Origin of the sequence: Pedomonas mirosovicensis (genome assembly GCF_022569295.1) — a bacterium.
GTDB classification, from domain to species: Bacteria; Pseudomonadota; Alphaproteobacteria; order Sphingomonadales; family Sphingomonadaceae; genus Pedomonas; species Pedomonas mirosovicensis.
The window spans coordinates 230687-287551 of record NZ_JAKFIA010000002.1 but is presented as its reverse complement, the minus strand read 5'-3'; the positions used below and the strand labels follow the sequence as shown (position 1 = coordinate 287551).

The window sequence follows — 56865 nt, the reverse complement described above, 5'->3', positions numbered from 1 at the left end:
GTTGCTGATGTTTGCCGCCTCGCTCGTAAAACCACCCAGCGTCATCGAGCGGCTGGCCCGGCTGCGTGAGCCGGATCTGCCGGAGGCGGCGGTGGCCTACACGCGGGGTGTCACGAAACTCTGGTGCGGGTTTTTCATGATAAATGGCGGCATCGCGCTGGCAACGGCAATCAAGGCCGACATGGAAATCTGGACCCTGTATAACGGCCTGATCTCCTACGTGCTGATGGGGGCGCTGTTCGGGGCGGAATTTCTTGTGCGTCGGAAGGCGCAGAGGCGGGCCGCGGCATGACGGATGTTGCAAGGATCAACCGCGCCGATCCGCTGGCTGACGTGCTGCTGGCTGACCGCCCGGCGAGCCACGTGGTGGCCGGGGGCAAGGCGGGCGTTCACCTGTGGCCAGACTTCCTGCGCCATGTCGGCGCGGCCGCCGCGTGGCTTGAAAGCCTGGGCGCAAAGCGTTGCCTCGTGCTGGCAGAGGATTGCTATGAGTTCGCCGTCGGGTTTTTGGGCGCGGCGCGGGCCGGGTGCCAGATCGTGCTGGCGGGCAACCTTCAGCCCGGCCACGTCGGCGAGGCGGCATCTGCCGTAGACGCTGCGATTGCGGACCGGATGTTGCCGGATGTGCCCTTGCCGCAATGGCGGCGGGGCGATGCGGCGGCTGGTGCGCGGGTTCTATCCCCCGCGCCGCTGGTAACCGAGGCGGTTGAGATCGTGATGTACACGTCCGGCTCGACCGGCGCGGCGCAACGCATCACCCGCACGCTGCAAACCCTGAGCGCGGAAGTGGCGACGCTCGAGGCCTGCTTTGGCGACCAGCTCGGCGACTGCCGCGTGATGGGAACGGTGCCGCCCTATCATATCTATGGTCTTCTGCACCGTATCCTCTGGCCGCTGTCGGTGGGCCGCATGATTGCGTGCGAGACTATCCATTTTCCTCCCGAAGTGCCGGACCGGCTGGCGGTGGGCGAGACGCCTGTCTGCCTCGTAGCCTCTCCTGCTTTTCTCACCCGGGCGTTGCCGGTTCTCGATCTCGGCAAGGTATCCTCCGCCGTGCGGGCCATCTTTTCCTCCGGCGGGCCGCTGCCGCCTGAGACCGGCGCAGCGTTTAACACGGGCGGCATTGCGCTGCAGGAAATCTACGGTAGCACCGAGACGGGGGGCATCGCCCACCGCCGGGTATTTGATGCCGCGAGCCCGCCCGCATGGGAGCCATTGCCGACGGTGGCCGTGCGCCGCGACGAGGCGAGCGGGCAGCTGGTGGTCCAGTCTCCCCACCTGTGCGTGCCGGAGCCGTTTCTGTGCGGCGACAAAATCTCGCCGCTCGACAGGGAAGGGCGGTTTTTCCTCCTCGGCCGCGTTGATCGCGTGGTGAAGATCGAGGAGCGGCGCCTGTCGCTCGATGAGCTGGAGCAATGCCTGAAGGGTTGCGCCGAAGTGAAGGAGGCGCGCTTCCTTGCCATGACGCGGAACGGGCGGGCGAGCCTCGGGGCGGTCGTGGTGCCGAGCGATGCGGGCTGGGCGGTGATGGAAACGGAAGATCGGCAGGCGCTGGCGCAGCGGCTCTCCCGTCGCCTGTCGCACCGGTTTGCGCCCTCGGCGGTGCCGAGGCGCTGGCGGTTCGTGCGGATGCTTCCGGTCAACGCCCAGGGCAAGGTGCCGATGGCGGACCTGGAGGCGCTGTTTCGTGATGGACAAGGCAGGCAGCTGCGCCCCGCCGTACTGGAGGCGCGCGAAAACGCGGCGGACGGCGGGCTGGTCCTGACGCTCGATGTGACGCGGGACATCGCTTATTTCGACGGCCATTTCAGCGACTACCCGGTCCTGCCCGGCGTCGTGCAGGTGGATTGGGCCATCGCCTACGGCCGCGAGCGGCTGGGCGTGACGGGCCGCTTCGTGCGGCTGGAGGCGATCAAGTTCTTCCGTATTCTGCCCGCGGGCACGAAGACAGAGCTGGCGCTGCGGTATGATCCGGCGGCGGCCAAGCTCTACTTTGAGTTCTCCAGCGCGCTTGGTCGCCATGCGTCGGGACGCGTTCAGTTCGAGGCCAAGGCATGACCGGTTCCTATGCAATCGTGGTGCCGGTCTACCGTCATGGCCGGGAGGCGGCGCGGCTGGCGGCGCGGCTGGCAGAGGTCGGTCTGCCCGCCTACTTCGTCGACGACGGCAACGAGGCGGAAACCGCGCGGCTGCTGCAAGCCCTGCCCGGCCGCTTTCCCCATGTGCGGGTGATCCGGCGCGAGGAGAACGGCGGCAAGGGCGCGGCGGTGCTCACCGGTTTGAAGGCGGCCCTGGCCGATGGCCACAGTCACGCGCTGCAGATCGACAGCGACGGCCAGCACAACCTTGCGGACATTCCGCGCTTTCTGGCGGCGAGCCGGGAGACGCCTCAGGCGCTTATCAGTGGCCACCCGCAGTTTGACGTCAGCGCGCCCCTGGGGCGGCGCATCGGCCGCCAGATCACGCGCCTGTGCGTTTGGCTGGAAACGCTGTCGCTGGATATCGTCGATCCCATGTGCGGCTTTCGCGTCTACCCACTGGCCCCGACGCTGCAGGTGGCAGACAGCGCCTCCTCCCTCGGGCGGCGCATGGACTTCGACGTGGAGATTCTGGTGCGGCTGCACTGGGCGGGCGTGGCGATCCGCTCCCTGCCGACAGTGGTGATCTATCCGGAAGGCGGCGTCTCCAATTTTCGGATGCTGGCGGATAACGGGCGGATCAGCTGGATGCACACGCGGCTCATCCTCGGCATGGTCGGGCGAGGGCTGACGGGCCGCCTTGGCCGGACGAGGGCAGCGTGATGTCGGGGCTGGCCGAGAAAACCGCAGCGCTCCGGGCAGAGGGCAAGGCCTGGCATCAGGCGCAGGAGCGCGGCTCCTTTGTCGGGCTTTATCTCACGTTCCTGGCCTATCGGCTGCTGGGGCGGGCTTTTCTGGCGGTGTTGCTCTACCCGATTATTTTTTACTTCTTTTTATTCGGGCGACAGGCGCGGCAGGCCTCCAGGGATTTTCTTGCCCGCGTCCATGCCCACCCGCAAGGGCGGGGGAATTTCAAGCGCCCGCCAGGGTGGCGGGAGAGCCTGCGCCATTTCCTGAGCTTCGGTACATCCGCGCTCGACAAGGTGGCGGCATGGATGGGGCGAATTTCGCTTGGCGATATCCGCTACGAAAACCGGGAAGTCCTCACCGAACTGGAACAGGCCGGGCGCGGTGTGGTGATGATCGCCTCCCACCTCGGCAACATTGAGGTTTGCCGGGCGCTTGGCAGCCTTTACCGCAACATGCGGATCAACGTGCTGGTGCACACCCGCCATGCGGAAAGCTTCAACCGGCTGCTCGCCCGCACCAACCCGAAAGCGCAGGTTTCGTTGTTTCAGGTGACGGACTTCGGGCCGGATACGGCAATGCAGCTGCACGAGCGGGTGAGCCGGGGCGAGATGGTGGTGATCGTGGGCGACCGCACGCCAACCAGCGATACGCCCCGCACGGTCCGCGCGCCCTTCCTGGGCGTGTCCGCTGACTTTCCGCAGGGGCCGTTCATGCTGGCGGCTGCGCTGGGTGCGCCGGTACTGCTGGTGTTCAGCGTGCGGGACGGCGACGGCTACAAGGTATATTTCGAGAAATTCGCTGACCCCTTGGCGCTGCCCCGGCGCGAGCGGCAGGCGGCTTTGCAGGCGGCAGTTAGCCGCTATGCCCAGCGGCTGGAATATTACGCGCTGCGCTACCCCTACCAGTGGTTCAACTTCTTTGATTTTTGGGCGACGCCGAAGGCGGCGGACCGCCCCCTTGATACGCAAGGCTGATGGCCATGTACCGACCAGACCATATTTCCTCACCGCTTGATGGTGCCGCTGCCCAAACGCCCATTGTCTTTGGCGACGGGCCGCTGCGGATCGAAGACGTGAACGCCATTGCGCGGAGAAGCGTGCCCGTGGCGCTTTCGGCGTCGGATGCGTTTCGCCGCAAGGTGGAGGCGGGCGTTGCCTTTCTCGATACGCTGCTCGACCGCGAGGGGCATGTCTACGGCGTGACCACCGGCTATGGCGACAGCTGCGGCCGGGGCGTGCCGCGCGATCTCGTCGAGGCGCTGCCGCTGCACCTGTCGCGCTTCCATGGCTGCGGGCTCGGCCGTCATTTGGATGCCGCGCAGACGCGGGCCGTGCTGGCGGTACGGCTGGCGTCGCTCGCGCGCGGGGTCTCCGGCGTGCGCTGGGTGCTGCTGGAACGGCTCAGCGACTTTCTGAATCATGATCTGCTGCCGCTCATTCCGGAGGAAGGAAGCGTTGGCGCGAGCGGTGATCTGACGCCGCTTTCCTACATCGCGGCGGCACTGGTGGGCGAGCGGGACGTGCTCTACCGGGGCAAGACCTGCCCGGCGGCCGAGGCGCTGGCGGCGGCGGGGCTTGTGCCCCTCACGCTTCAGCCCAAGGAGGGGCTGGCCATCATGAATGGCACGGCGGTGATGACGGCGCTCGCCTGCGATGCCTATGCCCGTGCCGAGTACCTGACCCGCCTGACCGCGCGGCTGACCGCCATGGCGAGCGTTGCGCTGGGCGGTAATGAATATCACTTCGATCCGCGCCTGTTCGCGGTGAAGCCGCATCCAGGCCAGGCGGAAATCGCCGCGTGGATTCGCGCGGACCTGGGGGCGCGGGGACGCACCCACCCATAGCCACCGGCTGCAGGATCGCTATTCCATCCGCTGCGCGCCGCACATCATCGGCGTGCTGCGCGACAGCCTGCTCTGGCTGCGCCAGTTCATCGAGACCGAACTCAACAGCGCCAACGACAACCCCATCATCGATGGCGAAAATCAGCTGCTGCTGCACGGCGGGCACTTCTATGGCGGGCACATTGCCTTCGCCATGGACGCTCTGAAAACGGCGGTCGCCAACCTCGCCGACCTGATGGACCGGCAAATGGCGCTGCTGGTGGATACTCATTTCAACAACGGCCTGCCCGCCAACCTTTCAGGCGCGAGCGGGCGGCGGGCCGCCATCAACCACGGCTTCAAGGCGGTGCAGATCGGCATGTCAGCGTGGACCGCCGAGGCGCTGAAGCAGACTATGCCCGCCAGCGTCTTCTCCCGCTCCACCGAGTGCCACAATCAGGACAAGGTGAGCATGGGCACCATTGCCGCGCGTGACTGCCTGCGGGTGCTGCAACTGACTGAGCAGGTGACGGCGGCGCACCTGCTTGCCGTTTGCCAGGCGCTTGATCTCCGCCGGCGGGAAAGCGGCGGTGCGGCGGCCTGGGCGGAAGGGCCGCTCGGCGAAATGGTGGCCGCCGTGCGCGAGGTCTCGCCTTTCGTGGAGGAGGACCGGCCGTTGGAAGGCGAGCTTCGTCAGATGGTCGGCCATATCCAGTCTGTCCGGTGGCCGATTTATGAGTGAGGTGCAAAAAATGCTGCGCCTGCCCGAGGCGACGGTTGAGGTGGTGGTGCCGTTCCATGACGTGGATGCGATGAACGTCGCCTGGCACGGCCATTACGTGAAATATTTCGAGGTTGCCCGCTGCGCGCTTCTGGACGCCATTGATTACAATTACCCGCAGATGGAAGCCTCGGGCTTCGCCTGGCCGGTGACGGAGCTGTGGGTGCGCTATCCTGCGCCCGCCCGCTTCGGCCAGAAGCTGCGGGTGACCGCCAAGCTCACGGAATACGAACCGCGCCTGCGGATCGATTATGTGATCCGTGACGCGCAAAGCGGGGCGCGGCTCACCAAGGGCTATACGGTGCAGGTGGCGGTGGACAAGGCAACGGGCGAGTTGCAGTTCGCGCCCGTGGAGGCACTGGCGCGCAAGCTGGAGGCTCGCAATGGCTAGATGGGTGACGACGATGATCCGGGCGCTTCTGATGGCAGCGCTTGCGGTTGGCATGCCGGGCATGGCCGGAGCGGAGACGCTGCAGGGCAAGGCGGCGTTGCAGGCGCTTACTGCCCAGGTGGAAAAGGCCGAGGTGCTGCGCGCGAATTTCCGGCAGGTCCGCACGACAAAGGCGCTGAGCCAGCCGCTGGTCTCCGAGGGTAAGCTGGTGGTTGCCGGCAACCGGGGGCTGCTCTGGCAGCTGGAAAACCCGTTCCCGCTCATGATCGCCATTACGCCCGAGAAAATCATCGAGCGGGAAGAGGGGCTGCCGGCGCGCGCCACTCCTACCGCCAGCCAGCCGATGTTCGGCGCATTCACCCGGCTGTTTCTCGGGCTGCTTTCCAGCAAGCCGGAAGGCGTGGCCGAGATTTTCGATGCCCGCCTCGAACGCACGGGCGCGGCGTGGCAGTTGCGGCTGACGCCGAAGGACGCGCTCATCCGCCGGGCGATCGCCGGCATTGATGTGACGGGCGGCCGGTTCATCGAGAAGGTGCTGGTGCGCGAGCAGAGTGGCGACGCCACCGCCATTGATATTTCTGGCCACACCATCCGGCCAGCAGCGCTCACGCCGGCGGAAAGGCGGGCCTTTGGTGGCTAAGCTGCGCCTTCCTCTGCAAACCTGGCTGTGGCTCGCTGCCATGGCGTGCGTGGCCGCGCTTGTTGCCGTGCGCGTGCTGGCGGGCGGGGCCTTTGCGACCGATATTAAGGCCCTGTTGCCGCACGCCGAGCGCGACGTGGCGGTGGACGCAGCCATCAGCCGGGCGCAGGCGGCGCTGGAGCAACGGCTCGTGGTGATTGTCGGCGGGGCAGTGTCGCCCGAGCAGGCGGCCAGGGGCGCAAAGGCGGTCCGTGCGCGGCTGATAGCGACGGGATTTATCGAGGCCCAGGCCGATGCGCCAAACGGAGGCTTCGAGGCGCTGGGCAAGCTCTACCTCGATCATCGCTTCGGCCTCATAAGCGATGAAATGCGGCCGCTTCTTATGAATGAGGAAAAGGCCGGGGCGTTGGAACGCGCCGTCCTGCGGCAGTATTTCGGGCCCGGCGGTGCGGCAGCCTCTGCGCTGATTGTTCGGGACCCCCTGTTGTTGCTGCCGGGTTTCCTGACCGAGCGGCAGGCTATGGTTGGCGGCCAGAACTTCGATCTGGTGGAAGGTGAGCCAGTGGCGCGCGTAGGCGGCGAGCGCTATGCCGTGCTCAACCTCGCGCTTACGGCCTCGCCCTATGCGCTCGATGTACAGAGCGCAGTGATGCCTGCCCTCCAGGCCGCCAAGACGGAGGTTGCGGCGCTATCGCCCGGAATGACGGTCCGCAGCGCCGGCGTGCTGCCCCATGCGGCGGCAGGCGCTGCCACGGGGGAAAAGGAAGTCTCCCAGCTGGGGTTGATCTCGCTTCTTGGCGTTGGCCTGCTGCTGGTCGCGCCTTTCCGCTCTGGCCGGCCGCTGGTGTTTGGCATGGTGGTGATCGGCAGCGGCGCGCTGGCCGGCATCGCGGCGTGTCTGGCGGTTTTCGGCCAGATCCACCTGCTGACGCTGGTGTTTGCCGTCAGCCTGGTCGGCACCTCCATCGACTTCGTGCTGCATTTACTTGCGGGCCGGCTGCGCCGCCAAGCGGACTGGCAGGCGGCAACCGCCGCGCGCACGGTGCGCCCCGGCATGACCCTGGCGCTGGCCACCACTTGCATTGGTTATGCGGGCCTGGCGATTTCAGGATTTCCGGGCCTCATGCAAATGGCGGTGTTCTCCATCATTGGGCTTTCGGCGGCTCTCCTCACGACACTGACCGCGCATCCGCTGTTCATCCGCTCCGGCCCGACCACGGGCGCGGCCTGGCTGGAGAGAATGGTGAAGGCGTGGGTTGGCGCAACAACGACGCCCGCCGCGTCTCGCATGCTGCTGGTCGCAGCAGGCGCCATTGCGCTGCTTGGCCTTTACGGCCTTGGGACGATCCGGGGGCTGGATGATGTGCGCCAGTTCCAGTCGCTCGACCCGGCGGTGGTAGCGGAGGAGCAGGCCGTGCGGCACATCCTCGGCAACGACATGAGCGGGCAGTTTCTCGTGGTGACGGGCCGGTCGCCGGAAGAAGTCCTGGCGCGGGAAGAAGCCGCCGCCGATGCGCTGGCGCCGGCCGTGGGGCAGGGCGTTCTGCGCGGCGTGCTGGCGCTCTCTCGCTTTGTGCCTTCGCCTGCGCGGCAGGAGGAGGTCATCGCCCGTCTGCGCCAGATCGCAAATGCGCCGAACGGCGCGCTGGAGAGCGTGGCGCATCGCATCGGCTTGCAGGAGGGCATCATCGCCAAGTATCGCCGTGAGCTTGCGGAAGCCAAGCCGCTGACGCTGGAGGCGTGGATGGCAAGCCCGGCCTCCGGAGCCTACCGGATGCTGTGGCTCGGCACGGTGGGGGATGGCGGCGTTTATGCCTCGATCGTGCCCTTGCGCGGCGTGACCGATGCGAGCCGTCTGCTCGGAATTTCCATGCCCGCGGGCGTATCGCTGGTCGATCCGGCGGCGGATGTCTCGAAGATTTTCGCCAGCTACCGCGAACGGGCGGTGCTGTTGATTGTTGCGTCTTTCGCAATCGTTGCGGTGCTTTTTGTTGTCTACTACGGCTGGCAGGCTGCGCTGCGCCTGATGGCGGGGCCGTGCCTTGCGGCCTTGGGGGTGATTGCCGCGCTTGCTCTGGCGGGGGAGCCCTTCACCCTGTTCCACACCATGGCGCTGCTGCTGGTGCTGGGGCTGGGGGTGGATTACGGCATCTTCTTTCAGGAAGCGCATGATGGCGACTGGACGACCTTCGCCGCCGTTGCCCTGTCCGCGCTCACGACCCTGCTGGCGTTTGGCCTCTTGGCCCTTTCCCAAACCGCAGCGCTTGCGGCCTTTGGCCTGACCATGGCCATCGGCATCACGCTGGCGTTCCTTGTTGCCTCTTTTGCCGGGGCTGTGCGCCAGCCTGTTGCGCTTCCTGCTCCGGCGCCCTTGGAGATAACTCATGTCGAATAACTTAACGTGTGATGTTGCGATTATTGGGGCCGGTCCTTCTGGCGCAGTGGCGGCAGCCCTGCTGCGGCAGGCAGGCCATGCCGTGACCGTGCTGGAGCGCGAGCATTTTCCGCGCTTTTCCATCGGCGAGAGCCTGTTGCCTCAGTGCATGACGTTTCTGGAAGAAGCGGGTCTTCTGGAGGCCGTGCGAAAGGCCGGGTTCCAGACGAAGAACGGCGCCGCGTTCGAGGCGAGCGGGAGCTACTACGCCTTTGATTTTTCCGACAAGTTTTCGCCGGGCTGGGACACCACCTATCAGGTGAAGCGCGCTGATTTCGATAAGCTGCTGGCCGATGAGGCCGCGCGTATGGGCGCGGATATCCGCTACGGCTACACGACGACGGGGTTCGCGGCAGAAGGGGACGGCGTGCGGCTCTCCTTCACCGGACCGGAAGGCGAGGGCACCTTGCGCGCCCGCTTCTGTCTGGATGGCAGCGGCTACGGGCGCGTGCTGCCGCGCCTCCTGGGGCTCGACCGCCCGTCGGACTGGCCGGTTCGCCAGGCTCTGTTCACCCATGTGACGGATCGCATGGAGCCGGGTGTCTTCGACCGGGAAAAGATCCTCATTACCACCCACCCCGCCATGCGGGACGTATGGTTCTGGACCATTCCATTTTCGGACGGCACGTCATCCGTCGGCGTGGTTGGCGAAGTCGCGCGGTTCGACTGCCTCCCCGGCGAGGACGAAGATAAGCTCTGGAAGCTCATTCATGACGTACCCAATCTGTCGCGTCTGCTCGGCGGGGCGCAGATGATACGCCCGGTGAAGCGTATGGCGGGTTATACGTCAAAGGTCTCCTCGCTCCATGGGCCGGGCTTTGTGTTGCTCGGCAATGCGGGTGAGTTTTTAGATCCCGTCTTCTCCTCGGGCGTGACGATTGCGCTGAAGTCCGCATCGCTTGCCGCCGGTGTGCTGCGTCGTCAGCTTGCGGGCGAGACGGTGGACTGGGAGGCCGATTTCGCCCGGCAGCTGACGCGCGGCGTTGAGACCTTCCGTCACTTCGTCGCCACCTGGTACACGGGCGATCTGCAGGATATCATTTTCGCGGCCGATCGGGCTGACGATAAGATCCGCCGCATGGTCTGCTCCATCCTCGCAGGCTACGCGTGGGACGAGGAAAATCCGCTCGTCGCGCGCACGGGCCCACGCCTGGCGGCACTGGCGGAGGCGAGCCGCGCGGCATGAGAAAGCTCCTCGTTCCGTTGCTTCTTGCTTGTCTTGCGGGCTGCGCGTCCATGCAGCCGGCAAGAAAGGCCGCGCAAGCGCCGGCAGCGGTACCCGATGCGACGGCGGCGCTGCTCGGCGTGAGCCTGCCGCCAGCCAGCTTCGGCGGCACGGCAGCGTTTGACCAGCAGATCAGCGGCATGGTCGAGGGTAATGAGGCCAGCCTGCGTTTCCGCGTGGAAATCCGCCCTGAGCGGTTGGTGATGGTGGGCTTCAGTCCCTTGGGTTTTCCGCTGTTTACCCTGACCCACGCAGACGGCCGGCTTGATGTGCAAACCACCGGCGGGCGGGCGCTGCCGTTTGATCCACGCTTCGTGCTGGTGGATTTCCAGCTCGCCTTCTGGCCTATGGATGCGCTTGCCCCGGCGCTGGCGGCGCAAGGGCTGCGACTGGAAGCGGAGAACGCCCGGCGCCGCGTGCTTGGCCCGGACGGCGCGGTGATGGCGGAGGTGACATTCAGCGCGGGCGACGATGCGGCGCAGCTGGTAAGCATTCGCCATACCGAGCCGGCCTATGAAGTGCGGGTCCGCTCCCATCAGACGGGTCTTGCCTCATGACTCTGGCCAAAACCGCCTACCTGCATGATGTGGGGCTGGTCTGCGCTCTCGGATGTGGGAAGGACGAGGTGTTCTCCGCGCTGATGGCGGGCGCGCAGCCGGGCATCGTGCGATCCGAAGCGCTGCGGGTGGACGGCGCACCGGTTTACGTGGGCGCAGTGCGAACGCCGCTGCCCGCATTGCCTGCAGGATTGGCCCGCTGGGATAGCCGTAATGCCCGGCTGCTCATTGAGGCTGCCCGCCAGATCACGGTTGCCATCGCACAGGCGAAATCCGACTTCGGGCCGGAGCGGGTGGCGGTGGTGCTGGGCTCCAGCACATCCGGCATCGCCGAGGGCGAGATGGCGGTTGCTGCCCTGAGGCGCGATGGCAAGCTGCCGGAGAACTTCGATTTTGCCCGGCAGGAAATGGGCAGCGTGGCCGAGACGCTGGCGCGGCATTTCGAGTTAGCCGGGCTGGCGTATGCCATATCAACCGCGTGCAGCGCCGGAGCGCAGGCGCTGGCGGCGGGCCGGCGATTGTTGCGGGCAGGGCTGGCCGATGCGGTCGTGGTCGGCGGGGTGGACAGCCTTTGCCAGCTGACGGTGAACGGCTTTTCCGCTCTGGGGGCGGTTTCGGCCGGCATCTGCAACCCTTTCAGCCGCAACCGCGACGGCATTACCATCGGCGAAGGCGCGGCGGTGTTCATGATGCGGCGCGAGCCGGGGCCGGTCGCGCTCAAGGGCGCAGGCATCACGTCGGATGCCTACAGCATGAACGCGCCGGAGCCGGAGGGGAAGGGACTGGAGCAGGCGGTGCGGAACGCGCTTGCGGACGCAGGGCTTGCGCCTGAGAACATTGCCTATGTGCAGCTTCATGGCACCGGCACGCAGCATAATGATGCGATGGAAAGCAAGGCCATGCGCCGCGTGTTCGGGAGCAAGCTGCCGCCGATGAGTTCCTCGAAGCCGCAGCTGGGCCACACGCTGGGTGCGGCGGGCGCGCTCGGCGCGGCGCTGTGCTGGCTCACCCTTTTGGACGCCAACATAGAACGGCGCGTGCCACCCCACCTGTTCGATGGGGTGGCGGACGAGGGGCTTTTATATGACGAGCTGGCGCGCGTGGGCGACTGCCTCACGCGCGACGGACCACTGTATCTCATGTCCAACACCAGCGCGTTTGGCGGCAATAATGTAAGCCTCATTCTGGGGAGGGAGGAGTGATGGCGAAAGACCATGCAGCCCTGGAGATGACTTGGCCTGTGGAAAGCCTGGTGCCGCACAGCGGACCAATGGTGCTGCTCGATCGCTTCGCGCGCGCGGGCGAGGGCTGGGCGGAGGCCGAGGTGCGCGTCGCCGAGGACCGGCTGTTCTGCGAGCCGGGGCGGGGCGTGCCCGCCTGGGTCGGCATCGAATACATGGCGCAGGGCATCGCCATGTTCGCAGGGCTTGCCGCCCGCCGGGCCGGGCGAGAGATCGAAAAGGGTCTGCTTGTCGGCACGAGGCGATACGAGGTCATGCGCGATCATTTCCCCGTGGGCGCGCTGCTGACCGTGCGGGTCGAGGAAGAAATCATCGATGGTCCGGCTGGTGTTTTCTCCTGCACCATCAGGGACCAGACGGGCGATATCCTCGCGCAGGGGCGCCTCAACGTTTATGTCCCCGAAGACCAGAAAACCTTTTTGAAGAGCAGATGGCATGAAGCGTCGTGTACTCGTCACCGGATCGAGCCGTGGCATCGGCAAGGCAATTGCGCTGGAACTGGCGAAATCCGGGTTCGATATCGCTGTGCATTTTCGCAGCAACCGCGAAGCCGCCGAGACGGTGGCGCGGGAGATCGAGGCGCTGGGCCGCAGCGCTTGGTTGCTCGGCTTCGATGTGGCCGATCGGGCCGGAGCCGTTGCTGCCATCGAGCAGGATATCGAGGCGAATGGCGCCTACTACGGCGTCGTCTGCAACGCGGGCATCCATCGCGATGCCGCCTTTCCGGCCTTGACCGGCGAGGAATGGGATGAGGTTGTGAACGTCAATCTCAATGGTTTTTTCAATGTGACGCAGCCCACGGTCATGCCGATGGTGCGGGCAAGAAAGGGCGGGCGCATCGTCGTGCTTTCGTCCGTTGCCGGTATCATGGGCAACCGGGGGCAGGTCAATTACAGCGCCACCAAGGCTGCGCTCATTGGCGCGACCAAGTCGTTGGCCATTGAGCTGGCCAGCCGGCAGATCACGGTCAATTGCGTTGCCCCCGGCGTCATTGAGACGGATATGGTGGATGATGTGGAGATGGACCGGATCAAGCACCTTATTCCCGCCGGACGGATGGGCCGGGCGGAAGAGGTGGCGGGCCTGGTTGCCTATCTTTTCTCCGACAGCGCCGCATACATTACGCGGCAGGTGATCTCCGTGAACGGTGGGATGGCGTGATGCGACGGGTGGTGGTGACCGGAATGGGGGGCGTCTCCCCCATCGGCAACGGCTGGCAGGCCATGGAAGCGGGGCTGCGCGCGCTCAAGAACGGTGTGCGCTACATGCCGGAATGGGAAATTTACGAAGGCCTCAATTGCCGCATCGCGGCTATCGTGCCTGAGCTTGACCTGCCTGCCCATTACACCCGCCAGCGGGTCCGCAGCATGGGCCGTATCGGCATGATGTCGACCTTTTCCAGCGAAATGGCGCTGGCCGATGCCGGGCTGATTGATAATCCCATCCTCACCAGCGGGAAGGTGGGCATTGCCTACGGCTCGTCCTCCGGCTCGCCCGCGTCCATTCAGGAATTCGGCACCATGCTGGTCGACCGCAAGACCGATAGCATTCGCGCGAACACCTATGTGCGGATGATGCCGCACACTACCGCCGTTAACATCGGCATCTTCTTCGGCATCCGCGGGCGCATCATCCCTACCTCCAGTGCCTGCACTTCGGGCAGCCTTGCCATCGGCTACGCCTACGAGGCGATCAAGCACGGCCAGCAGGTCATCATGGTGGCGGGCGGCGCGGAGGAGATCAGCCCCAGCCAGGCGGCGGTGTTCGAGACGCTCTACGCCACCAGTTCGATGAACGAGCAGCCTCACCTGACGCCCTGTCCCTTCGAGGCCAGCCGGGACGGCCTGGTGATCGGCGAAGGCGCAGCGACGCTGGTGCTGGAGGATCTGGAGCACGCGCTGGCGCGCGGCGCGCATATCCACGCCGAGATTATCGGCTTTGCCACCAACTCGGATGGCCGCCACGTGACCCAGCCGACGCAGGAGACCATGGCCATCTGCATGGACATGGCGGTGCAGGATGCTGGCGTCTCACCCGATACCATCGGATACGTCAACGCCCACGGCACGGCGACGGATCTGGGCGATGTGGCGGAGAGCCAGGCCACGCGCCAGATTTTCGGCCGTGCCGTGCCGATCAGTTCGCTCAAGAGCTATCTTGGCCACACGCTCGGCGCCTGCGGTAGTCTCGAGGCGATGATGACCATTGGCATGATGAACGGCGGCTGGTTCGCGCCGACCCTCAACCTCCAATCCATTGACCCGCGCTGCGCGGAGCTGGATTATATCGTGGGCGCGGGGCGCGAGATTGAGACGGATACCGTCATGACCAACAACTTCGCCTTCGGCGGCGTTAACACCTCGCTGATCCTGAAGCGCTTCGTCTGAGGCGGCGGACGTGTTGCAGCTCTGGCTGCTTGGACTGGACGACCCGCGCCTGGCCGGCATGGAAGCGCAGGCGTGCGACTGGCTGGAGGAAGGCGATCGGGCGCTGATGCGGCAGCGCAAGGGCGATGCGGCGCGGCGGTTTCTGTTCGGCCGGTGGCTGATGCGTCGCGCCCTTGGGAAGCTTTCGGGCTTGTCGCCGCAGGAGCTGGTCTTCACCCTCGCTCCGAACGGCCGGCCGGAATGCGAGGCCATCCGTGAGCGCGGCCTTGTCTTCAACCTTTCCCATGCGGGCAACAGGCTGGTGGTGGCGGTGGCGCGCGCTGCCGCCATCGGCGTTGATGTGGAGGAAAGGCGCCGGGCCGCGCAGGCGCTGCGGATCGCCAGGACGTTCTTTTCAGAGCCGGAACAGCACAGCCTGGCCGGGCTGCCGGAAGAACAGGCGCAAGCGGCGGCCCTGCGGCTCTGGATAGTGCGGGAAAGCCTGGTCAAGGCCGTGGGCGGCGCGGTGTGGGATGGAATGAAGGGGGTGAGCCTCGACCCTGGCGGGTCGCGCATGGCGCTGGATGGCTTGAAGAGGCGCGCGGCAAATGCGGAAGGCTGGCAGGCGGCCGCCGGTTTGCTTGGCGCCAGCCACTGCCTTGCCCTTGCCGTTGGCGGCTGCGAGACGGACTGGCTCCGGTATCCTGTTCCCGTGGTCGACCCGTTGGAGGGAACGCCGCGCGATCACTGGATGCCGGAGCTTGTCTGGCAGGCGTAGCGCCTAGAGTGCTGTCAGCTTTTGCTGGATGTCCTGCTCCAGCAACTTGACCCACTTGTTGTAGTTCCGGTGGATGGTCGTGCCGGTGTAGCGCAGCACCTGGCTGTCCTTATAGGTGATGCTGAAGCTGGAGCCGGTATACTTGATGTCGATGACTGCCGTGTGCTTGCGGACGTGCAACGTGGCGACCAGATGGCCGGTGCCTTCGTCGCGCGTGACCCAGCCGCGGGCGGAGGCGGCCTGGATGATGGCGGCCCGCACCTGATCTGACGAAGGCTGCTTGCCGCTTGCAGTGGCAATCGGAGCATCGATGACATTGTAGATGGGCTGGTCGCGGCCGAAGGCCGCCTGGGCCTGTGGCGAGGCGAATAGCAGGCTGAGGAACAGCGCGGCAAGAAGCCGTTTCATGGGTCGTTACTCCTAATCATTGGGTCATGCCACTCTGCGCTGCCGCTCCCGACAGGCAGGGTTACTCTGCCTACGCCACTGTTATGAACCATGCTCCAGGGCGAGCCGTTTGCCCGCTTGCGCGCCCGCCCCGCAGGCAGGGCATTGGCGCTGCTGGGTTTTTGATGCCGCCGCCGGATCGGGGAGGCCCTTACCACGTTGAAAACATAGATGCCAGTAGAACCTGTTTCCGGCCCGAAACGGAAGCTGCTGGCCCGGCGCATCGCTTAGGGAAAGAGGTGAGGGATATGGTGCTGTCGCGCGTGCGGGTGGCGGGGTCGATGTTCCTGGATGCCGAAGGCCGGCAGGTCATCCTGCGCGGGGTGAACCTTGGCGGCGACAGCAAGGTCCCCTATCCCAACGGGGGGGACCCACATCCCCACGGACTTCTCGAACCATCACGCCGTCTCGTTCATCGGCCGGCCGTTTCCGCTCGAGGAGGCGGACGAGCATCTCGATCGGCTGCGGCATTGGGGTTTCAATTGCCTGCGGCTGCTGACGACATGGGAGGCTATCGAGCACGCCGGCTCCGGCCAGTATGACGAGGCGTACCTCGACTATTTCACCGAAGTGTGCGAGCGGGCCGGCGAGAAGGGGTTCTATGTCATCGTCGACCTGCACCAGGATGCGTGGGCGCGCATGTCGGGCGGCGATGGCGCCCCCGGCTGGGTGTTCGATGCGCTGGGGCTCGACTTCACCAAGTTCCATGACGCGGGCGCGGCGCTCGTCATGCAGCACGCTTATGATTACTCAAATCCCAATCCGCGTCAGGCGGACTATCCGCCCATGGCATGGACGCGCAACTACTGGCTGCCCGCCAATGGTATCATCTGGACCCTGTTCTGGGTCGGCGAGCTGGCAACGCCTGAGTGGAGAATCGGCGGCACGAACGTGCAGCGGTTTCTGCAGGGCCACTACATCGCGGCCATGACGCAGATCGCGCAGCGGGTGGCGCACCTGCCCAATGTTCTTGGCTTTGATACCATGAACGAGCCGGGCATCGGCTGGGTCGGCACGCGGCTGACCTATCGCCACCTGGCGCCCTCGGGCGACCAGCTCTCGCCCCCCATGCCGGGTCCGGCCCTGTCTCCCCCTCGACAGCCTCGTCGCAGCGCGGGGGATTCCGGTCCACGTGCCCCACCTGATCCATCATGCGGAGCTGGGCCGGGCGGTGCCGGTGGATGAGCAACGCATCAATCCCAACGGCGTCTCCATCTGGAAGCCGGAGGCATGCTGCCCGTTCGAGCGGGCCGGAATTTACGAATTACGGGGCACTGAGCCGCGCGCGCTGCGCGAGGATGCCTTCCGGATTATCGGCGATCGCATGATAAGCATTGCCGATGACTGCTTCGGCCCCTTTTTTCCGCAAGATGGCAGGCGCCATCCATGCGTGGAATCCGGATTGGGCGCTCTTTGCGGAAATCGACCCGCGCGGATTTCATGAAGGCCGCGGCTACCCGGATGAACTACCGCCGGCAACGGTGGTCGCCGGTCATTGGTATGATATCACCGCGCTGGCCACCGCCACGTTCAACCCGGAGGACCATACGGACCTGCTGACCGGCGAACAGGCGCGCAACCACTGGCAGCTCGGACGCATCTATGTGCGCCAGCTGCGCCTGCTCAAGGAAGCCGCCGCCGCCATGCCGCAAGGCGCGCCGGTGCTGGTTGGCGAATTCGGCATTCCCTATAATTTCGACGAAGGCGAATCCTACGAGGCCTGGGCACGGGGCGAGCGCGGGCCGCATGTGTGGCGCAAGCAGATCGAGGCGCTCGATTTGATGTATGACGCAATGGATGAACTGCTGCTCAGCTGCGCGCAGTGGAACTACACGGTGACCAACAGCAACGATCCGCGCATTGGCGACGGCTGGAACCAGGAGGACCTTTCCATCTGGTCCCGCGATCAGATGGATGGGCGCAATGACCCCGATGCCGGTGGGCGGGCGATCGAGGGGTTCTGCCGCCCCTATGTGCGGCGAACACAGGGGCGGTTGCTGATGATGCGTTTCAGCCGTACCTCGCGTATGTTCCGCTGCGTGCTGATGGGCAATCCCAGCGTGCGGGGGCCGACGGAAATCTATGTACCCCGCATCCAGTATCCGAACGGGTTCATCATCGAGAACATGGGCGCGCCCAGCGCCATCCACGTCAATACGGAGCAGCAACTGCTGGGGGTGCAGGCGTTGATGCACGGCGTGTCGCAACTTGTGCTCCGCCCGCTGGAGTGAACGGGGCACGACACCAGGACGACCTGACCGGGCGGGAAACCGTTTGCGCGCTTTGGGGGCTCAGGCTACCAATCGGCTGCTGCTGTTGCCTGACGTTCCCCTATGCCCCGTTTCGAATTCTGGTCCTGGTTCCGCGCGCCCTGGCGCCGCCTGATCGCCGGCCGTAACGCCGGCAGGGGCGGAGCGTGGGCTGCCCCGCGCGATCTCAGGACGCAGGCGGCCATCCTCGGTAGCGTCATTGGCCTGCACCTGGCCATTCTTGCCGCTTTGCTCAGCTATCGCCTCCTCCTGCCGGAGGCCCCGGATGAACCCATTATCCGGCTGGAGGCCCCACTACAGGTTCCGCCTGCCAGGGATTTGGCGGGCATGTCGCTGGCGCCCGTGCCCCTGCCCGACCTTGCGCCTGCGCTGCCGGTGCCTGATGCCGAGGCTCGCGCTGCGGAGCGCGCGCCGAAGCCTCGCCCGCCCGAGGAGATCATTGCCGAGGAGGCGCTGACGCCTGCCGTTGCGGCCCACTCGCTCAACGCGCGGGGCTTTGATCTGGTATCGCCGCCCCGCTATGCGGTGGCCTCCCTGCGAAACCGCCTGCCGGATTACCCGGCCGCCGCCCGCCAGCTGAGGGAGGAGGGGGTGGTGATCCTGCGCGTGCTGGTGAGCCCGGCCGGGAAAAGCCTTTCCGTCGACATATATCAGAGCAGCGGCCATGCGCGGCTGGACCAGGCCGCCCGCCAGGCCATTCTGCGCTGGGCATTCCTTCCCGCCGAGCGCGGCCGCCAGCCGGTGACAGCGTGGCTGCTGGTGCCCATTCGCTTCATAGGCGGAGTGCGGGTGCTGGTCGACGAGGCCGTTATTTTTGGCGGGCAATCCTCTGCCCGGCAGGGTTAGGAGCCGTAGGTTCCGGTCTTTAGCGGAGTACGGGCCATGTCGCGTCCGGCCAGGCAAGCCAGCAGCCAGGCTTCATAGGCGGCAATCGCCGCTGCGCTTCGGTAGGGCTGAATGGCGTTTTGCAGAACCGTCCGGTCGGGCTTCTGACTCAAGGCCTCGTCCATGGCTGCGGCCAGAAGTCCGGCGTCACCGGGCGGCGCCAGCCGGCCGATGCGGCCGTCCTGCAAGACTTCGCGCACGCCGCCAGGACAGTCGGCGGCAACCACAGGGCAGCCGCAGGCCAGCGCCTCGATGAGCGTGGCGGGCAGCCCCTCCCAGCGGGAGGGCAGAACGAACAGGTCAGCGTGGCTGAGCGCGGCGAACGGGTTGCGCGTGATTCCCGGAAGGCTGACCAGATCCTCTAATCCCAACTGGCGCACCTTTTCTTCCAGGAGCGGCCGCTGAGGCCCCTCGCCCAGCAACAGCAGGCGGGCGGACCGCCGCCGGCGCAGCTGATCGAAAGCATCAAGCAGCAGGTCAAACCCCTTCTGCGGTACGAAGCGGCCGATCCCCAGAAGGGTGGGGCGCGCCGGGTCGGGCGCGCGCAGCCAATCGTGCTCCGGCGTCTGCGCGGCGCGGGCGGCCAGATCGTCCGGCAGGATGGGGCTGGGCAGAACCGTGATGCGGCTGGGCGCAATGCCGAGGCCGACGATCAGGCTGTCGGCGACAGAGCCGGAAACGGCGATGATATGATCCGCCTGGGTCCAGAAGGGCTGCAGGTGCAGGCGCCGCAGGGCATTGCCATGGGCCGAGGGCGTGCGCGTCACATGATTGCTTGCCCGTAGCACAAGCAGGGTTGATTTCGGTCGTCGCATCAACGCGTGGCCCAGCGCGGCAATGGGCGCGACATGGTTCGCCATGCTGAGGAGGATGTCCGGGCCGGCGCTGTTCAGATACCGCGCGAGGGCCGGGATGCTGGTCATCAGGTCCGCAATCCGGCGCAGGCCGCTACCTACGGTCTCTGGCGGGCGCGGGCTCAGCGGCACGAGGCGGACACGCGGGTCGAGGCGCGTTTCACCGGCCGCGCCGCGTGCGGCAACGATCAGGTCGACCTGGTGGCCCCTGGCCGCCAGGCCGTTGGCAAGCGCCAGCGTGCGGCTTTGCGCGCCGCCGATCGTAAGAGCATGAATAAACAAGGCAATGTGCATAGCTGGAAAACCAGAAAATGCGCGAAATTAGAACCCGAGCCAACCCCCCGGGGAAAGTGTCTCTGGTAAGACGTCTGATCGATGAACAGGCCGTGTCAGATGCGTCGAGCGGTTCTGGCGCTCGGATATATGGAAAGGCGTGGCGGCAAAACCAAGGTCATATGGTGATGCAATCGCGCAAAGGACTGAATTCCGGGCGAAACCGGGGCGCGTGCCGGCCTCCTTCGCTGCTGACAGCATCTTTTTTCCGAAAATTGGAACGGCTGTAAACGCCCTGTCATCTAGCCAGCTTAAAGCGCTGCCTGTGTCCTTGATTTTTATGTGAGTTCTTTCTGGTGATGTCCTCCTCATCGCGTAGCGTTGTCAGCTGCCTGGCAATCCTGACTGCAACCTGCCCCGCCGTCGTTCAGGCGCAGGCAGCGCCGGAAATCGACGCCATCGTTGTCACCGGCCAACGCGCCCAGCAAATCCGGTCGCTTGCGCTGAAACAGGAAGCGCTTGGGGTAATGGATGCGGTTTCGGCCAACGATATCGGCCGCCTGCCGGATCGCAACGTGGCCGAGGTGATCGAGCGTCTGCCGGGCGTGGGCGTGCAATACGACCAGGGGGAGGGCCGCTATGCCTCGGTGCGCGGCGTTCCTTCCGAACTCAACGGCTACACGCTGAACGGTTTTGAAATCGGCAACCCGGATGGCGACACCCGCGCCCTGCCGCTCGACGTGGTCTCCGGCCAGCTGCTCAACCGCGTGGAAGTGTCCAAGGTCAAATCGGCGGACCAGCAGGCCCAGGGGATCGGCGGCACTATCAATCTTGTCACCCAGACGGCGTTTGATTTTCGCGACTCCTTTGTCGTCTCCGCCAACGGCCAGGTCGGTTACCAGGAGATGAACAGTAAAAGCCAGCCGGTGCAGGGCGACGTGAGCGTTGGGGGCCGCTTCGGCGAGGACGAACAGTTCGGCATTCTGGTTGGCGCCAGCTATTCCGACCGCACCTTCACCAGCAACGGCATCTATCCGGACGACTGGTTCGCGGTGGATGCGATGGAGCGCGGCGGCCTGCCGACCAACCTGAAATACACCGACTACCGGCTCAACCGCGAGCGTATCGGCGCCAGCGGCTCGTTCGATTGGCGGCCGAACGACGATCACCAGTTTTATGTGCGCGGCTTCTACAGCAAGTTCAAGGAAGACGAATACCGCCAGCGCATGCGGCTTGATTTTGCGGACGCGGATCTGGTGGCGGACGGCAGCGTCGTCATCCATCCTGATGGCCTGACAGGCACTTCGACCGCAACCCAGCAGCGTTCAGACCTGCGGCTGGAGCAGAAGGAAAAATCGGTGCTCGCCGGCATGGCGGGCGGGCAAAGCCGCTTCGGTTTATGGACGGCGGAATACGGTATCGCCCGCATTCACAATGAGCTGGATGAACCGAACCAGAGCTGGCAGTTCCGGGGTAATCCGGGCCCGCTCGATTTCGATTTTACCGACAAGCTCTATACCGTCACGCCGCAGAACGGCTACCTGACGCCGGCGGATCTGGAATTCCGCGAGTACACGGAGCAGGACGACCATGGTGAGGAAGACACCTGGGCGGCGCGGCTCGACCTGAAGCGGGACCTGGAGTTCAGCGAGAACAGCTTCGTCAAGTTCGGCGCGAATTTCCGTACCACCGACAAGTCGTTCAATGGCAACACGACCTCCTATGGCCGGGGCAGCGCGGGCAACCGCTTCTCCCTGGACGGGCTGGCGGGCGACAGTGTGTGGGTGGATGCCGGCGGCGCGTCGGATTACTACCTGTCGCCTTCCATCGATCAGGATGCGATCATTGATTTCACCGAGGGCAAGCTGGGCGGCCCCCAGTTCGTGCTCGATGAAAGCGGCACGCTCGCGGACACTGTTCTGCCTGACTATGACCTGACGGAAGAGGTCTATGCGGGTTACGCCATGACCAACCTGGAGTTTGGCGACGTAGCGGTGACAGCCGGCCTGCGCGTTGAACACACCAAGGTCGATATCCAGGGTTTTGACTTGGAGAACGAGGCGGATGTGGTCGCGGCCTCCGGGGACGCGGACTACACCAACTGGCTGCCTAGCCTCATCGTGCGCTATACGCCTGTTGAAAGCCTGATCGTGCGTGCCGCCTATTCGCGCAGCATCGGCCGCCCGCAATATGATTCGCTGCGACCGGGCGGCGAGGTTGGGTATGTGGACAATGGTGATGGCACGTTTGACGGCGCCGTCTCGCGCGGCAATCCGGCGCTCAAGCCCTATGTCTCTGATAACCTGGATCTGACCGCCGAGTGGTATTTCGCCGAAGGCGGCATCCTGTCGGCCGGCGCTTTCATGAAGTTCGTGAAGAACCCCATCTTCACCCAGAGCTTCACCATGGAAAACGCCAGCTTTGGCGGGCGCACCTATGACCGGCTCGAATTCTCCCAGCCGCAGAACGCGGACGAGGGCGAGATCAAGGGCGTGGAGTTCGCTTACCAGCAGCAATTCACCTTCCTGCCGGGCCTGTGGTCGGGCTTCGGTTTCGGCGCGAACCTGACGCTGGTTGATTCCGAACTGAAAATTCCGGGCCGGAGCAAATCCGGCTTCCCGCAGCAGTCGGATCTGCTCTGGGGCGTGCAGTTGTTCTATGAATATGGTCCGGTTGAGGCTTCCGTTGGCTACCACACCACCGGCAAGGCTCTTGCCAGCATTGGCGATGAGCGCCTGACGGATGTGTACAACGACGATCTGCGCCGGCTGGATGCCAAGTTCAGCTACGCCTTCAGCCCGAACTTCCGCATGTTTGTGGAAGGCAAGAACCTGACGGACGAGCCGACGCGCCAATATCAGGGCGGCATCGGCAACTGGGTGGTCCAGAACGAGCGCTACGGCCGGTCGTTCTACGTCGGCGCGGCTGTGAGGTTCTGATATGGCAATCCTCGCCTTGATTTTCGCCGCGGCCGTGGGAGCGGCGGCACCGCAGGCCGCTGCGCCCGCGCCGGTGATCCAGCGGATCCCGGCGCAGGAAGCGCGCCAGGGCGTGGCGTCGGATGGGCGCTATGTCTATGCCATCGCCAACAACGCCATCGGCAAGTATGACAAGGCGACGGGCAGGAAGGTGGCGGGCTGGACCGGTGACCGCCAGCTGTTCCCCCACATCAACAGCTGCACGATGGTCGAGGAAAAACTGGTCTGCGCCGCGTCCAACTACCCGGCCGTGCCGCAGGCGAGTTCGGTTGAGTTCTTCGATCCTGCAACCATGACCCATGTGGGCAGTCGCAGCCTTGGTCCCGGCACGGGGTCGCTGACGGTGATGATGCGCCACGATAATTCCTGGTGGGGCGTCTTTGCCAACTACGACGCCAAGGGAGGAGAGCCGGGGCGGGACCACCGCTACACCACGCTCGTGCGGATGAACGATCAGTTCCAGCGCGAGGAGGCGTGGCTGTTTCCCGAGGATGTGCTGGCTCGTTTCGCGCCGTCCAGCTGTTCCGGCGCGGCATGGGGGCCGGATAATCGCCTCTATGTGACCGGCCATGACCGGCGGGAGCTTTACGTTCTTGAGCTGCCGAAGGCCGGCGGACGCCTCGCGCATGTGGAGACGATCGCCATTGCGACGGGTGGCCAGGCAATCGATTGGGATGGAGCGCAGGCCGGCGTGCTCTGGTCGATCGAGCGGGGGCAGGGCGAAATGGTTGCCAGCCGTATCAGGCCAGCGGAATAGCGTTCAAAGGTCGTTCCTCACTGGGCGTTGCAACCTATGGCCTTTGAATGCTGGGCCTCCGGGTCAGGAGGGCGGGAATGGATCTCTTCCGCCTTCACGGACCCGGAGGCTTTTTCTTTTTCTCCATAAAAATGCGTGGCTGCCCTGAAACATCGTCACGTTTCCGCTTCTGGCGCGTGTCCTCCGGCATCCTGTTACATGGTTGTAATAATGCATGGGTATTGCTGCCCCCGGGTTGAGTCTCACCCACGTAACGCCGGACCCGACGTCCGATCTTCCAAAATAGCCGGGGGTTAATGAATGTCTTCCCATTTTCGTTTGAGGAGCCTTTTGTGCACAGCCTTGATGGCTGTGGCGCTGGCGGCCTGTAGCGACAGTTCGAGTGAAATTGCCTCACCAGGCAGCCAGGGGCCCAATCCGGGCGTTCCGGGCGGTGGTGACAACGGTGGCGGTGATGGTGACAATGGCGGCGGCAGCGCCGGCAATTGCCCGACCGGAACCACGCGGCAGCAGGTGGGCGATGAAACCCACTGCGCGATCAACGCTGGCGCCATCCTCTCTGACCTGACGCTCACCAAAGACAACATTTATGTACTGAACGGCCCGGGCAACATTTTCATTGGCGAGCCGACGGACGCCAACGGCAACGGCGGCACCCGCGTGACGCTGAAGATCGAGGCCGGCACCCGGATTTATTCTGATGATCCGGAAACCGCGCTGGTCATCAGCCGCGGTTCGCGCATCGACGCCCAGGGCACGGCCAATGCCCCGATCATCTTCACCAGCGCCCGCGACATGGGCATCGGCGGCTCGCCGTTCACCGGCAACGCGTCGGATGACCCGAACACCGGCGAGTGGGGCGGCCTGGTTCTGAACGGCCTTGCGCCGATCAATGCCTGCGCCGGCACGCAGGCGGTCTGCGAGAAGGAAGGCGAGGGCGACAGCGGCCTGTTCGGCGGCAACAACCCGGCGGACAGCAGCGGCATTCTCCGCTACGTGCAAATCAAGTACTCGGGCGCGCTCATCAATTCCGAGGATGAGCTGAACGGCATCGCCTTCCAGGGCGTGGGCTCCGGCACGACCGTCGAGTATATCCAGGTTCACAACGGCGCCGACGACGGCATCGAATTCTTCGGCGGCACCGCCACCGTTAAGCACCTGATCGTCTCGGGCGCCAACGACGATTACATCGACTGGACCGATGGCTGGCAGGGCAAGATCCAGCACGCCATCGTGATGCAGAATCCGAACCTGCCGGAAGGTGATCGCGGTATCGAGGCGGACAACCTCGACGACGATCATGACGCCTCGCCGCGCTCCAACCCGACGCTCGCCAACCTGACCTTTGTCGGCGCGGCCAGCAGCGATCCGGCCAAGAGCGTGGGCAGCCAGGGCATTCTGCTGCGCGTCGGCACCAGCGCCAAGATCTATAACTCGGTCGTCACCAACTTCGCCGATGGCTGCCTTGACCTCGACGATGCGGCGACCTTCGCCCAGGCGCAGAATGGCGCGCTGGTCGTTCAGTCCACGCTGCTGAGCTGCAGCCAGCCGACCGAAGAGGAAAGCGGCGACCCGATCGACCTGAGCGACTGGTTCCTCGCCCAGAGCAACAACGTGATCGGCGATGCCTCGCTCAGCGGTTATGTGAACGGCTCCGCCGAAGCGGCGGTGGTCGCCACCGACATGAGCAAGGTGGACGGCTTCTTCGATAAGGTCGACTACATTGGCGCCGTCAACGGAGCCGATGCGCCGGCCAACTGGACGCTGGGTTGGACCTTCGGCCTTAACGCGGCCGCCGGCTGCCCGAGCGTCAACGGCATCACCGAGGACTCCAACGGCAACTGCGTGCTGACCGGCACCATCACCGACGACGTGCGCCTCTCTGCCGGCCGCGACTACCTGCTGAACGGCGTGGTTCGCATCGGCACCGATGCCGGCATGGATCCGGCCAGCCCGCTGGCGGGCTCCGATCCGGCGACGCTCACCATCGACGCCGGCGTGCGTGTCCTCGCTCAGACTGCGGAATCCGCGCTGTTCATCTCCCGCGGCTCGCGCATCGTCGCCAACGGCACGAAGGACGCCCCGATCATCATGTCGGCCGTGGGTGACGACACGCACCAGCTCGACACCGACACCGCGCTGTGGGGCGGTCTCGTCATCAACGGTCGCGCGCCGATCAACGCCTGCGCCGGCGCCCAGCCGGTCTGCGAGAAGGAAGGCGAGGGCGACAGCGGTCTGTTCGGCGGCAATGTGCCGAACGACGATAGCGGCGTGCTGCGCTACGTGGTGGTGAAATATGCCGGCCGCCTGATTAACGCGGAAGACGAGCTGAACGGCATCGCCTTCCAGGGTGTGGGCAACGGCACCACCGTCGACTACATCCAATCGCACAATGGCGCTGACGATGCGGTCGAGTTCTTCGGCGGCACGGTCAACGTGAAGCACCTGGTCCTGACCGGCGCGGGCGATGACTCGCTCGACTGGACCGACGGCTGGCAGGGCAAGATCCAGTATGCCCTGATCGTGCAGAACCCGAACCAGCCCGAGGCAGAGCGTGGCATCGAGGCAGACAACCTTGAGGGCGACTTCGACGCCGCGCCCCGTTCGCACCCGAAGATCGCCAACATCACCTTCGTTGGCGCGGGTGACAAGGGCATCGGTGAGCGCGCGATGGTTCTGCGCCGCGGCACGGCGGTCAACCTGATGAACGTGGTTGCCGCCAACTGGTCGAACAGCTGCTTCGACCTGGACGACGCGGCCACCTTCGCCGTGGCTGGCCCCAATGCCACCACCCGCACGGGCGACCTGACGCTGCAATCCTCGCTGCTCTCCTGCAGCCCGGCCGTGGAGGTGGAAGCGGGCGATCCGTACGACACGAAGGCCTGGGTTGAAGCCCAGAGCAACAACGTGCTGGGCGTGGCCGCAACCCTCGCGTCCCCGGCCACCGGCGGCAAGAAGTACATCAATGGCTCCGCCGAGGCCGCGGTTACGGCAACCGATCCGAGCACTGTCGATCCCTTCTTCGACAGCGTGAACTTCATCGGCGCCGTGAAGGATGCCGGCAGCGACTGGACGGCCGGCTGGACCGTCTGGCTCAACCGCTAAGCCGAGCAAGACAGGAAACCGTGACGGGCGCTCTGCCCGTCACGGTCCGCTTGCATACTGTTTCAGAGAGGAAAGAGAATGGCCTCTTCTCGCACCCTGAGGCGAGCGCTGATGGCCTCGACGATCTGGATGGTTCCGATTGTCGAGCTTCATGCCCAGCAAGCCGCCCAGACCCCCCAGCCGGAAGCATTTGATGAGCTTCTGGTTCAGGGCGAATACATTCCCGACGAAAAGCGGGCGACGTCGGAAATCTCGAACATTCTCGATGCCGAGGATTTCAAGATTACCGGCGACTCCGATATCGGCAGCGCGCTTCAGCGCGTGACGGGCCTCAGCCTCGTTGATGGCAAGTTCGTCTTCGTGCGCGGCCTTGGCGAGCGTTACTCGTCGGTGCTGCTGGATGGCGCGTCGCTGCCGAGCCCCGAGCCGCTGCGCCGGGTGGTGCCGCTGGACATCTTCCCGACCGCACTGCTTGGCAGCGCGCTCGTGCAGAAGTCCTACTCACCCCAGTATCCGGCCGAATTCGGTGGCGGCGTTCTGGAGCTTCGCACGCGCGCGGTGCCGGAAGAGCGCTTCTTCTCCATCAGCCTGTCCACGGCCTACAATACGGAATCCACCTTCAAGAAGGGCCTCGGCTACGACGGCCATGACCTGGATTTCACCGGCTTTGGCGGCAGCAAACGCAAAATTCCCGATATCATCGCGAACAACTATCCGCTCAGCAACCTGAGCCCTGAGCAGCTGGAGCAGGCCGGCGAGGCCCTGCCCAACGTTTGGTCTCTGGATGAAGAGCCCAACATGCCTCAGTTCACCGGCGAGCTGGTCTATGGCGACCGGTTCGAGCTAGGCGAGAAGAACCTCGGCATCATCGCGGCCGTGCGGTACGACAGCAAGTTCCAGAACGAGTTCGGCACGCGCAGCCGCTACACCACGTCAGACGCCGGCCCGGTGGTGAACGAGAACATCTCCCCCGAGGTTTGCGAGAGCTACGAAGGAGCCACGGGCTGCGGCTACCGGCGCAGCGACTGGACGATCGGGCTCAACGGCATCCTCTCCTTGGGGCTGGAACTGGATGACGCCAACGCCATCAAGTACACCACGCTCCTCTTGCGGAAGACCGATCGCATCTCGGAAATCTATCAGGGCGAATTTGCATCCGACCCCGGCACGCTGCGGAACCGCTCCGGTTTCGACTGGATCGAGCAGCAGGTATGGACCAACCAGCTCTCGGGCGAGCACGCCTTCGAGATGGATGGCGCCACGTTCGGCGAGCTGAAGCTCGACTGGCGCGCCGTCTATTCGCAGGCCAGCCGCGAGGTGAAGCTGCGCCGTGACTACACCTACGATTTCGACGAAAACAGCCAGGTGTGGCGGAACCGGGCGCGCCCGGACGGCAACCGCACGTCATTCGGCGGGCTTGACGACACCAACATCGAGGGCGGCTTCGATTTCGATCAGGAGCTGGCGCTCGGCGCCATCGAAATGAACCTGAAGGGCGGCGCGGCCTATACCGACAAGGAACGCGACAGCGCCTTCCGCCGGTTTTATTACGCCTACCCTGCGGGCGCGCACCTGGAATTGCGCGAGCGTATTCCGGAGATCATCTTCGGGCCGACCAACATCGACCCCAACGGCTTCGTGCTGCGGGAAAACACCGATCCATCTGATTTCTTCGACGCCAGCATGGAGAACGTGCAGGGCTACGGTCAGTTGGATATTCGCCTGACCCCGACCCTGCGGCTCGCGGCCGGCGCCCGTTACGAAGACTCCAAGCAGATCGTCAACACGGTCGACCGCGCCACCGAAGAGGCCATCCGCACCACGCTGCGCGGCGAGTACCTCCTGCCCGCGGCAACCGCCACCTATGAGTTTGCGGAGAACATGCAGGTGCGCGCGGGCTACAGCCAGACCATCTCGCGGCCGGACCTGCGCGAGCTGTCGAGCGCGGCTTTCATCGACGAGCGCCGCCGCCTCACCCGGGGCAATCCGTATCTCAAGATCACCGAGATCAAGAACTACGACCTGCGCTGGGAATGGTACTTCGGCAAGCAGGACTCCTTGACCATCGGCGCCTTCTACAAGGATTTCACCAATCCGATCGAGTGGACTTACGTGCCGCGCGGCGAAGGCTTCATCCGCGAACCGCGCAACGCGCCGGGCGCGAAGCTGAAGGGCGTCGAGGCAGACGTCGAGACCTACCTGCCTTTCTTCAAGGGTTCGAGCAGCGAATGGCTGGCCCGCAAGGACTTCTTCGTGAAGGCCAACGTCGCCTATATCGACTCCGAGATCGAGCTTGAGCCGGGCGTCGAGACGACGGCCAACCGTTCGATGCAGGGCCAGTCCGACGTGCTGGTCAATGCCCAGGTTGGTTACGATGATCCGATCGCGGGCGAACGGTTCGCGCTCATCTTCAACTTCACCGGCGAGCGCATCGATGACGTGGGCCTCTTGCAGGCACCGAACTTCGTCGAGAAGCCGCCGGTCATGCTCAACCTGACCTACGCCCGCGCCTTCAGCCTGTGGGGCGGCGAGTATGAGTTCAGCTTCGAAGCCGAAAACCTGCTGGGCGATGACTTCATGATCAAGCAGGGCGACTTCGTTGCCGAGCAGTACGATATCGGCAGAACCTTCAAGATCGGCATCAGCGCCCGCTACTAAACGGGGCTGATGCCGGAAAACGGCATTTGATGCTTATCCAAAAGCCTAGAAAGCTTGCGCGAAGACAGAAGAAGGGGGCGGCTCGCGTTCCCTTCTTTCTTCCCGCCTTTTTGCGCGCGCAAACCCTCTCTGGCAGCCGGGCCCTGGTCCGGCTGCCTTCCATCATCAGTGCGTTGCTCGTCATGCTTATGGCCAGCACGGCCGCAAATCTGCTGTGGATGTGGGCTGACTTTTCCGATGGCCAAAACACAGCGGGAAGGAGGCCGCTTCCCGCGCAGGGCGCATCGGTGAAAACTGATTTCAGCGTGCTGTCGGCGTTCGATCCGTTTCATCGCGCGGCGCCAGCGGCCGCAGACGTGGCGGCAAAGACCGCGCCGGTAACCAGTCTCGACCTGCAACTGTTCGGCGTGCGCGCCGGCGAGAATGGCGAGGGTTCGGCCATTGTCCGCACGCCCGATAAAAATCAGGGCGTGTTCAGGGTGGGCGATGCGATCATGCCGGGCGTCACCCTGCGAGCTGTCATGGCTGATCGCATTGTCCTCTCCCACCAGGGGAATACGGAAAGCCTCTACCTCGACCCTGACGCCAGGGGCCACCAGACCATCGCCGAGGCTTCCGCACCATCGCAGCCAGTGGAGGCCGCAGGGCTGGAGGCGCAGAAACTCGATTTTCAGACCGTGCTGAACGCGGTGCGCCTGTCGCCGCGGGTGGTTGATGGCGTTGTCCGCGGCTTCTCGATCAATCCGGGCGCGGATGCGGAGGCTTTCCGCCGCAGCGGCCTTGAGCCGGGCGACGTGTTGCTGGCGGTCAACGGCACGGCGCTCGACACGGCAGAGCGCATGGCTGCGCTCGAGACCAGCCTGCGCGGCGCACGAAGCGTCCGGCTCGAAGTCGAGCGGGGCGGGGCCAGGAAAATCATCGAAATTTCGAATGCACTTTGACGTGCAATAGGGTGCTTGAGTGAGAAGACGTAGGCGAACCGACATTCTGGCCCTGGGGCTAAGCCTGATGCTGGCGAGCGCGAGCCCGGCCATGGCGCTGGATCAGACGCTCAATCTGCGCGAGGCGGATATCCGCGCCTTTATCGACGACGTGGCGATGTTGACGGGGCGCACCTTCATTGTGGACCCCCGCGTTACCGGCCGCGTGACCGTGCTGTCGAACAACGTCCTCTCGGAAGAGGATGTGCTCGATATTTTCATGGCAACGCTCAGCGTGCACGGTTTCACGGCTGTTCCGACCAGCAGCGGGGCTTACAAGATCATCCCCGTCGATGCCGCCGCGCAGCAGGCGCCAACGACTTTGCGCGCCGCCTTTGATGCCCAGTTCGTCACGGAGGTGTTCCACCTCAAGACGGCCGATCCGCTGCCGGTTCTGGAGATGATTAAACCGCTCGTCCACCCGAAGGGTCAGGCGGTGGCCAATCGCGGCGGCAACGCCATCATTGTGGTCGATACCAAGTCCAACATGGCGCGCATCCGCCGGATCATCGCCAACCTGGATACGGACACCTCCGTCACGCGGGCAGTGCCGCTGGTCAATACCTCGGCGCGGGAAATGGCGGATGTGGTGGCGGCGGTCCTCGCCACCGGCCAGGGCGATGCGCCGCGCCGCGCCGTGCAGGTGGTGCCCGTGCCCAGCAGCAACACGCTGCTGCTGCGGGGCGACGCGCAGACGCTCGAAAAGCTGGCGGTGACCGTGCAGGAGCTGGACCTAGGCAATCAGCGCAAGAACGACCTGAAGGTCATCCAGCTGAAGCACGCCGATGCCGAGCAACTGTTGCCGATCCTCGAGAAGATCAGCGCTTCGGTGAACGTGAAGGCCGCGGAGGGCGCGCCCGCTGCCGCGTCCGGCTCCGGCCGCGCCAACATCGCGTTCGATAAAGGCACCAACTCCCTCATCATTGCGGCCGAGCCGTCCATGCAGGCAACGCTTGCCTCGATGATCGAGCAGCTTGACGTGCGGCGCGCCCAGGTGCTGGTGGAGGCGATTATCGTTGAGGTGTCGGACACGGCAGCCAAGGAGCTGGGCCTTCAGTTCGTGCTCGCCGGCACCGAGGGCAGCACCGTTCCCTTCACCGTCACCAACTATTCCAACACCGCGCCCAACCTCCTGGCGATTACCGGCGCGGTCGCCCTCGATAAGAACGATGTGGACGACGAGACGCTGGATAACCTGCGCGAGACGGCCCTCAACTCGCTCCTTGGCATCAACGGCTTTGCCACCGGCTTCGGCGGCAAGCTGAGCGATGGCACCCTGTTCGGCGCGATCCTGACCGCGCTCAATCAGGATGTTGCTTCCAACGTGCTGTCAACGCCGTCGGTGATGACCATGAACAACGAGAAGGCTTCCATCATCGTCGGTCAGGAAATTCCCATCACCACCGGCGAGTCCCTTGGGGCGGACAACAGCAACCCCTTCCGCACCATCGACCGGCAGGACGTGGGCGTGCAGCTGGACGTGCGGCCCCAGATCACCGAGGGCGATACCATCAAGCTGTTCATCCGGCAGGAGGTCTCCAGCATCGCCGGACCTGTCACCGCCAATTCGACCGACCTTGTAACCGACAAGCGCGAGATCGAGACGACGGTGCTGGTGGATGATGGCGAGATCATCGTGCTCGGTGGCCTGATCGAGAACGACGAGCGGGTTTCAATCGAGAAGATCCCGCTTCTTGGCGACATTCCCCTCATCGGCCGGGCTTTCCGCTCCGAAGCGCGCTCGCGTTCCCGCACCAATCTGATGGTGTTTCTGCGGCCCACCATCATCCGCAGCGCGGAGGACATGCGGCAGGCGACCTCGGTCAAGTATGACTACATCCGCGCCGAGCAGCTCTTGCGCCAGGAAGAGCGCACGACCGATCTCGACGCCTTCATGCGCGGCGTCATGGGCTCGGCCCCCGGCTTGTCGCAGGGGGTGGTCCCGCAGGCAGGCGCCGCGCCGGAGGCAAGCAAGTGAGCGGGCGGATCGATCCGATCCTCCACTACAGCTTCGCCAAGGATTATGGCGTCGTGCTGCTGGAGGGCGGCGAGCGGCCCTGCCTCGGCGTGCGGGAGGAAGCCTCGATCGAGGGCATCCTTGAGGCGCGCCGGGCTATCGGCCGGCCGATCGTGCTCCAGCGGATCAGCCGTTCGGAATTCGAGCGCTGCCTGTCGGAACTCTATTCTGCCGAGGGTATCGCGGCGGACGTGAGCGCGGCTGGGCCCGAGGATGACGACTTCCTCAGCCTCGTCGGCGACATGCCGCAGACGGCGGACCTGCTCGACACTGGCGATGACGCGCCGGTCATCCGGCTCATCAACAGCCTCATCGCCGAGGCGGCGCGCAAGCGCGCGTCGGACATTCACGTCGAGCCGTTCGAAACCCAGCTTTCGGTGCGGCTGCGGCTTGATGGCGTTCTGCAGGAGGTCATCAGCCTCCCCGCGCGCCTGTCTCCACTGATCGTCTCGCGCATCAAGGTGATGGCGCGGCTCGATATCGCCGAGAAACGCGTGCCGCAGGATGGACGCATCTCGCTGACGCTTGGCGGCCGCGCGCTCGATGTGCGCGTCTCCACCCTGCCGTCCCGCCACGGCGAGCGGGTGGTGATGCGCCTTCTCGATAAGGAGCAGGCGCACTTCTCGCTTGAGAGCCTCGGCATGCCGGAGGCAACGCTCGTCGGTTTTCGCCGGGCGCTCCTGGAGCCCCACGGCATCGTGCTGGTGACCGGTCCCACCGGCTCGGGCAAGACCACCTCGCTCTATGCGGGCCTCGCGCTCCTTAATGACCGCACGCGGAACATCCTCACGGTCGAGGACCCGGTTGAATATTCGCTGGACGGCGTCGGCCAGACCCAGGTGAACGCCAAGGTGGGCATGACCTTTGCCGCCGGCCTGCGCGCTATTTTGCGCCAGGACCCGGACGTGGTGATGGTGGGCGAGATCCGCGACGTGGAAACGGCCCAGATCGCCGTTCAGGCGAGCCTTACCGGCCACCTGGTGCTCTCGACCGTCCACACCAACACGGCGGTCGGGGCCATCACCCGCCTGCGCGACATGGGGGTGGAGTCTTTCCTTCTTTCCTCCACCATCCGCGCCATTCTCGCCCAGCGGCTGGTGCGCCGCCTCTGCCCGCACTGCAAGGAGCCGCACGCCGCCGACGCGTCGGAGCGCGCGGCGCTGGGGCTGGCCTCGGATGCCGCAGTGATGATCTGCCGCCCCAAGGGCTGCGCGTACTGCAACAGCACCGGCTACGCGGGGCGGATCGGCATTTATGAATTTATCGAGGTGACGGAGGAACTGCGCCGCCTCATCCACGGCGACGCCAGCGAGCAGGATATAGCAAGCCTCGCCTTTCGTAATGCGGATACGCTGATGCGAAGCGGTGCGCGGCATGTGCTGGCGGGCATCACTTCGCTGGCCGAAGTGCTCCGCGTTTGCCGCGAGGAGTAGGCGTTCCATGGCGGCATTCGAATACGAGGCGCTGGATGCGGATGGCAAAACCCGCAAGGGCATCATTTCGGCTGACAGCCTGCGCCAGGCGCGCAGCGAGCTGAAGCGCCGCAAGCTGTTTCCCGTGAGCGTGGCCGCCGCCCATGAGCGCCGCCGGGCGGCCAGCCGCCTGCGCTTTGAACGCCACGGCCGCATGGGCACGCGCGATGTCACGCTGCTCACCCGCCAGCTGGCAACGCTGGTGGCGGCGAGCGCGCCGGTGGAGGAAGCATTGCAGATGGTGGCTCTTCAGGCGGAAAAGCCGGTGGTCAAGCGCACAATGCTCGCCATTCGCGCCCGCGTGATGGAAGGGTATCGATTATCCGCTGCGCTGGCCGAAGAGCCCCGTACGTTCGGCTCGCTTTATCGGGCCATGGTGGCGGCGGGGGAAAGCTCGGGCGCGCTCGGGCCGGTGCTGGAGCGGCTGGCGGACCACCTGGAAAAAAGCCAGCAGCTGCGGTCCAAGATCATCACGTCGCTCACCTACCCCTTTTTCCTGGCGCTGGTGGCTGTCGGCGTCATTGCCGCGCTCATGGCCTTCGTGGTCCCCAAGGTGGTCGACCAGTTCACCGGCATGGGGCAGGAGCTGCCGGCGCTGACCAACGCCATGATCGCCGCCTCCCATGCCGTGCGGACGCTCGGACTGCCGATGCTGGTGGCGCTGCTCCTTGGGCTGGCGGCTTTCGGGCGCGCCTTGCAACGCGAGGAGTTCCGTCGCCGTGTAGACCGCGTTGTGCTGCGTCTCCCCGTCGTTGGCCGCCTGGTGCGCGACCTGCAGACCGCGCGCTTCGCCCGCACCATGGCAACGCTGCTCGCCAGCGGCTGCTCGGTGCTCGATGGCCTTGAGGCTTCCCGCCAGATCCTCCGCAACATGATGTTCCGCGATGCGGTTGGCGACATGATGGCCCAGATCCGCGAAGGCTCCAGCCTGTCGGCGGCGCTCCGGCGCAGCAAGGCTTTCCCGCCGATGATCGGTTACATGGCGGCCAGCGGCGAGAACAGCGGCCGGCTCGATGACATGCTCGGCAAGGCCGCCCAATATCTGGAGCGCGAGTTCGAGGATTTCACCGCCGCCGCGCTCAGCCTGCTCGAGCCCGCCATCATCATCGTCATGGGCGGTGTCGTTGCAACCATCGTGCTTTCCATTTTGCTGCCCATTCTGCGGCTCAACAGCCTGGCACTGACATAAGGACAGGAAACAATGAAGAAGCTGCTTCTGCGCCTCATTTCCCCGGCAAAGGCAAACCGTTCCCGCGAGGCGGGCTTCACGCTGGTGGAGCTGATGGTGGTGATCGTGATTATCGGTCTGCTCGCCACCGTCGTTGCCATCAATGTGCTGCCGAGCCAGGACCGGGCGATGGTGGAAAAGGCGAAGGCGGATATCAGCTTGCTTGAACAGGGGCTGGAGATGTTCCGGCTGGAGGCCCTACGCTACCCGACGACGGAGGAAGGGCTCGAGGCGCTGGTGACGCCGCCCGAGAATGCGCGCGGCAACCGCGCCGAGGGTGAGGGCTATATCCGCCGCCTGCCGGAGGACCCGTGGGGCAATCCGTATCAATACATCTACCCCGGCGAGCACGGGCGCTTCGATGTTTATTCGCTGGGCGCCGATGGCCGGCCGGGCGGCGAGGGATCCGATGCGGACATCGGCAACTGGGAATAACCGCAGGGCGTGCGAAGCCGGCTTCACGCTGGTGGAGCTGATGGTGGTGGTGTTTCTGATGGGCCTTCTCTCCGGCATCGTTGCTCTCAGCCTGCCGCCGGGAATGAGCGGGCCCGAGCGCGAGGCCCAGCGCCTGGCCGCACGGCTGCAACTGGCGATGGAGGAAGCGGTGGTGACGGGAGACGCGCTCGGCTTTGGGGCCAATTCCAACGCTTACGGCTTCTTCCGCCTGAGGCGCGGGCAATGGCGCGCAATCGAGGACGAGCGGAAGTTCGCCAGGATCGCGTGGGAGCCCGGCTTGTCGGCCGTCATCGAGACCAGCGGCCTTGTTCTGGAGGGGGACAAAGAGGGCGAACTGCTGCCGGTGGTGCGCTTCGATCCTGTGGGCGGCATGACGCCCTTTGCCATCACCCTGCGGCAGGAGGGCGAACGGGTGCGGATCATCGGCGATGCAAGCGGCGCTATCCGGATTGAGAAGGGCGCGTGATGGCCGGGCGCACAGGCGAGGTAGGTTTCACGCTGGTCGAGATGCTGGTGGCGCTCGCCATCCTCGGCATTGCGCTGGTCGCGCTGCTGAACGCGGTGGGCGAGAACGTGCGGGCTGCGGGCAGCATCCGCCAGAGCCTGCTGGCAGGCATCGTCGCTGAAAATCGCATGGTTGAGACCATCGCCATTCCCGATGGCCAGCAGGCGGGCACTGATAGCGACGAGGCCGATCTGGCGGGGCAAAAATGGGTCTGGCGGCGGGAGATCCTGCCAACGCTCGACCCCACCATGCAGCGCATCGAGATCACGGTGATGCCGCAGGGGCAGGAGACTCCGGCCGCGCGGCTGACAGCCTTTCGGGCCAAGCCATGAGAGAGGCGGGCTTCACCCTTGTCGAGATGCTGGTGGCGTTATTGGTATTCGCCATCGTGTCGGCGGCAGGCGTTGGCATCGTTACCTACGGGCTGGACGCCAAGGCCTCGGTTGGCGCCATGGATGCCCGGCTGAAGGAGCTTCAGCTGGCCCGCGCCCTGCTGAAGGACGATCTGGCGCAGGTGATGAACCGGCCGACGCGGGGGGCTTACGGCGAGGACGGCGAAATCGTGTTCGAGGGCGGCTATCAGGAGCGCCCCGGCCAGCCAGTGCTGCGCTTCGTGCGCGGCGGCTGGCAGAACCCCGGCGACGCGGAGCCGCGCAGCGCGTTGCAGGCCGTGCGCTACGAACTGGAGGAGGGGAGGCTGCTCCGCGTCTCCCGCACCTATCTCGATCCGGCAAGCGATGAGGGCGCGGCGCGGCGGGTCGTGCTCTCCGGCATCAGCGATTTTCGGGTGCGGTTTTTCGTCGGCGGCTACTGGCAGGATCTGTCGCTGGTCCGCGCAGCGGGCGGCCAGTCCATCCCGAGCGTCGTTGAAATCGATGCGACGCTCGAGGGGCTCGGGCCGGTGCGTCAGCTGTTTCTGGTGAGGGGCTGATGCAGGGCGCCTCTTCCTTGCGGGTTTCTGAATCCGGCGCGGCGCTGCTGACCGTGCTGCTGATGGTGGCGGTGATGGCGGCTGTATCGGTTGCCATTGTCGATGACATGCTCATGGCCACCCGGCGCACCGCCAATGCGAACGAGCGCGGCCAGATGGCGTGGTATGCGCGCGGGGCGGAGGTGATGGCGGCAGAGCTCATCGCCCGCACCGATGAGGGAATTCTCATGCGCGCCCTGGCGGATCCAGATTCCACCGCGAGCGAACGGAATTTTCCGATCGACGGCGGGCGCATCCACGCCCGTGTGCGCGATGGCGGCAACTGCTTCAACCTCAACAGCGTGGTCACGCAACTGGAAAAGGGCGGCTACCATGCCGATGCCCGAGGGCGGCGGCAGTATATGAACCTGCTGGATGCGCTTGGCTTCAACGAGCAGGAGCAGGCGGAGCTGAGTTCGGCGCTGATTGACTGGATCGACAGTGACACCCGCACCTCACCGCGGGGCGCTGAGGATTATGATTATGCCGCCCTCAGCGTGCCCTACCGCACCGGCAACACCCTCTTGGCGGACGTTTCCGAGCTGCGGGCGATCAAGGGATATGACGCCGAAGTGGTTGCGAAGCTGCGCCCGTTCGTTTGCGCGCTGATGGGCGCGGAGAAGACGCAGCTCAACGTCAACACGCTGCGGCCAGAGCAGGCGGCGCTGCTGACCATGCTGGTCGGCAAGGACCTGCGCCCTGAGACGGCGCGCCGCCTGATCGAGGACCGGCCGGACGGCGGCTATGCGAATGCAACCATGTTCTGGGCGTCCGAGCCGCTGGAAGGCGCGCAGGTCGACCAGGAAACACGCTCGCAGGTGACCCTGCAAACCCGATTGTTCGCGCTGGAGGCGGAGGTGACATATCAGGGGGCCTACATGGCGGTAAATTCCCTCTTCGAACGCCAGGGAGACAAGGTCGTGCTCGTCTCCCGCAAGCTGGGAGATGTTCGGTGACGACGGTTCTGCTCATCGCCTTCGCCGAGGAAGCCATGCCCTGGGCGGTGTTCGCGAATGGCGCGCTAACGAGCAGCGGCACGGGGCTGGAGACCCTGCCGCCCGCGCCGACAGCGCAGGTGTGGCTGGTCGTGCCGGGCATGGATGTGACCGTGCGCCCCGTGACGCTGCCGCCCAAGGGCGAGGCGAAGTTGCGGGCCATGCTGCCCTTCGTGCTGGAGGACGAGCTGGCGGTGGGGGCGGACGGGCTGCATTTTGCCCTCTCGGGCCCACGAGAAGAGGGCGCGCGCCTTGCCGGGGTCGTCGCGCGGGAAAAAATGGAGGCCTGGCTGGCGGCGCTGAGCAGCGCAGGGCGCGCGCCCGATGTTGTAACGCCGGATTTCCTTGCCCTGCCGCCCGGAATGCATGGGGCGGGCAATACCGTCGCGGTGCGGCATGATGGTGGCGGCTACGCCATCGAGCGGGAGATTGCCGCGGACCTGCTGCAAGAGGCCTTGCCCCCGCCGCTCGCCCAGCAGGAGCTTTTGCAAAAATTCCATGATGCGATCAGCGCCGAGGTGGCGCTCAATCTGTTGCAGGGGCCCTATGTTTCACGTCGCAGGCAGACGGTCGAGTGGGGGCGCTGGCGCCAGCCCGCTCTCTTGGCGGCAACGGTGGCGGCAGCGCATCTGCTTTATCTCGGTATTGATGGCTGGCGGCATGGGCGCGCTGTGGAACAGCTCGACCAGCAGGCGGAGGCCGTCCTGCGCGCGGCCTTTCCTGACATCAAGCGCATTGTCAATCCGCAGGCGCAGATGCGCGCCCGGCTCGGCGAATTGCGCGGCGGGTCGTCCGACCGCTTTTTGAGATTGATGCGGATCTTGCTCGAAAGTCTCCAGCCGCTGGAGGGCATGAGCGTGCGGACGCTGCGCTTCGATGAGGCCAAGGGAGAACTCGCCGTTGAGATCGCCTACGCGCGCTACGATGAGCTTGAGGCGCTAAAGCAGGCAATCAGCGGCGCGGGTGGCGCGCTCAGCGAAGGCAGCTCGCGCCAGAACGGCGGCGGCATGGTCGGCAATGTGATTGTGAGGATGCCCTGATGCGCGACGCGATTGGCCGGTGGTGGCAGGAGTTGAATCAGCGCGAGCAACGGCTTGTGCTGCTTGCCTGCGCGCTTGGCGGGATAATGGCAGCATGGCTGTTTCTCTATCGTCCGCTCAGCGAATTCCGGGAGGACGCGCGGCGCGACCATGCGGCGGCGCTCGCCCGGCTGGAGGCCATGCGCGAAGGGGCGGCCGAGGCCGGGCGCTTACAGACGAGCGCCGCGCCGCCAGACAGCGATGGGACGGTGCGCGGCATCGCCACCTCAACGGCGCAGGCGCGCGGCATCAAGCTGTCGCAGTTGCAGCCTGGCGCAGACGGCAAGGTTGCGCTGTGGATCGAGGAGGTAGACGCCCGGAAATTTCAGGAATGGCTGGTCGCCCTCAGGGAAAAGCATGGCATCGCTGTGACCAAGATTTCACTTGCTGCCAATGAGGAGACGCCAACCGTGCGCGTCCAGATGGAACTGTCGCGTCCAATGCCGGGGGATGCATGAAAACGTCGCGTCTTGTCGGAATATTCCTGCTGAGCTTTGCTGCCTTTGCCGTGGCAAGGGCCCCGCTGGGTCTCGTCGCGCGGTTCGCGGCGGGGGATGGTATCTCCTATGGCCGGGCCGAAGGCACGGTGTGGAGCGGTATGCTGTATGACGTAACAGCGGGGCAAATCCCCCTTGGTGACCTTGCCATCAAAACCGCGCCGCTCTCGGTGCTGGCGCTCAGCCCCCGGATCGATTGGCAGTTAACCGATGGGTTGGTGAGCGGCCAGGGCGAGGCCGAGATCAACTGGGTTTCCGGCGCCTTTTTCCTGCGGAGCGCTTCGGTGGATGCCGAATTGACCCAGCTGTCCGGATTTGGCGGAACGCTTGCTGCGACGCTGACCGAGCTGGCATGGGGAAGGGACGGCTGCCGCGCGGCCAAGGGCAGGGTGCGGGCCGATATCATGAGCCGCCTTCCCGGCAGCGCCGGCTGGCAGGGACCGCCTCTCGCTGGTGATATCAGCTGTGCGGGAAACAGGCTGAGGGTTGCCCTGCGCGGGCGGAATGCAGGCGGCCTCCTGTCCGTCCGCGCTCAGGTCGAACCCGGCCTTGCCTATGAGTTGACGGCGCTGGCAAGGGTCAGGGACGCGCGGCTGGCCCGCGCACTGCCCCTGATGGGATTTTCCGAACAGGACGAAAATGATTACCGGCTTGTGCGAAAGGGCACTTTGGGCCAGGCACCCGGCAGCCCCGAGAGGAAGTGAAGATGATATCGAGCAAGCGGTTCATGGCCTTGAGTTCTCTGTTGGCGCTTGGCGCACTTCTGGCGGGCTGCACGCCCTCCGGCCGTGCCTCCCCTCGGGCGACTGCGCCTGTGGCGGCGCAGCCGGCCAAGGTTGGCATACAGGCGCGCATTGGCACCCTGCCGCCGCAAGATCTTTCTGCAGGCACTTGCGGGCTGTTCCTGTGGGCGCGGTCGGCGGAGCGCAACATGATCTTTTATGCAACCGATCGCACGGCGACGGCCCAGATGATGGTGGATGGCAAGCCGGTGAGCCTGCCGCGCAGCCTTGCCGAGGGCGATCTGGTCTTTGGTCACTATACGACGCAGGAATTCGCACAAGGTGATCTACGGGTGCGGGCGGTGATTGCGCCCCAACCCAACTCGGGCATCATTGGCGGCGCGGTCGTCCGGCGCGGAATGCTGAATGTGAGCGACGGAACCGGCCCGGACCTTGTATTGCCCGTTGCCGGTCTTATCGCCTGCAAGGCGGCCTGAGCCTCGGAGCACGCGCTACCGGAAAGTTGTTGCGCTTCGCAACGATAGGGTTTCCGGCACAGAGCGCCCACGCCATCTGTCTGATGCATTGTGTTTGCAAGTAAACCCGGTGCGCTGTCCGGGTCAGTACAGTCCGCTGCGTGGAGAACGGGGCTAATCTATGTTGATCTAATTGCGGCCTATAGTCTGGCCACCCTCGCGGCGGATGGCCGCCAGCAGGGCGGCCTGGTGCGCGTCGGCGGCGCATTCCAGGGCGGCAAGACGCCGGACCCGAGCAAGCCCTACCACGGCAGCTTCGTCGGCCGCTAGGACCTGCGTTCCGATCTGGATTCGACCGACGAGGTGCGGCGCGATCGGCGCCATTACTCCCGCGACGATCACAGCGTCGCTGACCGGCAGCACGACCAAGGTTTATGATGCGGCGACGGCAGCCAGCCTGCTTTCCGGCAATTACCAGCTGGCGGGTGTGTTCGGCTCCGATAGCGTCAGTCTCAACAACCCGGTATCGGGCCGCTACGATGATAAGAACGTCGGCACGGGCAAGATGGTGACCTTCGCCGGCTTGTCGCTGCGCGGAAGCGATGCCGGCAATTATGCGCTGACCTCCTCCAGCATCAGCGGGGCGATCGGTTCAATCACGCCGGCGCGGCTGATCGTCTCGGTTGAAGATGCGCTGCGAATGAAATCTCAGGCCGATCCAGCTTTTTCCTACACGCTCCAGGGGCTCATGCCGGGCGATACCGCTGCGTTGGTCCAGGGCATCGGCTTTGCGACAACCGCTGGCATCGATGCGAGGCCGCAGCGGACATGGCCTCCCAATGGACCGGGGAAATCACCGCGTCCGTGGATGGGTTGCCGCGCAAGGACGAGGACAGCTGCAGCACCCCCGAGACGGTGGTGGAGGGCTTCGCCGAGCCGGTGAAGCGTACAATCAAGTACAACCTCTCCAGCCTTTTGCACTGAGCGCATCCCTGAAGCGGGGCGGGGCAGGCTTGCCCTGAACCAGCGTCTCCCAAGTTTGCCTTGAGTGTGGCCTCGGCCACCCGACCTTCCTGCCCCTTCCCGGCCGACAGGCAGCGTCCGAGGTGATGCTATGCCGGGCGCTGCCCCGTTTGCGCGCCGGCAAAGGCTGCCTCCGGCATCGAATATCGGAATATAGCGTTATTTACATAAAATGAATGTCATGAAACCGTAACAGAGGCCGTTCCGCTCAAGCGGAATGCAGCTGATGGGAGGCGTCTATGAAACGAGCAATGCCGGTGTTTCTTGCAGTTCCCCTGATGTTCAGCGCTCTTGCGGCTGGGGCGGCGCCCGGCGACGGGCGCGCCGCGCCGCTGGTTACGGCTGATTATCACCTGATCCGCTCTGGCGACTTGGAGACGGCCGAACGCATTCTGACCTATGCCCATGACTCGCGGGAGAACAACCCGGCCAAGATGCTGAACCTGGCCTACGTGCTGCAAAAGAAGGGCGAGGCGGCGCAGGCGGCCTCCATTTATCAGGAAATCCTGCGCCTGGATGCCAACCCCTATGTGGTGACGGCCTCCGGCGAGCCGCGCCGCGCTAAGGCCCTTGCCCGTCTCGGGCTCGAGCGGCTGGATTCCGGATCGAATTAGAGCTGCCGCACCTGTCAGGGGGAAGGGCTGGGCTTTGCCGTGCGGCCATGACATAAACGGCCCATGGATGCAGGGCAGACCGAGGAAGATCAGGCTGATTATTGGCGGCGCGGGGAGAGGCTGATCGCAGCCGCGCTCCTGCTGCTGCATCTGGCCGGGCTCGCCGTCTTTCACGCCACAGGCCAGCCATGGGCGCTGGGCCTGCCGCTGCTGCTCACGCTGCTCGCCCTCAGCCTTTACGATCTGCGCTACATGCTGCTGCCCGATGTAATGACCCTGCCGCTCATCGGCATTGGATTGGCGGCTGCATTCCTGGCCGCCGCCCCCAATGGGCCGCAGCCGTGGGGCCATCTGGCGGGGGCGGCGATCGGCTATGGCGTGCTTTATCTGGTGAACGCCGCCTACCGGGCTTGGAGGGGGCGCGATGGGCTGGGGCTGGGCGATGCCAAGCTCCTCGCCGCCGCCGGCGCGTGGCTCGGAATCTTCGCCCTGCCATTCCTGCTGCTTCTCGCCTCGGCGGCGGGGCTGCTGGCTGGTATCGGCCTTGCGGTGGCGCGGCGGCAGAAAATGGGCGCGCTGATGCTGCCCTTCGGGCCGTTCATCGCCTTCGCGTTTTTCCTCCTCTGGCTGTTCCCGCTTCCCTATTGAAGGTGGAAATAGGAAAGGGGGACTCAGTCCCCCTTTGATCCCCCATTCTTTTTATCGAGCCGCACCCGGTCATGCCGATGTGCAAGCTTCAGCCGCTATGGCCCATGCAGGGCGCGCCCCGATAAAACGAAGGGGAGGTGCAGGAGGGTCGAGACCCTCCTGCAAGATAAGCATAAGTCACCCTAGAACGCGGCGCGCAGCGTGACCTGGAACAGGCGGCCGGAGCGCTCCCGTTCCTTCTCGAACTCATCCATCTCGCCGCCCGCGCGGTTTTCGAGAATTTCCGCCAGCGAGTCGCCATCATACTTGCGGAAGGTCTCGCGCTTGGCGCGGTCGAGCAGGTTCTGCGCCGAGAAGCGCAGCACGAACCGCTGGCCGAAGCGCTTTTCGATGAAGGCTTCCAGATCCTGCCCGTAGGTGAGATCAACCGTCTCATCGAAGTTGGATTCGCTCGCCTTGCTGCGGCCCGAAAGCGATGCGCCGAAGCTCATGTCGACGGCGCGCACGGTCTGGATGAAGCCGATGTTATAAACATGGTGCGGCTGGTTGTTGAACCGGCGCTTCTCGCCCGTGAACGGATCGCGGGTTTCGCTGTCGAGGTAGGTGTAGTTGGCAAAGAGGCCGGTGTCCGGCAGGCCAAGGGCGGTCAGCGGCATGGAGAAATCCACCTCCACGCCCCAGGTCTTGCCGTCGCCGATGTTGCGCGGCTGGTAGACGTTGCCGGGCTCGCCGTTCAGCGGGCTGTCGCCGGTCGCCACCAGTTCGATCAGATCCTTGACGTTGCGGTAGAAGACGTTGATGCCGACGATGCCCTTGGTGCCGAGGCGGCGCTCGTAGCCCACGTCGATGCCCCAGGAGCGTTCATCCTTGAGCATGGGGTTGCCGATGGTCTCGTCCTCGTCGCCCGGCGACTCTTCCTGCCGGTAGGGCGAGATCATGTCGTAGTCCGGCCGGCGCACGGTGCGGGCGACGGAGGCGCGGAACTGGTCCGCATCCGTCGGCGCATAGCGCAGGTGGAGCGAGGGGTTGAGGTTCTCGGCGTCGTAGTCCGCCGTCTCGAACACGTCCTGGCCGGCCACCGCATTGCTGGTCACGTCGCGGCGGGTGATCTCATAGCGCAGGCCCGCATCCACGCTGAAGGCGCTGGTGGGCTCGAACGTCAGGCGCACATAGGGGTCGTAGCGCTTCTCCTTGATGGTGAAGATCGCGCCCGCTTCCGGGTCTTCCCCTTCGATCAGGTCCTCGCCGTCGCGGGTCTTGGAGAGGTAGTCCATGCCCACCTTGGCGGTAAAGCCGTCGCCGAGGAAATTGTAATAGAGGGTCGCGCCGTACTCATCGTCCTTGATGTCGAGGAATTCGCGTTCATCGAGCGTGGCTTCCTCCAGCGTGTCGCCTTCATCGGTCTCAACCGTCGTGTCGTCGCGGAAGCCTGACCAGGACCCCGCAACCCCCAGCTCGCCCTGGCCCATCGGGTAGACGAGATCGCCGGAGAGGGCGTAGGTCTGCTGGCTGATCCGCTCGCGCTGAATTTCAACGCCGTCCAGTTCCAGTTCCTCGCCCGCGTATTCGATGGAGGTTTCGTCCTCGTCGCGGTCGGTATCGACGAACAGGCCGGAGAGGCGCAGCTTGCCTTCGCCGACGCGGGTGACGACCTCGGCGTTGCCGGAGATGTCCGTGCCGTCGCGGGTGTCTTCCTGCAGCTCGCGGTTGTCGAACGCCATCTCGCCGTCGTAGCGGTCGCTCACCTTCTTCTTCGGGTTGCGGCGCTGCTGATAATTGAGCGCGCCCCAGAAGCTGGTGTCGCCGATGGTGTCCGCATAGGCCAGCGCGCCGGAGGGGCGCACGCCGCCGTCTTCATTGATGAGCGCGCCCGCCTTCACGAAGCCGCCATCGAACATGGCGCTTTCCTTGGTGATGACGTTCAGCGTGCCGCCGACGCCCTCGCTCGGCTGGTCGGCGCGCGGCGCGCGGACGATCTCGATGCGCTCCACCAGTTCGGCCGGAATACGATCGACGAAGAAGCTGCGGTCCGCCTCCCCGCCCGGCGCGCGGCGGCCGTTGATGAGAACCTGGGTGTAACCCGGCGGCAGGCCGCGCATCTGCGCGCCGTCATATTCCAGCACGTCGGACGTGAAGGTGACGCCCGGCACGCGCTTCAGCATCTCGCCCACAGACACCGGCTCGAACCGCTGGAAATATTCCAGATCATAAGAGAGCACGGGGTTGGGATCGCGCGTGCGGTTGCGGAAGGCGATATCGCCGGTGACGATGATGTCTTCCGAGAGGATGGATACGCCCTCTTTCGTGGTGGAGGCCGGCTTCTCTGCCTCCGCGGCCTGCGCGGCCACCGGTGCAACCAGCGCCCCCATGGCGCATCCAAGCAACGAGATAATCTTCAAGGTCATCTTTACGCCCCTCATGCCTGCAACCTGTTTGTAAAAAAGGATGGGTAGGTTGCCGTTGGTGCGGGACCGTAATGGCCATGCTTGACCGTCTGTTTTCAGTTTGATTGCCGTTCGATGACACAGGGCAAAAAGCTGACGAATGAGGCGTTTGAAAAACTGTCATGTGCCGCACATGAGATCGGGGCATTTTTCGGGAGCAAACATGCGTTTCAATTCAATGATCGTTGCGGCCAGCCTGCTGGCGCTCGCCGCCTGCCAGAACGGCACGCAGGAGGCCGCGCCCGCGTCGACGCCCGTTGTCACCGCGCAAGGCGAAACCGCGCCGGTGGCAACTGAAGACGACGCGGCGGATGATCCCGCCATCTGGCGCAATGCGGCGGACCCGGCGGCCAGCCTCGTCATCGGCACGGACAAGAAGGCGGGCATTCACGTCTATAATCTGAAAGGCGAGCGGCTGGGCTTCACGCCGTCGCCGCGCCTCAACAACGTGGATCTGCGCGATCATGTGACGATCAATGGTCAGCCTTCGGTGCTGGTGGCCGCCAGCGACCGTGCTGACGAGGCCAACGCCAAGGTCGCCCTGTTCCGGCTGGACACAGGCGCTGCCCGGCTCGATCCGCTCGGCAGCTTCCCCGTCGGCGCGGGCGAGGCCTACGGCATGTGCCTGTGGACCCGCGCGTCAGACGGCGCGCTGTTCGGCTTCCTCGTGCTGAAGGATGGCCGCATCGACCAGTTCGCCATCGATGCCAGCGGCGCGCAGCCGCAGGTGGCGGTGGTCCGGAGCCTGAAGCTCGGTACCCAGGCGGAAGGCTGCGTGGCCGATGACCGCACCGGCATCCTCTATGTGGCCGAGGAAGACGTCGGCCTGTGGCGCTTCGAGGCCGACCCCTCGGGCAGCGCGGAGCCGGTCTCCATCGCCAAGGTGGACGGCAAGGCGCTGGTGGCCGATGTGGAAGGCGTGGCGCTCGCCCCGCAAGGCGCGGACGGCGGCTACCTCCTTGTCTCCAGCCAGGGCGACAACGCCTACGCTGTCTATCGCCTGCCGGGCGGTGAGTATGTGAACCGCTTCCGCATTGGTGACGGCACGGTCGACGGCGTGAGCGAGACCGACGGCATCGAGCTGATGCTCGGCGACTTCGGCCCCGGCTTCACCGAAGGCCTGTTCGTCGCGCAGGATGGCGACAACGCACCCGAAACCCAGAACTTCAAGCTGGTGGATTGGGCCCACATCCGCACGGCGCTGGGGCTGTAGGGTTTGTTTTTATAGTAGTTGCAGGAGGGGGGGTCCCGTGCGCGGAGGCGCACAAGCAAAAAGACCTCCCCCTGCACCCCCTGGCATTTACCGGACCGCGCCCTGCATGGGCTGTGGAGACGGCTGGGTTTCTCCAGATCAAGCGCCGGTCCGGCCGGGTGGGGCCCGATAAACGAATGGGGATTTTAAGGGGTCCGAGACCCCCTTAAACCTCTCGAAAAATTTAACATAAGACGAAGTCGCCGCTAAGGGGGTTTAAACGCCCGTGGAGAGGTTTTTACCTATCACAGCTAGGGTGGTAGCGGGCGGCTTCGTTTTGGCGTTGTAAGGGGCCTTCACGGGGCTTTACGGGGCATGTGAGGGCGAGGTCTCGCCCCGGTTCAGCGTTCGGCAGGCAACCGGCAGGTGGCGACGTGGTAGGTGCTGCGCGCGCCGTGGTCCTCGAAGCAGCGGATCACGCGGGCCAATGCGCCAGGGGTGAGCGGCTGGCGGCCGGGGGCGGGCACCTGCGCGCCGATGCCTTTCAGTTGCCGCAGGAAGTCGCGTCCTGACTGGTATTCTTGCGTGATGTGTTCCTCATCCACCCTTGCGCCCGGCCACAGGGCGGCGAGATCGGCGGGGGCGGGGTAGGCGGGCGTTGCGGCCTCAAGGCCAAGCTGGCGGTGGGCCTGCCGCCATTCGTGAAAGCTGTCCCGCGCCATGGTGGTGAAGGCGAGCCAGCCGCCGGGGGCCAGCATCCGCCGCAGGGCGGCGACGCTCTCGCCCAGCCGCTCGAACCACTGGAACGACAGGCTGGAGACGATGAGATCAAAGCGTACGTCAAGGCCAAAGCACGGCTGCTCGCCGTCCATCACCACATAGCGGGTGTGGGGCAACGCCCCGAACCGCTCCCGCGCCCTGGCGGCCATGTCGGGCGAAAGGTCGGAGAAGATCCACTCGCCATAGGCGAGGCGGGGCTGAAGGGCCTCGTGCAAGAAGCCGGTGCCGCAGCCGATCTCCAGCACGCGCGGGCGCGGCGGCAGCGGCAGGCCGGCGACCACCCCGGCCAGACGGCGTGCCACATGCCGCTGGATGTCCGCGTGCCGGTCATAGGTCGCGGCAGCAAGGCCGAACGCCTCGCGCACCTGTCCCTTGCGTGTCACTGCCGTGTGATCCTCGTTGTGCCGGGCATGGGGCCGCAGCCTCGCGGCTCCTTACCGGCAAAACCCTTCGACCGGCAAGATGGAGGCGGCACTTTCAGAAGGGGAAAGGGACTTGTCCCCCTCCCGACGCGGAGGCGTCAATTCAGGAGAGGAAAGGGGGGGCTCGGGTCCCCTTTCAATCCCCATTCGATTTTATGGGATGCACCCGGTCAAAACCAATGCGTGAACAGTGGGGTGCAGTCTTCAAAAATAATTCGATCAAACTAAAAATACAGCAAGTATTTAATGATTGTTTATTAATATTATAAGTATTCAGTTGGTATTTAATAGAAGTGTATTTTAGAGAATGTGTGTAACATAAGTATTAAAACGAGGGGGTGGGTGTGAAAAAACTTGCAAAAGCCGCCTTGGCGGCGTCTGTTTTCTTTATCCCGAACATTGCAAATGCTGCGCCGCCTGATGGTACGTACACAGGAACGGTGGCATTTACAAACGGCCCCACTCTTGTCTGCCAGTTGAGCTTTCGGTTAAGCGGTGGGGGTACCGTTGTGGATAATGTTACAATGATGTCGGCGGATCCATTATGCAGCTCGATCGCATTTCAAAATCAACCGTATAGTGCCGCATTTTCTGGCTCTGGATCTGGTTTTTATGCAATTGCTGGCGTCAATGTGACATTCATTATTCCCCCTTCTTGCTCCGGCATCATCTTAGGCACATGGAGCGGAAGTACCATAGATATTAATACTACTATAGGCAGCTGTGGAATGGTGGGAACTGTCTCCTATCCGTGATGCCGTTGCGCGAGGTCCAGCCCGGAGGGCATGGCTCGATAAATTCAGGGCGGTGCAGGAGAGGTCTTCTGGCGTGTGCGCCCCCGCGCACGGGGACCCTCTGCAAAATCTAATACACATCCCGGCGATAGAGACCGTCTTCGGTCATGCGGGCGATGCGCTCCGCCCCCAGAATGTCGGTGAGCGCGGCGTGCACGTCGCCCGCCATGCCTTCGGCGCTGCCGCACACATAAATGGCTGCGCCGTCGTCGATCCAGCGGCGGACGGCCTCGCGGTTTTCGAGCAGTCGATGCTGCACGTAGAGGCGGTGGTGCTGATCGCGGGAGAAGGCGAGGTCCAGCCGTTCCAAAACGCCGCTGGCCTGCCAGGCCTCAAGCTCTTCGCGCAGGAAGAAATCGTGGGCGCGGTTGCGCTCGCCGAAGACCAGCCAGTTGCGATGCCGGCCGCGCGCGGCCTGATGCCTGAGGTGGGCGCGCAGGCCCGCAAGTCCGGTGCCGTTGCCGATGAGGAGGAGCGGGCGCGTCGCTTCCTGCGGGTGGAAGCTGGTGTTGCGGCGGATGCGAAGCCGGATTTCGCCGCTGATTTCCGCGTGATGGGTGAGCCAGCCGGAGCCCGCGCCGAGCTGCCCGTTTTCGTGCCGCACCTGCCGGACGAGGAGATCGAGCGCGTTATCTTCCGGCAGGGAGGCGATGGAATAGCTGCGGTGGGGCGGGTGGCCGGTGGCGGCGTCGATTGCGCCGGGCAGCTCGATTTCCGCGATGTCGCCCGCTTCCCATGTCGCGCCCGGCACGGCGGCGCGCAGGCGCACGAGATAAACCGGCCCGCCGACGCTCCCCGGATTGAGGAGGCGGCGCTCCGCCAGCACCCACGGCGTGAAGGCAGGGCCGTCCGTAATGGCCTGCGTGGCGGACGCGCCCAGCCGGGCCAGCTGTTCGCGCCACTGGCGAAGCGCGGATTCCGCGCCGTTGTCCACCTCGATGCGCTCGAACAGGGGCGCAGCGCGGCTTGCGCGCAGCCACTCATCAAGGCGGCGGCCGAAGGCGCAGAAGTTCGCGTAGCGGCTGTCCCCCAGCGCCAGCAGGCCGTAGCCGAGGTGCGAAAAGTCAGCGGGGGCGTTCATCGTCTTGTGGGCGAAGCGGAAGGCGTGGGTGGGGGCATCGCCCTCGCCCGTCGTACTGATGATGAACAGCGCGCGGCGGTGTTGTTGCAACGTGGTGTGTTCCACAGCTTCAAGCGGGAGCAGCGTGACGGCATGGCCCGCCGCCCGCAGGCTTTCGGCCGTGCGCCCGGCGAGATATTCGGCAAAGCTGCTCTGGCTGGCGTATGCGACGAGGAAGGACGCCTCGCCCTCGCCGTTCAGCACGGCAGCGGCGCGGCTGCGCCTGTGCCTGTGGTGCCGCCACAGGGTCCACAGGCAGAAAAGGCCGTAGAGGCAGGCAGCGGCCAGGGCGCAGGCAAGACGCAACGCGGGAGACATGGGTTCAATCCAGCATTTGGCGGAAGGCAGGGGAGAGGATTTCCTCCACACCCTCGCCCGTGCGGCGGATCAGGCAGGCGGCGATGTCGCGCCCGGTCGCCAGTTGCAGCGCGGCATCCGCCCCCAGAACACCGAGGGCCGTCGCATAGGCGTCGGCCTTCATGCAGGAGGGGTGAAGCACGGTTGCCGAGACGATGCTGTTCTCGATCGGCCAGCCGGTGCGCGGGTCGAGCGTGTGGGAATAATGCCGCCCCTTGCTTTCGAACCAGCGGCGATAGTCACCGGAGGTGGCGATGGCGAGGCCATGCAAGGCGACGCGGGTCTCCTGCCAGCCGGCGGCATTTTGCGGGAGGCGCGCGGGCCGCTCGATGGTAACCCACCAGGGCGAACCATCCGGCTTCACGCCCTCGCCGCGCAGCTCGCCGCCGATCTCGACGAGAAAATGCCGGAGGCCCGCCAGCCGTAGCCCCTCGGCCACGTGATCGACCGCAAAGCCCTTGGCGATGCCGGAAAAATCCAGCCGCACCCCGCCGGGCTGGCGGATGGCGCGCCGAGCGGCATCGAACCCGATCTTTCGCCAGCCGGTGCGGGCGCGGGCGGCCTCGATCTCCTGCGGCGATGGCGGCGTGGCCCTCGCGGGCGCGGGGCCGAAGCCCCACAGGTCAACGAGCGCGCCGAGCGTGGGGTCGAACGCGCCCTCGCTTTCCTCTGTGATCTCGAGCGCGCAATTGAGCACCGTGCGGAAGGCAGGCGGTAACTCGTGCCACGTGTTCGGCGCGGCGCGGTTGAAGCGGCAGAGGAGGGAAGTTTTCTCCCACTGGCTCATCTGGTCGATGACCTCGGCCAGCTGCTGTCCGACCAGCGCGGCGACGGCGTCAGCGGAGAGGCCGGAGGCGGGCGGTGCGACGTACCGCACGGACCAGCTCGTCCCCATGCTCCGGCCGCCGAGCGTCTCGACCGGAGCGCTGGGCACCCGGTTGGCGATGGCCAGCGGCGAGAGGTGAGTGGGGACGAGAATCCGCATCGGACGAGCGGGCCGCCTTTACATCGGCATCACTTCAACGGTCATGTTGTAGCGGGCGACGCGGCGGCTGGCCTGCGGCACGGAGGCCTTGTCGTCCGCCACCTCGGCATCCAGCCAGTACATGCCCGGCTGCGGGAAGGTGAGAGCCACCTCGCCATTGGCGTTGGTGGTGGCGGTGATTTCAACCGGCTGGTTGCGGTAGCGCGTGCCGCCCGGAACGGCAGTCACCTTGAGATTCGCGGCGGGCTTGCCGTCCAGGAGGAAGCGGAAGGTGGCGGGCTCGCCCTCCACCAGATCATTGGGGTGGGTGACGGGCTCCAGCTCCAGCCCCTTGCCGGTGAGCTTGAACACGGTCGTCGTTAGATTGCCGTTGGTGACGAACGTCTCGTTGCGGCTGATGATCTCGGAGACCTTCACGTCGGTGGCGTCCTGCGGCAGGTCCTTCAGCCGCTCCACCGGCCCGCGCAGGCGCTTGCGCTCGCCGTTCTGCTGGTAGGAGGCCATGACCGAATGCCCGGCATTGGCGATTTTATAGGTGCCGGTCTGGTCCAGCTTCACGTCGAACACCGAGCGATAGCGGCCGGTCGAGCCGTTCTGGGGCTGCACGGCCGCGCCGTCCGGCGCCGTTACCTGAATGCCGCCCAACTGCATGGGGAAGTGGTCGGCGTTGAACAGGTTGTTGGAAATGGCGGCGTCAACGCTCACCCACATGTCGGTGCCGGAGACGGTGGTGGCGGAGGGCAGCAGCCATGCCCGGTGCGCGCTGGCGGCAACCGACACCATCGAGAGGGCGGCAATCGCGGCAAGGCCGGTCGCCAGGTGCTTGAAGCGGATCGACATGGATGGGCTCCCTTATTTCTTCAGGGTGAGTGAAACCGCGCCCAGCTCGGACGCGCCTTTTGCGGGCTGGGGCTGCTGGCCTTGCGGCGGCCATTGGAACGGAATGCGGAGGTATTCGCGCCCGCCCAGCTCCCGCGTGGCTTCGATGACGAACTCGTATTTGCCCGCGGGCAGTTTGGTGAGCGGCGCGCTGCCTTCGGTGAAGCGCACCTCATGGGTGCCGGGGGCGCGGGTCGCGCCGCTGACGCCATCGACCGGCATTTGCAGGTTGCGCCCGCTCTTGCGCCACCACAGGCGCATGTCGGAGAGCCATTTGGCCCCGCCGTTGTCCTTCATCTTCACGTCGTACCAGACGGCGAGATCAACCGGTTTGGCGAGGTTTGCGCCCTCGATCCACATGGCGACATAGGGGCGGTGGTATTCGCTCACCGTCAGCCGGGGGATCTCGACCTTCACGCTTATGCCCGCCGCCTGCGCGGTGGTCGCTGCCGACATGCCGACGAGCACGAGCGGGCCTGAGAGCCAGAGGGGTTTGGGCGACTGCATGGGGCCTCTCTTCCTAGTGGATCATCAGGATGGCGAGAATGACGGGCACGACGAGCCCGAGCCCGACCACCGGCCAGGTGGCCGGGCGGTGGCCGGCATAGAGCTGGAGCAGCAGCAGGCCGGTGACGGAAAAGACGAGGCAGGCGGCGGCGAAGATGTCGAGGAACCACGACCACGCGCCGCTGGTGTTGCGGCCCTTGTGGAGGTCGTTGAGGTAGGCGATCCAGCCCCGGTCGGTCTTCTCGTAGAAGACGTCCCCGGTCTCCCGGTCGATGCTCAGCCACGCATCGCCGCCGGGGCGGGGCAGGGAGAGGTAGATTTCGTCCGCCGACCATTCCGCCGGCTGGGCCTCCACCCACACGTCCAGCGCCTCGCTCAGCCAGTCCCGCAGCGGGGCGGGCAGCGGGGCGTCACCCTCCTCCATGCCGCGCTGGAGATCGGCCAGCAGCGGGGCGGGCAGGCTCGCCGCCTTCTCGACCACCTGCGGCTTGCCCTCGATTTGGGCTGCGTGATTGAGGGTGATGCCGGTGAGGGCAAACAGGATCATGCCGATGAGGCACACGCCGGAGCTGATCCAGTGCCAGCGCTGCACATGGCGCAGCCAAAACCCCCTGCGGTTCCGGAGCCTTGTTTCGTCTCGGGCGGTCGAATCAGACATACCGCCTCTATAGTGACTCTCAAGGTTCGCCGGTAGTCACAAATGAGAGTTATTTGCAAAAATAGCCGATAACGTGTGGCCTCAAGCGGGCCCTGCCTGCGATGCCGCCGGAGCCGGGATGCCCAGCCCCTCGCCAACGCGGCGGCCATACTCCGGGTCGGCCTGCGTGAAGTGGCCAACCATCCGCTCCTGAATGATGCGGTCGCACTGGGAGAGGGCGTTGACGAGGTTGCCCACCAGTTCGTTGCGCTCGTCCTCGGAGAACAGGCGCCACCTGTCTCCCGCTTGGCGGAAGTTACAGGGCCGCTCGATCGGCTGGCGGCCGACTTGCCCCTCGACGAAGATGCGCGGGGGCGGGCCCAGCCGCTCCTGCTGCTTGAGCCCGTCGCGGTTGGAGGGCTCGTAATTGACGTGCGGGTCCGCGCCCTGGTCCGCCCCATCGACGAAGTAGGACATCTGCCCGCCCCGCTGGTTGGTGGCGAAGGGGCATTTGGGCGCGTTGATGGGAAGTTGCAGGTAGTTGGGGCCGACGCGATAGCGCTGGGTGTCGGAGTAGGCGAAGGTGCGCCCCAAGAGCAGCTTGTCGTCAGAGAAATCGATGCCGTCCACCAGCACGCCGGTGCCGAAGGAGGCCTGCTCCACCTCGTTGAAATAGTCGGCCGGGTTCCGGTCCAGCACTACGTGGCCGACGTGGAGCATGGGAAACTCATCTTCCGGCCACAGCTTGGTGGCGTCGAGCGGGTCCCAGTCCAGCTCGGGGTGGTCGTCGTCGCTCATCACCTGGATGTACATGTCCCACTCGGGGTGCTCTTCGCGGGCGATGGCCTCGTAGAGGTCGCGCGTCGCGTGGTTCCAGTCGGTGGCCTGGATGGCGCTGGCTTCCTCTTGGCGAAGGTTGCGGACGCCCATCTTGGGCTGGAAGTGGAATTTGCACAGCACGGTCTGCCCGTGGCCGTTGACCAGCTTGTAGGTGTTGACGCCCGAGCCCTGCATCTCGCGATAGCTGGCCGGGATGCCCCACGGGCTGAACAGCCACGTGACCATATGGGTGGACTCGGGCGTCAGGCTCAGGAAGTCGAAGATGCGGCAGGAGTTCTGGATATTGGTCACGGGGTCCGGCTTGAAGGCGTGGATGAGATCCGGAAACTTGATGGGATCGCGGATGAAGAACACCTTCAGGTTGTTGCCAACCAAATCCCAATTGCCGGTTCCGGTGTAGAACTTGATGGCAAAGCCGCGCGGGTCGCGCAGCGTCTCCGGGCTGTGCGCGCCGTGGGTGACGGTCGAGAAGCGGATGAACACCGGCGTTCGCGTGCCCTTGCGGAACACGGCTGCCCGGCTGTACTCCTCAATGGAGACATCACCCGCCCGGCCGGTCGGCACGAACCAGCCGTGGGCGCCCGCGCCGCGGGCGTGCACCACCCGCTCGGGGATCCGCTCGCGGTCGAAGTGGGTGATTTTTTCGAGAAACTGGTAATCCTCCAGCACCAGCGGGCCGCGCGGGCCGACGCTGCGGGTATTCTGGTTGTCGTAGATCGGGTGCCCCTGGCGGGTTGTGAGGCCAACGCCGCTGGGATTGCCTCCAGGTTTGCTTTCCTCCGCCATAGCCGGTCTCCCTGCTGCTGGGTTTGACTGGCAGGAACGGACGAGACCCTTGGCTGTTGCGTTCCAGTGCGCCGGGAATTGCAGTGTTCTACGGCTGGTGACGGTCTGTTCGGGGACGGTTTCTTGAAGGCCGCCTCCCAGGGGGCACATAAAGGGATCAATGTTTGGGTTTCTTCAGCCAGAGGCGCGTTTGCCGTGACTGTTCTTTCGATTCTTGACCTTGTGCCGATCATCGAGGGTGGCGATGCCAGCCTGGCGTTCCGCAACAGCCTTGATCTTGCCCAGCATGCCGAGCGCTGGGGCTACCGTCGCTACTGGCTGGCGGAGCACCACAACATGCCGGGCATCGGCAGCTCGGCAACGGCGGTGGCCATCGGTTTCATCGCGGGCGGCACCAAAACCATTCGGGTGGGCTCGGGCGGCATCATGCTGCCCAACCACGCGCCGCTGGTGGTGGCCGAGCAGTTCGGCACGCTGGAGGCGCTTTACCCAGGGCGCATCGACTTGGGGCTGGGGCGCGCGCCGGGAACGGACCAGATGACGGCCCGCGCCCTGCGGCGTGATTTCGCCAACAGCGCGGAGCGGTTCCCGCAGGACGTGGCGGAGCTGCAACGCTACTTCGAGCCAGCCGAGCCGGGGCAGGCGGTCACTGCCGTGCCGGGGGCGGGGCTCAGCGTGCCTATCTGGCTCTTAGGTTCCAGCCTGTTCAGCGCGCAGCTGGCGGCAAGCCTTGGCCTGCCGTTTGCCTTTGCCTCCCACTTCGCGCCGGACCATCTGATGGAGGCGCTGAAGCTGTACCGGGCGCTGTTCCGCCCCTCCGCCGTATTGCAAAAGCCTTACGTGATGGCGGGCTTCAACGTCTTCGCCGCCGACACCGAGGAGGAGGCGCGCCGCCTGTTCACCTCCGTCCAGCAGCAGTTCGTCAACCTGCGGCGGGGCAGGGCGGGGCCGCTGCCGCCGCCGCGCGAGACGATGGAGGGCTTCTGGACCCCGGCGGAGAAATTCGGCGTCGAACATGCCCTGTCGTGCTCGGGCGTCGGCACGCCGGAGATGGTGGAGGAAGCCTTGCAGGCCTTCCTTCAGGAAACTGGCGTTGATGAAGTCATGGCAACGGGGCAGATCTACGATCACAAGGCGCGGCTGCGCTCGTTCGAAATTCTGGCGGAGATCGGCCAGCGGCTGAGGCGCGATTTGGAAGCAGACTAAAGAGCTTGGGTGCTGCGGAGGCGGGGCCGTGCCGCCCGGCCTGACGCGGAACGGCAGCGGCGGACGTGTGTTTAGTGGGCAGGACAATTGGGCGGGGGCGTTCCCTCGTTGCATCGAAGGAGCTCACTCAACATGGCGAACCGGTCTGCTGAAGGCAATTACTACCATGCGCGGCGCAACGTGACGGGCACGGAGCGCGTGCTTTCCATCCTTGGCGGTATTGCGCTGTTGGCGGGGGCCCGCAGGGGCAGCCTGGCGAAGCGGGCGCTGTTCGGGCTGGCCAGCGCATCCCTGCTTGCCCGGGGCGCAACACGCTACTGCCCGATGAAGGCCAGGATGACGGACAATGTTCCGCTGGGGCAGGGCTATGCCAACATGTTCCGCATCATGGCCAAGCCCTTTATGTCCGGAACGGCCAGCATCGATAACTTCAACACCCTCTATATCAACGAGCTTCAGGAACTTCATAACGCCAAGGCGCAGATGGAAGATCTGCTCGAGACGCTGGAGACGGCTGTTGAGCACGGTGCGATCCGCGAGCATCTCGGCCGCTACCGGACTCAGATCCAGCATCATCAGGATGAGATCGCCGAGATCTTGCAGCGGTGCGAGGCCGCGCCTGAGATTCACGAGGACGACGCCATGGAAGCCCTCGTGCACGAGACGGAGAAGATGCGGAAGGTCAGCGGGTCGGATGCGCTGCGCGATGCGGGCATCGTCGCGTCCCTCCAGCGGCTGATCCACCATCAGATCGCAGGATTAGGCACGGCGGCCACATACGCCAAGACCATGGATCGGATGAGCGAGGCCGAGATCCTTCACCGCATCATGGAAGAGGACAAGGCCGTGGACGACCAGCTGAGCGCCATGGCCAAGGAGCTGATTAATCCCGCCGCTGCGGGCAAACAGGACATCCAGGCTGCCGTTCCGGCCGGGGAACCCGT

The 56865-nt window shown here is 65.2% G+C and carries 53 protein-coding genes and 2 pseudogenes (2 of these 55 only partly in view); 45 read left to right on the top strand and 10 right to left on the bottom strand.

What is annotated here, in order from left to right; all coding sequences use genetic code 11:
- The 16 genes and pseudogenes from L0C21_RS14200 to L0C21_RS14130 form a co-directional block, all read left to right on the top strand.
- Window positions 1–292: the 3' portion of a COG4648 family protein gene (locus L0C21_RS14200; RefSeq protein WP_259279097.1), read on the top strand. Its footprint begins 290 nt before the window's first position; 292 of the gene's 582 nt are visible here — the last part of the coding sequence; its start codon lies off the left edge, out of view; the stop codon is at window positions 290–292.
- On the top strand, window positions 289–2058 hold the full coding sequence (locus tag L0C21_RS14195) for an AMP-binding protein (RefSeq protein ID WP_259279096.1): 1770 nt from the start codon (window positions 289–291) through the stop codon (window positions 2056–2058). Before L0C21_RS14200 ends, L0C21_RS14195 begins: the two co-directional genes overlap by 4 nt.
- On the top strand, window positions 2055–2801 hold the full coding sequence (locus tag L0C21_RS14190) for a glycosyltransferase family 2 protein (RefSeq protein ID WP_259279095.1): 747 nt from the start codon (window positions 2055–2057) through the stop codon (window positions 2799–2801). The genes L0C21_RS14195 and L0C21_RS14190 overlap by 4 nt, the downstream gene beginning before the upstream one ends.
- Window positions 2801–3802 (top strand): lysophospholipid acyltransferase family protein, encoded by a 1002-nt coding sequence (locus L0C21_RS14185; protein WP_259279519.1) that lies wholly within the window; start codon window positions 2801–2803, stop codon window positions 3800–3802. Before L0C21_RS14190 ends, L0C21_RS14185 begins: the two co-directional genes overlap by 1 nt.
- Before the next feature lie 5 nt (window positions 3803–3807).
- Window positions 3808–4671 carry an aromatic amino acid ammonia-lyase gene (locus L0C21_RS14180; protein WP_259279094.1) on the top strand — a complete coding sequence of 288 codons (864 nt, stop codon included), beginning with the start codon at window positions 3808–3810 and terminating at the stop codon, window positions 4669–4671.
- A 52-nt stretch (window positions 4672–4723) separates the two neighbouring features.
- Complete coding sequence (locus tag L0C21_RS14175) at window positions 4724–5392, top strand: aromatic amino acid ammonia-lyase (protein WP_259279093.1); 669 nt, start codon at window positions 4724–4726, stop codon at window positions 5390–5392.
- Window positions 5385–5822 carry an acyl-CoA thioesterase gene (locus L0C21_RS14170; protein ID WP_259279092.1) on the top strand — a complete coding sequence of 146 codons (438 nt, stop codon included), beginning with the start codon at window positions 5385–5387 and terminating at the stop codon, window positions 5820–5822. Before L0C21_RS14175 ends, L0C21_RS14170 begins: the two co-directional genes overlap by 8 nt.
- Window positions 5815–6462 carry an outer membrane lipoprotein carrier protein LolA gene (locus tag L0C21_RS14165; protein ID WP_259279091.1) on the top strand — a complete coding sequence of 216 codons (648 nt, stop codon included), beginning with the start codon at window positions 5815–5817 and terminating at the stop codon, window positions 6460–6462. The genes L0C21_RS14170 and L0C21_RS14165 overlap by 8 nt, the downstream gene beginning before the upstream one ends.
- A complete protein-coding gene (locus tag L0C21_RS14160) occupies window positions 6455–8857 on the top strand; it encodes an MMPL family transporter (RefSeq protein ID WP_259279090.1) in 2403 nt (800 codons plus the stop codon). The genes L0C21_RS14165 and L0C21_RS14160 overlap by 8 nt, the downstream gene beginning before the upstream one ends.
- On the top strand, window positions 8847–10082 hold the full coding sequence (locus L0C21_RS14155) for an NAD(P)/FAD-dependent oxidoreductase (RefSeq protein ID WP_259279089.1): 1236 nt from the start codon (window positions 8847–8849) through the stop codon (window positions 10080–10082). The genes L0C21_RS14160 and L0C21_RS14155 overlap by 11 nt, the downstream gene beginning before the upstream one ends.
- A 50-nt stretch (window positions 10083–10132) precedes the next feature.
- The gene (locus L0C21_RS14150; RefSeq protein ID WP_259279088.1) at window positions 10133–10678 is read left to right on the top strand and encodes a DUF3261 domain-containing protein; all 546 of its coding nucleotides are present in this window, start codon (window positions 10133–10135) and stop codon (window positions 10676–10678) included.
- Window positions 10675–11880 carry a beta-ketoacyl-ACP synthase gene (locus tag L0C21_RS14145; protein WP_259279087.1) on the top strand — a complete coding sequence of 402 codons (1206 nt, stop codon included), beginning with the start codon at window positions 10675–10677 and terminating at the stop codon, window positions 11878–11880. Before L0C21_RS14150 ends, L0C21_RS14145 begins: the two co-directional genes overlap by 4 nt.
- Window positions 11880–12332, top strand: a pseudogene (locus tag L0C21_RS16940) (hotdog family protein); the annotation flags it as partial. The gene L0C21_RS14145 and the pseudogene L0C21_RS16940, both read left to right, overlap by 1 nt.
- Window positions 12333–12354: 22 nt before the next feature.
- Window positions 12355–13080: a 3-oxoacyl-ACP reductase FabG gene (gene fabG / locus L0C21_RS14140; protein WP_259279086.1), complete on the top strand. Its 726-nt coding sequence runs from the start codon at window positions 12355–12357 to the stop codon at window positions 13078–13080.
- Window positions 13080–14306, top strand: coding sequence for a beta-ketoacyl-ACP synthase (locus tag L0C21_RS14135; protein ID WP_259279085.1), 1227 nt, complete (start codon window positions 13080–13082; stop codon window positions 14304–14306). Before fabG ends, L0C21_RS14135 begins: the two co-directional genes overlap by 1 nt.
- Before the next feature lie 10 nt (window positions 14307–14316).
- A complete protein-coding gene (locus L0C21_RS14130; RefSeq protein WP_259279084.1) occupies window positions 14317–15063 on the top strand; it encodes a 4'-phosphopantetheinyl transferase family protein in 747 nt (248 codons plus the stop codon).
- A 3-nt stretch (window positions 15064–15066) separates the two neighbouring features.
- On the opposite strand, the gene L0C21_RS14125 is transcribed toward L0C21_RS14130, so the two are convergent.
- Window positions 15067–15471: a hypothetical protein gene (locus tag L0C21_RS14125; RefSeq protein WP_259279083.1), complete on the bottom strand. Its 405-nt coding sequence runs from the start codon at window positions 15469–15471 to the stop codon at window positions 15067–15069.
- 369 nt (window positions 15472–15840) lie between these two features.
- On the opposite strand from L0C21_RS14125, the gene L0C21_RS14120 reads away from it, so the two are divergent.
- The 3 genes from L0C21_RS14120 (at window position 15841) to L0C21_RS14110 (ending at window position 18626) form a co-directional block, all read left to right on the top strand.
- Window positions 15841–16695 carry a cellulase family glycosylhydrolase gene (locus L0C21_RS14120; protein ID WP_259279082.1) on the top strand — a complete coding sequence of 285 codons (855 nt, stop codon included), beginning with the start codon at window positions 15841–15843 and terminating at the stop codon, window positions 16693–16695.
- A gap of 155 nt (window positions 16696–16850) precedes the next feature.
- Window positions 16851–17741, top strand: a complete 891-nt coding sequence (locus L0C21_RS14115; RefSeq protein ID WP_259279081.1) for a hypothetical protein — start codon at window positions 16851–16853, stop codon at window positions 17739–17741.
- Between the two features lie 102 nt (window positions 17742–17843).
- Complete coding sequence (locus L0C21_RS14110; RefSeq protein WP_259279080.1) at window positions 17844–18626, top strand: energy transducer TonB; 783 nt, start codon at window positions 17844–17846, stop codon at window positions 18624–18626.
- On the opposite strand, the gene L0C21_RS14105 is transcribed toward L0C21_RS14110, so the two are convergent.
- Complete coding sequence (locus L0C21_RS14105; RefSeq protein ID WP_259279079.1) at window positions 18623–19801, bottom strand: glycosyltransferase; 1179 nt, start codon at window positions 19799–19801, stop codon at window positions 18623–18625. The two genes, L0C21_RS14110 and L0C21_RS14105, sit on opposite strands and share 4 nt — an antisense overlap.
- Window positions 19802–20151: 350 nt before the next feature.
- On the opposite strand from L0C21_RS14105, the gene L0C21_RS14100 reads away from it, so the two are divergent.
- The 22 genes and pseudogenes from L0C21_RS14100 (at window position 20152) to L0C21_RS14000 (ending at window position 42972) form a co-directional block, all read left to right on the top strand.
- Window positions 20152–22731, top strand: a complete 2580-nt coding sequence (locus tag L0C21_RS14100) for a TonB-dependent receptor (RefSeq protein WP_259279078.1) — start codon at window positions 20152–20154, stop codon at window positions 22729–22731.
- 1 nt (window position 22732) lies between these two features.
- On the top strand, window positions 22733–23527 hold the full coding sequence (locus tag L0C21_RS14095; RefSeq protein ID WP_259279077.1) for a hypothetical protein: 795 nt from the start codon (window positions 22733–22735) through the stop codon (window positions 23525–23527).
- Between the two features lie 345 nt (window positions 23528–23872).
- Window positions 23873–26632: a beta-helix domain-containing protein gene (locus L0C21_RS14090; RefSeq protein ID WP_259279076.1), complete on the top strand. Its 2760-nt coding sequence runs from the start codon at window positions 23873–23875 to the stop codon at window positions 26630–26632.
- 111 nt (window positions 26633–26743) lie between these two features.
- Entirely contained in the window at window positions 26744–29290 is a 2547-nt protein-coding gene (locus tag L0C21_RS14085; protein ID WP_259279075.1) for a TonB-dependent receptor domain-containing protein, read from the top strand.
- Window positions 29291–29319: 29 nt separating this feature from the next.
- Window positions 29320–30231, top strand: coding sequence for a type II secretion system protein GspC (gene gspC / locus L0C21_RS14080; protein ID WP_259279074.1), 912 nt, complete (start codon window positions 29320–29322; stop codon window positions 30229–30231).
- A 19-nt stretch (window positions 30232–30250) separates the two neighbouring features.
- A complete protein-coding gene (gspD, locus tag L0C21_RS14075) occupies window positions 30251–32248 on the top strand; it encodes a type II secretion system secretin GspD (protein ID WP_259279073.1) in 1998 nt (665 codons plus the stop codon).
- Window positions 32245–33720 carry a type II secretion system ATPase GspE gene (gspE, locus tag L0C21_RS14070; RefSeq protein ID WP_259279072.1) on the top strand — a complete coding sequence of 492 codons (1476 nt, stop codon included), beginning with the start codon at window positions 32245–32247 and terminating at the stop codon, window positions 33718–33720. Before gspD ends, gspE begins: the two co-directional genes overlap by 4 nt.
- Window positions 33721–33727: 7 nt before the next feature.
- Window positions 33728–34948 (top strand): type II secretion system inner membrane protein GspF, encoded by a 1221-nt coding sequence (gspF, locus tag L0C21_RS14065; RefSeq protein ID WP_259279071.1) that lies wholly within the window; start codon window positions 33728–33730, stop codon window positions 34946–34948.
- A 12-nt stretch (window positions 34949–34960) separates the two neighbouring features.
- Complete coding sequence (gene gspG, locus L0C21_RS14060; protein WP_259279070.1) at window positions 34961–35422, top strand: type II secretion system major pseudopilin GspG; 462 nt, start codon at window positions 34961–34963, stop codon at window positions 35420–35422.
- The gene (gene gspH / locus L0C21_RS14055; protein ID WP_259279069.1) at window positions 35397–35909 is read left to right on the top strand and encodes a type II secretion system minor pseudopilin GspH; all 513 of its coding nucleotides are present in this window, start codon (window positions 35397–35399) and stop codon (window positions 35907–35909) included. The genes gspG and gspH overlap by 26 nt, the downstream gene beginning before the upstream one ends.
- Window positions 35909–36280, top strand: a complete 372-nt coding sequence (gene gspI, locus L0C21_RS14050) for a type II secretion system minor pseudopilin GspI (protein WP_259279068.1) — start codon at window positions 35909–35911, stop codon at window positions 36278–36280. Before gspH ends, gspI begins: the two co-directional genes overlap by 1 nt.
- Complete coding sequence (gene gspJ, locus L0C21_RS14045; protein WP_259279067.1) at window positions 36277–36879, top strand: type II secretion system minor pseudopilin GspJ; 603 nt, start codon at window positions 36277–36279, stop codon at window positions 36877–36879. The genes gspI and gspJ overlap by 4 nt, the downstream gene beginning before the upstream one ends.
- Window positions 36880–36896: 17 nt before the next feature.
- A complete protein-coding gene (gene gspK, locus L0C21_RS14040) occupies window positions 36897–37874 on the top strand; it encodes a type II secretion system minor pseudopilin GspK (RefSeq protein ID WP_259279066.1) in 978 nt (325 codons plus the stop codon).
- Window positions 37871–38953, top strand: coding sequence for a type II secretion system protein GspL (gspL, locus tag L0C21_RS14035; protein ID WP_259279065.1), 1083 nt, complete (start codon window positions 37871–37873; stop codon window positions 38951–38953). The genes gspK and gspL overlap by 4 nt, the downstream gene beginning before the upstream one ends.
- Window positions 38953–39450, top strand: a complete 498-nt coding sequence (locus tag L0C21_RS14030; RefSeq protein WP_259279064.1) for a type II secretion system protein M — start codon at window positions 38953–38955, stop codon at window positions 39448–39450. Before gspL ends, L0C21_RS14030 begins: the two co-directional genes overlap by 1 nt.
- Window positions 39447–40193: a type II secretion system protein N gene (gspN, locus tag L0C21_RS14025; RefSeq protein ID WP_259279063.1), complete on the top strand. Its 747-nt coding sequence runs from the start codon at window positions 39447–39449 to the stop codon at window positions 40191–40193. The genes L0C21_RS14030 and gspN overlap by 4 nt, the downstream gene beginning before the upstream one ends.
- 2 nt (window positions 40194–40195) lie before the next feature.
- Entirely contained in the window at window positions 40196–40708 is a 513-nt protein-coding gene (locus L0C21_RS14020; protein ID WP_259279062.1) for a hypothetical protein, read from the top strand.
- A 90-nt stretch (window positions 40709–40798) separates the two neighbouring features.
- Complete coding sequence (locus L0C21_RS14015; protein WP_259279061.1) at window positions 40799–41017, top strand: hypothetical protein; 219 nt, start codon at window positions 40799–40801, stop codon at window positions 41015–41017.
- Window positions 40914–41306: pseudogene (locus tag L0C21_RS16935) on the top strand (YDG domain-containing protein); the annotation flags it as partial. The gene L0C21_RS14015 and the pseudogene L0C21_RS16935, both read left to right, overlap by 104 nt.
- A gap of 209 nt (window positions 41307–41515) precedes the next feature.
- Window positions 41516–41671 carry a hypothetical protein gene (locus tag L0C21_RS14010; protein ID WP_259279060.1) on the top strand — a complete coding sequence of 52 codons (156 nt, stop codon included), beginning with the start codon at window positions 41516–41518 and terminating at the stop codon, window positions 41669–41671.
- Window positions 41672–41949: 278 nt separating this feature from the next.
- Entirely contained in the window at window positions 41950–42324 is a 375-nt protein-coding gene (locus tag L0C21_RS14005) for a tetratricopeptide repeat protein (RefSeq protein WP_259279059.1), read from the top strand.
- Between the two features lie 63 nt (window positions 42325–42387).
- Window positions 42388–42972, top strand: a complete 585-nt coding sequence (locus tag L0C21_RS14000; protein WP_259279058.1) for a prepilin peptidase — start codon at window positions 42388–42390, stop codon at window positions 42970–42972.
- A gap of 182 nt (window positions 42973–43154) precedes the next feature.
- On the opposite strand, the gene L0C21_RS13995 is transcribed toward L0C21_RS14000, so the two are convergent.
- Window positions 43155–45377: a TonB-dependent receptor plug domain-containing protein gene (locus L0C21_RS13995; protein WP_259279057.1), complete on the bottom strand. Its 2223-nt coding sequence runs from the start codon at window positions 45375–45377 to the stop codon at window positions 43155–43157.
- Window positions 45378–45579: 202 nt separating this feature from the next.
- On the opposite strand from L0C21_RS13995, the gene L0C21_RS13990 reads away from it, so the two are divergent.
- Window positions 45580–46629: a phytase gene (locus L0C21_RS13990; protein WP_259279056.1), complete on the top strand. Its 1050-nt coding sequence runs from the start codon at window positions 45580–45582 to the stop codon at window positions 46627–46629.
- 380 nt (window positions 46630–47009) lie between these two features.
- On the opposite strand, the gene L0C21_RS13985 is transcribed toward L0C21_RS13990, so the two are convergent.
- Window positions 47010–47771: a methyltransferase domain-containing protein gene (locus L0C21_RS13985; protein ID WP_259279055.1), complete on the bottom strand. Its 762-nt coding sequence runs from the start codon at window positions 47769–47771 to the stop codon at window positions 47010–47012.
- 383 nt (window positions 47772–48154) lie between these two features.
- Here L0C21_RS13985 and L0C21_RS13980 point away from each other — a divergent pair, with 383 nt between their 5' ends.
- Window positions 48155–48565, top strand: a complete 411-nt coding sequence (locus L0C21_RS13980; RefSeq protein ID WP_259279054.1) for a hypothetical protein — start codon at window positions 48155–48157, stop codon at window positions 48563–48565.
- Window positions 48566–48674: 109 nt separating this feature from the next.
- Here the strand turns inward: L0C21_RS13980 and L0C21_RS13975 are convergent, their stop codons facing one another.
- From L0C21_RS13975 to L0C21_RS13950, 6 genes are all read right to left on the bottom strand, one after another.
- On the bottom strand, window positions 48675–50042 hold the full coding sequence (locus L0C21_RS13975) for a sulfite reductase subunit alpha (RefSeq protein WP_259279053.1): 1368 nt from the start codon (window positions 50040–50042) through the stop codon (window positions 48675–48677).
- Window positions 50043–50046: 4 nt separating this feature from the next.
- Window positions 50047–51066 carry an FAD:protein FMN transferase gene (locus L0C21_RS13970; RefSeq protein ID WP_259279052.1) on the bottom strand — a complete coding sequence of 340 codons (1020 nt, stop codon included), beginning with the start codon at window positions 51064–51066 and terminating at the stop codon, window positions 50047–50049.
- 18 nt (window positions 51067–51084) lie between these two features.
- Complete coding sequence (locus L0C21_RS13965) at window positions 51085–51906, bottom strand: DUF4198 domain-containing protein (RefSeq protein ID WP_259279051.1); 822 nt, start codon at window positions 51904–51906, stop codon at window positions 51085–51087.
- A 12-nt stretch (window positions 51907–51918) separates the two neighbouring features.
- Window positions 51919–52452: a DUF2271 domain-containing protein gene (locus L0C21_RS13960; protein ID WP_259279050.1), complete on the bottom strand. Its 534-nt coding sequence runs from the start codon at window positions 52450–52452 to the stop codon at window positions 51919–51921.
- A 13-nt stretch (window positions 52453–52465) separates the two neighbouring features.
- Window positions 52466–53110: a PepSY-associated TM helix domain-containing protein gene (locus L0C21_RS13955; RefSeq protein ID WP_259279049.1), complete on the bottom strand. Its 645-nt coding sequence runs from the start codon at window positions 53108–53110 to the stop codon at window positions 52466–52468.
- Window positions 53111–53191: 81 nt separating this feature from the next.
- On the bottom strand, window positions 53192–54715 hold the full coding sequence (locus L0C21_RS13950; RefSeq protein WP_259279048.1) for a catalase: 1524 nt from the start codon (window positions 54713–54715) through the stop codon (window positions 53192–53194).
- Between the two features lie 195 nt (window positions 54716–54910).
- Here L0C21_RS13950 and L0C21_RS13945 point away from each other — a divergent pair, with 195 nt between their 5' ends.
- Both L0C21_RS13945 and L0C21_RS13940 read left to right on the top strand, forming a co-directional pair.
- Complete coding sequence (locus L0C21_RS13945; RefSeq protein ID WP_259279047.1) at window positions 54911–55921, top strand: LLM class flavin-dependent oxidoreductase; 1011 nt, start codon at window positions 54911–54913, stop codon at window positions 55919–55921.
- A 132-nt stretch (window positions 55922–56053) separates the two neighbouring features.
- On the top strand, window positions 56054–56865 hold the 5' portion of the coding sequence (locus L0C21_RS13940; protein ID WP_259279046.1) for a DUF892 family protein. 10 nt of this gene lie beyond the right edge of the window; only the first 812 of its 822 coding nucleotides appear in the window; it begins with the start codon at window positions 56054–56056; its stop codon lies off the right edge, out of view.

Bases quoted from the DNA above. Each gene is read 5' to 3' on its own strand.
- L0C21_RS14195 (WP_259279096.1), top strand. From the start codon at position 289: ATGACGGATGTTGCAAGGATCAACCGCGCCGATCCGCTGGCTGACGTG.
- L0C21_RS14190 (WP_259279095.1), top strand. From the start codon at position 2,055: ATGACCGGTTCCTATGCAATCGTGGTGCCGGTCTACCGTCATGGCCGG.
- L0C21_RS14185 (WP_259279519.1), top strand. From the start codon at position 2,801: ATGTCGGGGCTGGCCGAGAAAACCGCAGCGCTCCGGGCAGAGGGCAAG.
- L0C21_RS14180 (WP_259279094.1), top strand. From the start codon at position 3,808: ATGTACCGACCAGACCATATTTCCTCACCGCTTGATGGTGCCGCTGCC.
- L0C21_RS14170 (WP_259279092.1), top strand. From the start codon at position 5,385: ATGAGTGAGGTGCAAAAAATGCTGCGCCTGCCCGAGGCGACGGTTGAG.
- L0C21_RS14165 (WP_259279091.1), top strand. From the start codon at position 5,815: ATGGCTAGATGGGTGACGACGATGATCCGGGCGCTTCTGATGGCAGCG.
- L0C21_RS14155 (WP_259279089.1), top strand. From the start codon at position 8,847: ATGTCGAATAACTTAACGTGTGATGTTGCGATTATTGGGGCCGGTCCT.
- L0C21_RS14150 (WP_259279088.1), top strand. From the start codon at position 10,133: ATGCAGCCGGCAAGAAAGGCCGCGCAAGCGCCGGCAGCGGTACCCGAT.
- L0C21_RS14145 (WP_259279087.1), top strand. From the start codon at position 10,675: ATGACTCTGGCCAAAACCGCCTACCTGCATGATGTGGGGCTGGTCTGC.
- fabG (WP_259279086.1), top strand. From the start codon at position 12,355: ATGAAGCGTCGTGTACTCGTCACCGGATCGAGCCGTGGCATCGGCAAG.
- L0C21_RS14135 (WP_259279085.1), top strand. From the start codon at position 13,080: ATGCGACGGGTGGTGGTGACCGGAATGGGGGGCGTCTCCCCCATCGGC.
- L0C21_RS14125 (WP_259279083.1), bottom strand. From the start codon at position 15,471: ATGAAACGGCTTCTTGCCGCGCTGTTCCTCAGCCTGCTATTCGCCTCG.
- L0C21_RS14115 (WP_259279081.1), top strand. From the start codon at position 16,851: ATGACTGCTTCGGCCCCTTTTTTCCGCAAGATGGCAGGCGCCATCCAT.
- L0C21_RS14110 (WP_259279080.1), top strand. From the start codon at position 17,844: ATGCCCCGTTTCGAATTCTGGTCCTGGTTCCGCGCGCCCTGGCGCCGC.
- L0C21_RS14100 (WP_259279078.1), top strand. From the start codon at position 20,152: ATGTCCTCCTCATCGCGTAGCGTTGTCAGCTGCCTGGCAATCCTGACT.
- L0C21_RS14095 (WP_259279077.1), top strand. From the start codon at position 22,733: ATGGCAATCCTCGCCTTGATTTTCGCCGCGGCCGTGGGAGCGGCGGCA.
- L0C21_RS14090 (WP_259279076.1), top strand. From the start codon at position 23,873: ATGGCTGTGGCGCTGGCGGCCTGTAGCGACAGTTCGAGTGAAATTGCC.
- L0C21_RS14085 (WP_259279075.1), top strand. From the start codon at position 26,744: ATGGCCTCGACGATCTGGATGGTTCCGATTGTCGAGCTTCATGCCCAG.
- gspC (WP_259279074.1), top strand. From the start codon at position 29,320: ATGCTTATCCAAAAGCCTAGAAAGCTTGCGCGAAGACAGAAGAAGGGG.
- gspF (WP_259279071.1), top strand. From the start codon at position 33,728: ATGGCGGCATTCGAATACGAGGCGCTGGATGCGGATGGCAAAACCCGC.
- gspG (WP_259279070.1), top strand. From the start codon at position 34,961: ATGAAGAAGCTGCTTCTGCGCCTCATTTCCCCGGCAAAGGCAAACCGT.
- gspH (WP_259279069.1), top strand. From the start codon at position 35,397: ATGCGGACATCGGCAACTGGGAATAACCGCAGGGCGTGCGAAGCCGGC.
- gspI (WP_259279068.1), top strand. From the start codon at position 35,909: ATGGCCGGGCGCACAGGCGAGGTAGGTTTCACGCTGGTCGAGATGCTG.
- gspJ (WP_259279067.1), top strand. From the start codon at position 36,277: ATGAGAGAGGCGGGCTTCACCCTTGTCGAGATGCTGGTGGCGTTATTG.
- L0C21_RS14030 (WP_259279064.1), top strand. From the start codon at position 38,953: ATGCGCGACGCGATTGGCCGGTGGTGGCAGGAGTTGAATCAGCGCGAG.
- gspN (WP_259279063.1), top strand. From the start codon at position 39,447: ATGAAAACGTCGCGTCTTGTCGGAATATTCCTGCTGAGCTTTGCTGCC.
- L0C21_RS14020 (WP_259279062.1), top strand. From the start codon at position 40,196: ATGATATCGAGCAAGCGGTTCATGGCCTTGAGTTCTCTGTTGGCGCTT.
- L0C21_RS14010 (WP_259279060.1), top strand. From the start codon at position 41,516: ATGGCCTCCCAATGGACCGGGGAAATCACCGCGTCCGTGGATGGGTTG.
- L0C21_RS14005 (WP_259279059.1), top strand. From the start codon at position 41,950: ATGAAACGAGCAATGCCGGTGTTTCTTGCAGTTCCCCTGATGTTCAGC.
- L0C21_RS14000 (WP_259279058.1), top strand. From the start codon at position 42,388: ATGGATGCAGGGCAGACCGAGGAAGATCAGGCTGATTATTGGCGGCGC.
- L0C21_RS13995 (WP_259279057.1), bottom strand. From the start codon at position 45,377: ATGACCTTGAAGATTATCTCGTTGCTTGGATGCGCCATGGGGGCGCTG.
- L0C21_RS13990 (WP_259279056.1), top strand. From the start codon at position 45,580: ATGCGTTTCAATTCAATGATCGTTGCGGCCAGCCTGCTGGCGCTCGCC.
- L0C21_RS13975 (WP_259279053.1), bottom strand. From the start codon at position 50,042: ATGTCTCCCGCGTTGCGTCTTGCCTGCGCCCTGGCCGCTGCCTGCCTC.
- L0C21_RS13970 (WP_259279052.1), bottom strand. From the start codon at position 51,066: ATGCGGATTCTCGTCCCCACTCACCTCTCGCCGCTGGCCATCGCCAAC.
- L0C21_RS13965 (WP_259279051.1), bottom strand. From the start codon at position 51,906: ATGTCGATCCGCTTCAAGCACCTGGCGACCGGCCTTGCCGCGATTGCC.
- L0C21_RS13960 (WP_259279050.1), bottom strand. From the start codon at position 52,452: ATGCAGTCGCCCAAACCCCTCTGGCTCTCAGGCCCGCTCGTGCTCGTC.
- L0C21_RS13955 (WP_259279049.1), bottom strand. From the start codon at position 53,110: ATGTCTGATTCGACCGCCCGAGACGAAACAAGGCTCCGGAACCGCAGG.
- L0C21_RS13950 (WP_259279048.1), bottom strand. From the start codon at position 54,715: ATGGCGGAGGAAAGCAAACCTGGAGGCAATCCCAGCGGCGTTGGCCTC.